Here is a 56,029-nt window from a genome sequence, read left to right on the forward strand (position 1 = left end):
GATCGCCGATCGCATTCGCCAGCGTGCGCCGCTGCCGCGTAGCACCGCCGACTACTACGTCGCCGGCGATGCGCCGGTGCGCAAGCAGTAACCGACACGCCCTCTCGCCGTTGAGGGGGAGGGCCGCCGTAGCAAGCAACCCCTCTCCATATGCTCTTCCCCAAGGCGAGGGGGCAACTCTCTTTTTATCCCTTATCCCATCATGCCGCCGGCAGCGAGATCGCCTGATCGAAACTGTTGGGCGTCGCCATGCGCCACATGCGGGCGTAGAACTCGCTTTTGATCTCCGGCTGCAGCAGCGCGCCCGGCTCCAGGTAGTAATAGATATCGGCATACACCTTGATCTCGGTCGGCGTGATGCGGCGCAGCATATGGTGCGAGGTCAGCTGCTCCGGGCGGCTGACGCCGGCCGCCGCCAGCATGTCCGCCAGCGCTTTCACCGTATTTTGATGGAAGTGATAGACGCGCTCCGCCTTGTTCGGCACGACCAACGCCTTCTGACGCAGCGGATCTTGCGTCGCGACGCCGGTCGGGCAGTGGTTGGTGTGGCAGCTTTGCGACTGGATGCAGCCGACGGCGAACATAAAGCCGCGCGCCGAGTTCACCCAGTCGGCGCCGAGCACCAGTACGCTGGCGATGTCAAAGGCGCTGATGATCTTGCCGCTGGCGCCAATCTTGATTTGGTCGCGCAGGCCGCAGCCCACCAGCGTGTTATGCACGAACAGCAGCCCTTCGCGCAGCGGCATACCCATATAGTTGGAGAGTTCGAGCGGCGCGGCGCCGGTGCCGCCTTCCTTGCCGTCCACCACGATAAAGTCCGGCAGAATGCGGGTGTGCAGCATCGCCTTGACGATGGCGACGAACTCCCACGGGTGGCCGATGCACAGCTTGAAACCGACCGGTTTGCCGCCTGACAGCTCGCGCAACTGCTGGATGAACTGCATCATTTCCAGCGGGGTGGTGAAGGCGCTGTGCGAAGCCGGCGAGATGCAATCGACGCCTTCCGGCACGCCGCGGGTGGCGGCGATTTCCGCATCCACCTTCTTCGCCGGCAGAATGCCGCCGTGGCCCGGTTTGGCGCCCTGGCTGAGCTTGATTTCAATCATTTTCACCTGCGGGCTTTGCGCCTGTTCGGCAAAGCGGCGCGGATCGAAATGGCCGTCGGCGGTGCGGCAGCCGAAATAGCCGCTGCCCAGCTCCCACACCAAATCGCCGTTGTTTTCGCGGTGATAGCGGCTGATGCTGCCCTCGCCGGTGTCGTGGTAGAAGTTGCCTTTGGCCGCGCCGAGGTTGAGCGCGCGGATGGCGTTGGCGGAGAGCGCGCCGAAGCTCATCGCCGAAATGTTGAAGATTGACGCGGAGTAGGGCTGGCGGCAGTCGGCGCCGCCGATGGTGACGCGAAAACTGGTCGGATCGGCGGCTTCCACCGGCCGCATGGAATGGCCGATGCACTCATAGCCGGTTTGGTACACATCCAGCAGGGTGCCGAACGGCTTGTCGCCCATCTCGTTTTTCGCTCGGCGATACACCAGCGTGCGCTGGGTGCGCGAAAACGGGATCTCTTCATTGTCCTGCTCGAGGAAATACTGGCGCAGTTCCGGGCGGATGAACTCGAAGAAGAAGCGCAAGCGGCCGATGATCGGGTAGTTGCGGCAAATGGCGTGGCGTTGCTGCGTGAGATCGTAGATACCCAGCACCATCAGGCAACCGCAGGCCAGGGCCGGCAGCCAGAACCACGGATGATTGTGCATCATGATCAAGAAAACCAGGGTGAGCAAGATGCTCAGCACAAAGCAGGTATAGCGGCTGAATAAGGACGACTTCATAACATCTCCTGATGTTTATTTTAATCCACACGACATGACTCACGGATAATCCGTGTGCAAATCGTAACCAACAGGAGGGGATGTTGTGTGTCTGTTGCTGCTTTGTCGCCAGTTGTTACATTAATTTAACGTGACGGAAGGGGGGCGGGTTGCCGCGCGGCGAACCGCGCAACAAGCCTGGGTATTTATTTGCCGGCGACGAAGATGGTGCTCATGCTGCGCAGCCGCAGTTTTTTCATCGCGCTGTATTTCTGCGAGAAGATGGTTTTCGGGTGCGTGCCGCGCTTTTCCGCAATGTGCAGCAGGCTGTCGCCACGCAGCAGGTTGAAGATCACGTCGCTTTCCGCCGGACTGAGCTCGCGGGTTTTCTGCACCCGGATACCGCCCGGTTCCTTGCTTTCCAGCAGCCGCTGGATTTTTTCCTGCAGCGAATAAAGCGGAATGCGGGTGGAGACCAACTCGACGGAAATCCCCAGGATCGACAACAGTTTCACTACCCGCTCGTCGTCATAAAACACCAGCAGGCGCGTCTTGCTGTTGTACTGCTGATGCAGGGACACCAGGCTTTCGATCACGTTGACGCTCTGTTCCAGGTTTTGCGAGGTGAAAATCAGCGCAATATCGTGCTTGGTGATCTTCTCTGCTTTGGCGCCGCCGTGCATGAAATCGGAAAACAGGCGGATATCGTACGCGCCGTAGTGTTTCTTTAGCAGCACCGACAGGCCAACATAGCTGTACTTACACTCACTAATCACAAGAACGTTGTTTTTAGACATAGGGCAAACACCAATACCGAGTTAAAAGTATTCAGCTGTAAGAAGCGAGTTCAAATCCTTGATGCTGGATTCCTTCCACAGCTTTCCCTGCAGTGCGTAATATGGCATTTCATCCAGCCATTTCTTGTGTTCGGGAGTTTCAACTCCTTCGATAATTACCTTGTAATGATTAAGGTAAAAAAAGCGCAGTAACGCGCGCATCAAGCCCTCGCCGCCGGACTTTTTCATGAAGTCCCAAAGCAGAAAACGGTCGAGCTTAACGAAGCGGAACTGGCTGTTGTACAACGCGGAAAAACCCGCATAGCCAGAACCAAAATCATCGAGCCAAAATGAATAACTATTCAATGACGGATCGCCGTGCACGCGATCTTTCACCAGCCGGGTTGAATTCTCGCTGATCTCAAAATGAATACAGCGCAGGGCATTAATTCTTTCGGCAAAGTGAGTATTCGCCAGCGATTGCAGGGAATAATCGTCAACATTCAAAGTGGCTATCACTTGGTTTTCATGAAACCAGTGTTTGTATTTATCGATCAGATTGATCTGATCCATCAAAATCTCAATCCGGGTTGCGCTGTCGGCGTGACGAAAGAACTGTTCAGGAGAAAAATGGGCGTATTCGCTATTAAACGTAAAGCGAGACAGACATTCAACGGCCAGCAATTGTCCCGATTTCGCGAACATTGGCTGAAAAACATAATTAATGCCGTTATTTTTCTCTCTGAAAGAACCGCTCATTTCCCAATCCTTGGATTGATATTTAACTTGTTGATTTTAAATGCTTAAAAAGAAAGTTACTCCAGGTTTATTGGTAAATTTCTTATTTAAAACGTCAGAATGGCCGAAGCGTGTCGACAGACCATTGAACGCGTAATTCGTGCCAAATTCCAAACGTCGCAATATGTTACTAAATGTAAATATTTGGGATAATATTCTGATTTTCAGGCCTTAATGCAAAATCTTGAACTCTGAAGCTTTCCCAAACACAGATTATTCCTATTCATATGAATCGTCAACATCGATCGATAGGTATCCTCCGATAGTTTATTCCTATCAAGAGGGGCCTTATGAATGTTTTAAACGATTTAACATTAAGAATATGCTTAGTCTATATTTCGTCCGGCAATGGATTCATCGGGCTTCATTCCTGACAAGGAGTAGCATCGCTGAATGTACTTTATAAGCGTATTAATTCATCGAGAGTCTAAATATGAAAATCTCTAAACTGTCTGCTGTATTGGCATTGGCTGTAAGCACTGCTGCTATTTCTTCTTTCTCTGCTCAAGCTGCTGACGGGACTATTACTTTCAACGGTAAAGTGACTGACCAAACTTGTACTATCAGCACCCCAGGCGGTAAAGATTTCACCGTAACTCTGCCAACTGTTTCTGCTTCTACTCTGGCAACTCAGAGCGCAACTGCTGGCCGTACTCCGTTCGCGATCAACCTGACCAAATGCTCTAAAGGCCAGGTAGCTACTTATTTCGAACCGGGCGCTACTGTTGATTTCAATACTGGCCGTCTGAACAACCAGGCGCAGACTGATGCTGCAACTAACGTGCAGATCCAGCTTCTGGGCAGCAACAACCAATTCCTGCCTATCCTGGCTGCTGGTGCTAATGGTGCGCAGAATAACTCCCAGTGGGTTACCGTTGCTAACGAAGGCGACTCTGCTGACCTGAACTACTACGCTGAATATTACGCTACCAACGCTGCCGGCGCTGGTGATGTGACTTCTAGCGTTCAGTACACCATCATTTACCAGTAAGTAATATTTCTTTAAGTAATATTCTTATTCGGGTGGGGGAGTTATGCCCCCACCGTTTTCCCTTACCGTAGCGATAAGATAATGAAGAACTCTTTTAAAAAATACAGCATATTGCTGAGCGCCATGCTTTTCAGTAGCAGCGTTTTTTCCAGTGTCATTATTAACGGTACTCGTATTATTTATCCGGGAAAGCAACGGGAAGTTACCGTCCAATTATCAAATAATGGTGCTTCACCGGCACTTATTCAGTCTTGGATTGATGAAGGCGACGCAAAAACCACACCAGAAAACAGCAAAGCGCCATTTATCGTTTCACCGCCAATCAGCCGTGTTGAACCGGCTACCGGCCAAGCGCTGCGCGTTTCATTGACTACGGCGAGTTTGCCGCAAGACAAAGAATCCTTGTTTTGGTTGAACGTACTGGAGATCCCGCCAGCACCAACCGGGGCAAACAATGGCGCACCTGAAAACTTTTTACAGGTGGCATTCCGTACCCGCGTAAAACTGCTGTATCGGCCGACCGGTCTGGCGGGAGAAGCGAATGATGCGCCGGAAAAACTGCAGTGGAGCTTCAGCGCTGGGGGCGTCAGCGTGAAAAACCCAACGCCGTACTATGTGTCATTTACCGAGATTAATGCTGTCGTGAACCAAAAACGTGTGCCGTTGGCCCCGCACGGCGACATGCTGGCACCCGGACAGGAAAAGACATTGTCGTTCTCCGGCGACAGCGCGCGCATTGCTGACATTGCCTACACCACTATTAATGATTTTGGCGGACGCGTGTCCCGTACTAAGAATAAGCAAAAGTAACTCTTGGAACAGAGCCTCAGGCCCAGAGCAATTTATTTCAGAGGGCGAGCTTAATTTGGTAAAGGAATGCTTTATATGAAAGAGTTACCTATCTCTGCAGCTGTTAAAATGGCGCTGTCCAATTATAAATCGATTCTGCTGTTAACCGGTAGCGCGCTCTGTCTGGCGGCCCCTGCGACGTCTTGGGCGGAGGGGGTTGCCGATAGCAAAAAGCCGGCAGCACCGGTTGAAGCGACTTTTAACAGCAGCTTCCTGATTGGGGAAGCGCAGGGCGTGGATCTTTCACGCTTCCGTGATGGTAACCCGATCTTGGCGGGAAAATATTCGCTCGACGTGTATGTGAACGGCGAGTGGAAAGGCAAAAAAAGTATCGACTTTAAAAACGTGCCGGGGAAAAACAGCGCCGATACCTGTTTTAGCTTACTGTCGTTGGATGAGTTCGGTGTGGATACCGCCACAATGAGCGGGGATCCTGCCGTTAATACCGAGACGTGCAAAACGCTGACTCAATGGGTACCGGAAGCCTATTACCGCTTGGACACCAGTACGCTGCGCATGGATATCAGCATCCCTCAGGCGGCGCTGCGCCGCAGCGCTCGCGGTTATGTCGATCCGCGCTTCTGGGATCGCGGTATTACCGCCGGCAGCCTGTCGTATAATTTCAATGCGTTCAATACCCACAGCTCTGCCAACGGCAGCAACTCCGATTCAACTAATGCATATTTAACGTTGAATGCCGGGTTAAACGTGGCGGGTTGGCAGCTGCGTCACGATTCCAACGTGAACTGGCGTTCTAACGACAGCACCCATTGGCAAAACACCGCGACTTACGCGCAGCGGGCAATGCCGTCTATCCGCGGCATGCTGACGTTGGGCGACAGTTACACCAGCGGTGATTTCTTCAACTCCATCGGTTTTCGCGGCGTGCAGATCGCCACGGACGATCGCATGCTGCCTGATTCATTGAACGGGTATGCGCCGGTTGTGCGTGGGGTCGCGCAAAGCAACGCCCTGGTGGAAGTACGTCAGAATAACCAGCTGATCTACCAAACTACCGTCGCTCCGGGCGAGTTCATCATCAACGATCTCTACCCTACGGGTTACGGCGGCGATCTGAATGTCACCATTAACGAGGCCGACGGCAGCAAACGCCAGTTCAGCGTTCCCTATGCTTCGGTAGCGCAGATGCTTCGTCCAGGTATTCAGCGTTATGCCATCACTGCGGGTCGAGTACGCGATGATAATTTAAGCAAGGAACCCGACATGTTCCAGGCGACTTATCAGCGCGGTTTTACCAACATTCTTACGGGATACACAGGCGGGATCGTCAGCGATGGCTATGGTGCAGTGCTGGTGGGCAGCGCGGTCGCGACACCGGTTGGCGCATTTGCGCTGGACGTCACGCAGTCCAATACCCGCTTGAAGCAGGGCGACCAATCAGGCCAGAGCTATAAGCTCAGCTATAGCAAGTTGATGACCGAAACCAACACCAACTTCACGATCGCTGCTTATCGCTATTCGACTTCCGGCTACCTCTCTTTGCAGGATGCCGTCTACTCCCGTGACAATGAGCGCAAGGGTTTAAGCGCAGATGCGGTTAACCGCCAGCGTAGCGAATACCAGCTGACGCTGAACCAAGGGCTGGGCGACAATTACGGTTCCTTGTACATCACCGGTTCGGTACGCGACTACTGGAACCGTGGCGGGAGCACCAAGCAGTACCAGGTGGGCTATAACAACTATTATGGTCGCGTGACCTATGGCCTTTCCGCCATGCGCACCTCGGATATGTATAACCGAGATGAGACTCGTTATTACCTGACACTGTCGATTCCATTCAGCGTCGGTTCGCAAACCCTGAGCCTGAACAGTTCACTGGGCTACACCGACAACGGTTACGACAGCAGCCGTGTGGGCATGAATGGTTCAACCGGCGAAGACAACAACATCAGCTATAGCGCTACGTTAGCCAACGATCGTTCAGGCGGCACCAACAGCAGCGTGAGCGGTGAATACCGTAGCCGTTTCGCCACGATGAACGGGTCCTACAGCTATGGTAAAGATTACCGTCAGTCGTCGATCGGTGCATCGGGCAGCGTGGTTGCCCATAGCGGCGGCGTCACGCTGACACCGCAACGCGGACAGACCATGGTGCTGGTGGAAGCGCCAGACGCCGCTGGCGCGATTGTGACCAACTCGCCAGGCGTTCGTATCGATGACAACGGTTATGCTGTGGTTCCTTATGTTGCACCATATCGCATGACGAGCGTAACGCTCGATCCGAGCGGCATGTCACGCGATGTTGAATTGGAAAGCAGCAGCCAACAGGTTGCGCCATATGCCGGCGCGGTTGCCCGGTTGGAATTCAAAACAACGAAAGGCCAGGCATTGATCATTCATGCGCTCGGCCCTGATGGCAACGCGCTGCCGTTTGGCGCTGAAGTGCTGGATACCCGTAATCAGGTGGTCGGCATTGTTGGGCAGGGCAGTCGCATCTACTTGCGTACCGAAGCTAAGAAAGGTTTGTTGCAGATTAAGTGGGGCACACAGCCAACGCAGCAGTGCTCTGTCAGCTATAGCGCCAAGGCGCAAAGCAATAATCCTGACTACGAAATTATTGAAGCGAGTTGCAAATGATAAAGTTTACGCGTGTTCCACCGCTGAATAAAGCGCCAGCGAAATGCCTGATGCTGCTCGGACTGCTGATGGCGGGCGGCCAGAGCGCTTACGCCGCCTGTTACGTTAATAATGGTTACAAGGCGCAGGTGATCAACATGAAGCTTGGGCGCGTGCTGGTTACGCCAAGCAGCCAGGTTGGAGACACCTTGGTCACCGGTCAGTTCGCGATTAACCCGGTCTCCGGTTATGGTCGTTGTTATAACGGCGGTAGCGCGATTGGGCAGATCCTCCAGGGCAGCCGGACGAGCTTCAGCAATGTATGGAGCACCAATATTCCAGGTATCGGGATTCGTTTATACCGTGAAGCGGGGACAATAAGTACTTATTATCCCCACACGTTGGCATTACGGGGTAATACAACCGTCAACCTGAATGGCGGTTACTTTAAGATCGACATTGTGAAAACCGCCGCGCAAACCGGCACCGGCCAACTGGTCCCAGGCAAGTACACGACTTACTATATGGATGGTTCCGGTCAGGGATTGCCGATGCTGGAATCGATCGTCGATGCCAACAGCCTGACGATCGTGACGTCGACTTGCAACGTGGACAGCGGTTCCAAGAACAAGGTGGTTAATCTGGATACTGTCACTGCAGCCTCGTTTGGCGGCGTAGGTTCAACGCAGGGTGAAAAAGCATTTGATATCAATATCAATTGCGTTGGCGGCGTTGGTGAGGATCTGTTGCCAGGCAGTGCGGGACAAGGGATCGTCAATGTGCGTTTTGACTATACGCAGGATGCTTCCAATGCACCTGGGGTGATCAAATCCGAGCCTGGCGCCAACACAGCATCCGGTGTTGCCGTCCAGCTGTTGACCGGCAATACGACCCAGCCGATCAAAAATGGCGATGCGGTCAATGCCGGACGTACCATTCCCAACCAGGCCAATACCTTAACGCTGCCGCTGAAGGCACGCTACTATCGCACCGGTTCGACGATTAAAGGCGGCAATATCAAGTCGACCGCCACCTTTACCATCGAGTACAACTAAGTCGCGTTCCGACGAAAAAGCCAATGGGTTTTATCCATTGGCTTTTTTGCGTTATCGATTAACGCAGCCCCATCCAGCTGGTGCAAACGCCTTCCGGCGGTTTGCCGGCGTACCAGCGTGGCAGCGTGGGGGCATCATGGTGCGATTCAGCCTGCGCCTCTATCGGCTGTGCCGGCCACTCCGCAACATCCCAGCGGGTGGTACGGCGATACACCGCCGGGGTTTTACCGAACTGTTTCTTGAAGGCGCGTGAGAACGAAGGCTGAGAATCGAAATGGTATTGCAGGGCGATATCCAGGATCGGACGCGGGGTGGAGCGCAGCGCCTGCGCCGCCTGCGACAGGCGCCGCTCGCGGATATAGCTGCCGAGTGCGTGGCCGGTGGTGCTGCGGAACATGCGCTGCAGGTGCCATTTGGAGTAGCCCGACTTGGCGGCGACGTTATCCAGCAGCAGCGGTTGGTCCAGATGAGTTTCAATCCAGTCTAGTAAATCGTGAATGATATTGACGCGATCCATGGTTTTAGTTCTCCCGCAAAAACGACATTCAGGTCACAGTGACTTAGCTTAATTATCCAAGAATATACTTTGATAATAGGCGTGAGTGCGCCGTTACGCAAGGGTAAACCGGGGGTAAAAAGGTGGCCAAAAATGCTCTTTGAACGGCAGGGGGATAAAAGAAAGGCCGCATAAAGCGGCCTTATCAGTAGGAAGCGATGGAAAATCAGTTAGTTTCCGGTTTCACTTCAATGTAGTTCAGACCCAGCACGCTGCTGGTGTAACCGCGGATCTTGTTGGTCATCTCGATATCGCCGTTCAGCTTGTGGCCGTAAGACGGAATGATCTCTTTCAGCTTGCTCTGCCATTCCGGCGTCGCCACTTTGTCTTTGAACACGGTTTCCATCAGATGTAGCATGATCGGCGCAGCGGTAGAAGCGCCCGGCGAAGCACCCAGCAGAGCGGCGATGCTGCCGTCTTCAGAGCTGACGACTTCGGTGCCGAACTGCAGCACGCCGCCTTTATCCGCGTCTTTCTTGATGATCTGTACGCGCTGGCCTGCGGTCCACAGCTTCCAGTCTGCCTGCTTGGCGTCCGGGAAGTACTCTTTCAACGCGGCGAAGCGATCGTCGTCGTTCATCATCAGCTGGCCGACCAGGTATTTCACCAGATCGAAGTTATCCAGACCGACGTGGGTCATCGGCATCAGGTTCGAGGTGCTCAGCGAGTGCATCAGATCGAACAGCGAACCGTTCTTCAGGAACTTGCTGGAGAAGGTGGCGAACGGCCCGAACAGCAGCACGCGCTTGCCGTCCAGCATGCGGGTATCCAGGTGCGGCACGGACATCGGCGGCGAACCTACGCTGGCCAGGCCATACACTTTGGCCAGGTGCTGGTTGGCGATCGCCGGGTTGGTAGTGACCAGGAACTGGCCGCCGACCGGGAAGCCGCCGTAGCCGTCGGCTTCTGGGATGCCGGATTTCTGCAGCAGGGTCAGGGACGCGCCGCCTGCGCCGATGAACACGAACTTGGCGTTAACGGTGGTTTCTTTACCGTCGCGGTTCAGATCGGCAACGGTCACGCTCCAGGTTTGGTCGGCGTTGCGCTTAATGTCGCGCACTTCGTGGCTCAGGTTCAGCTTAAACTTGTCGCTGGCGCTCAGCGCGTCAACCAACTGGTGGGTGATCACGCCGAAGTTGACGTCGGTACCCAGCGGCATGCGGGTCGCGGCGATTTTCTGCGCCGGATCGCGGCCGTTCATCACCAGCGGCGCCCACTGCTTGATTTGCGCAGGGTCTTCGGAATATTCCATGCCGCGGAACAGGGTGCTGTGCTGCAGCGCCGCGTAGCGTTTACGCAGGAAGTTGACGTTGTCGTCACCCCACACGAAGCTCATGTGCGGCACGCTGTTAATGAAGGATTTCGGATCTTTCAGGACAGCGTTTTTCACCTGATAAGACCAGAATTGGCGAGAGATTTCGAAAGACTCGTTGACCTTCACCGCCTTGCTGATGTCGATGGTGCCATCGGCTTTTTCCGGCGTGTAGTTCATTTCGCTAAAGGCGGAGTGGCCGGTACCGGCGTTGTTCCAGCCGTTGGAGCTCTCTTCCGCCACGCCGTTCATGCGCTCGTACATGTCGATGGTCCAGGTCGGCTCCAGCTCATGCAGATAGGTACCCAAAGTGGCGCTCATGATGCCGCCGCCGATCAACACCACGTCGACGGTTTTATTCTTCTCTTCAGCCGCCGCCTGCTGCGTAACGCTAAACAGGCTGAGACTGAAAATCAGGACGAGTAATTTTCTCATTGAATTAAATCTCTTGTGTGTAAATTCTACTCATTGCAGGTGAAAGAATTTAGCGGGAGTTACCCTGGAAAATAATGAAGCCGACCGCCCGGCGTGAGCCGATAGGCAGCGATAATGCCTTTTTGTTAATAGGGTATTTAACGAAAAGTGAACTATTGCAGGCCGTCCGGATGCAAATTGATCGGTTCACGTTACTGGCGGGGTATTATTGTTTGCGAGAATGTTAAAAACTACTTTTGTAACTAAAAAAAATGAATATAAGCAAAAATAGGGCGGTTGCTGTCGCAGGAATAAACAGAGAGGGAAGAAAGGCTGTATAACCGCGTTATTTTAAGGGGTTAATTGTCACGCAATTAAACGTTATTTCGTTATCACACAATAATTGCGGTTAAATTGCAAATACCTATCGGTAACCAATCATAAATGGCCGCCGTTGCGAGCGGCCATCGTTCAGCTGGCGGTTACTTGATGCCCATCGCATCGCGCATGGTGAAGAACAGATCGGTCTGATCGGTCAATCCCACCACGTTGGCGGCGTGCGGGCCGTAGGCCGCGACGCGCAACTGAGTGCCGGTATGCCCCTGCGACTCTTCTTCCGAGTTGCCGTAGCTGAGGGTCATCGGTGCGCCGTCTTTGGTGGTCAGTATCTGGGTCAGGCCCGGCGCTTTGGCGTTGGCGGCGACGATCTGGCTGGAGTGCGCGTGGTCGGCGGTGACGATCACCAGCGTGTTGCCGTCGGCGCGGGCGAAGGCCAGCGCTTTTTGCACCGCTTCGTCCAGATCGACGGTTTCACCAATCTGCCCGCACGGATTGGCGGCGTGATCCTGCTTATCGATCGACGCCCCCTCGACCTGCAGGAAGAAGCCGTTCGGGTTGTCTTTCAGCAGCGCGATCGCTTTGTCGGTCATCGCCGCCAGCGTTGGCGTGGCCGCGGTGCGCGCCGGGTTGTTTTCACAGGTTACCGCCGGCTTGTCGAGGTTGCCGTGATAGCTGGCTTTCGGCCCCAGCCAGCGCACCGGCATGTTGCCGTCGGCGAACAGGCCCAGCAGCGGTTTTTGCTGATTGGCCAGGGTCACGGCCTGCAGTTCATCTGCGTTGCTCACCCACTGATAACCCTGTGCCGCCGCCTGGTCCTTCAGCGATTTTCCTTGCCATTCGCCGCTTTTCGCCAGCTGGTTGAAGGACTTCGCACCGCCTCCCAGCGTGACGTCGGCACGGGTTTTCAGCAGTTGCTCGGTGATCGAGCCGCGGCCGCCGTTTTCCAGCGCGTTAGCGGCACATTTCTCGCTGGTTTCTTCCGGGCCGTAGCATTTGCGCGAGGTGACGTGCGACACCAGCGCCGCCGGCGTGGCGTCCTGCAGTTCGGCGGTGGAGACGTTGCCGGTGGCCTTGCCGGCCGCCTTGGCGATCTCCAGCAGCGTTGGCTGGTCTTTGCCGTTCACGTCCACGCCGAGCGCACCGTTATAGGTTTTCACCCCGGTGGCCCAGGCGGTGGCCGAGGCGGCGGAGTCGGTCACGTAATCCGGCTTGTGGGTTTTCTTGTCCAGCGAGTAGTGGGTGTATTGCCCGGTCAGCGGCAGGGCGTCGATGCCCTTGAAGTAACCGCCTGCGCCTTCAGCGTAGTTGCGCGCGGCGGTGATCTCGGAATCCCCCATGCCGTCGCCGATCAGCAGGATCACGTTTTTCACCGTTTTGTCCGACAGCGACGCCTTCAGCGCGGCGGTCTGATCGCCGGCCAGGCGACGGGCGCCGCCCGGCTCGGTGAGGGTGCCGCGCGCGGCGCGCTCGGTCAGGCCATCGGCATTGGCCGAGGTTTCCGCCGCGATGGCGGAGGAACAGAGCAGGGCGGACAGCACGGCGCCGGCGATCAGGGATACAGCAGGTTGCATGGGTAAGCTCCTTGTCGTAATACAACAATGTAAATAACATCAAATTGTTACGAAAGGAGAGTAGAGCAGAGGGATGACAATTTTATGACAATGAAAGACGGGACGGTCCGATGGCCATCCCGTGTGACGATCAGGCCGCGCGCGCCGGGATAGCGAGCCCACGCTGCACCGCCGGCCGCGCTAAACCGCGCTCCAGCCACTGCGCGACGCGCGGGAAGCTGTCGAACTCCACCAGGTCGCGGGCCTCATAGAAGCCGATCAGGTTGCGCACCCAGCCCAGCAGCGAGATATCGGCGATGGTGTAGTCTGCGCCCATGATCCAGTCACGGCCCTCCAGGCGCGTTTCCAACACACCAAGCAGGCGTTTCGATTCGTTTTTGTAACGCTCCAGCGGCCGCTTGTCTTCATATTCGCGCCCGGCGAATTTATGGAAGAAACCGAGCTGGCCGAACATCGGGCCGACGGCGGCCATCTGGAAGAACACCCACTGAATGGTTTCATAACGCTGGGCTGGATCCTGCGGCAGGAAGCGGCCGCTCTTTTCTGCCAGGTAGAGCAGAATGGCACCGGATTCGAACAGCGGCAGCGGCCGGCCGCCGGGGCCGTCGGGATCGATGATCGCCGGGATCTTGCCGTTCGGATTCAGCGCCAGGAATTCCGGCGTCCAGGTTTCGTTGTTGCCGATGTCGATTAGGTGCGCTTCATAAGGCAGGCCGATCTCTTCCAGTATGATGGAGACTTTGACGCCGTTCGGCGTCGGCAGAGAGTAGAGCTGCAGCCATTCCGGATGCTGAGCCGGCCAGCGTTTGACGATCGGGAATTGGGTGGAATCGAGCATGGAAACTCCTCGGGTTGGCGGGGTCGCTTAAGCGTACCCCTAGAGTATTGCAGTAAAACTACCCTGTCGCCGGGTTACACCGTGAGGTCAAAATGTGCGGCCAGCGCTTTTTTACCGGCGGGGGTCAGCTGCAGCTCGCGGCTGTCGAGCCGGCGAAGGATCCAGCCGCGTTGGATAAAGGCGGCCAACAGCGCGGCGCCCAGCGCGCCGCCGAGGTGAGATCGGCGCTCGCTCCAGTCCAGACAGCCGCAGGCGAAGCGGCGACGAGTGGGCGCGGGGGAGCAATCGACGCCCAGCCGCGTCAGCGCGGCCTGACCGGCGTCGCTTAATCGGTAGTCTTCTTCACCGGTCAGCCAGTTCAGCGCATGCAGCCGATCGTGCAGCTTCACCGCCACCTCGCCCGCCATATGGTCGTAGCAGGTGCGGGCATATTGCAGCGTGGTGGGCGTGCTGCTTTTCACCGACGGGCGCGGTACGCCCGCCAGCGCCATCAAGCCTTCCAGCGCTGCGGCCACCGGTTGCCCGGCCAGCCGGAAATAGCGGTAGCGCCCCTGTTTGACGCAGGCGATCAGCCGCTGCTCCAGCAGTTTCGCCAGATGCGCGCTGGCGGTGGACGGGGCGACCTCGACCGCCGCGCTGAGCTCGGTGGCGGTGTAGGCGCGCCCGTCCATCAACAGGCACAGCATGCGCGCCCGGGTGCGGTCGGCGATGGCGGCGCTCAGCGCCGCTAAACGATCTTCAATGTCGATGTTATGCATACTTCGAGGTTAGACGAAGTATGACTGCGCGTCCATCGCTAACCTGTGGTTATCGCACTCTGGTGCAGTGCGTCTGCGTTCGCTGGATATTGATGAGCGGGCGTTGGAATCGGTGCGGTGGCGCCATTCTTACCATGCGCGCGTACCGGAATTTTACCGTGAGAGGAGACGATAATGATCGCCGTGATTTTTGAACTGCAGGCCGCTGATGGGCAGCGTGATACCTATCTGGCGCTGGCGGCGGAGCTGAAGCCGCTGCTGGCGCAGATCGACGGATTCATTTCCATCGAGCGCTTTCAAAGCCTGGCCGATCCTGCGCGCCTGCTGTCGCTCTCCTTCTGGCGCGACGAGGCGGCGGTGCAGCAGTGGCGCAATCTCGAGCAGCATCGCGCGGCACAGGCGCGCGGCCGTGGCGAGGTGCTGGCGCAGTACCGGCTGCGGGTGGCGGAGGTGGTGCGGGATTACGGGCTGGAGAGACGCGACCAGGCGCCGCAGGATAGCCGTTGCTATCACCGCACCTGAAAAAAGCCCGCTGACGGCGGGCTTTCACCCGTTTATTTCGCTTCGCTGCCCACCTTCATCGCCCCGGCGTAGCGGGCGCCCATTCCCCAGGCGGCGCCGTGGTCGCGGGCGATCTGCAATACGCCCCCCGCCGTGGCCTTGCGGCTCCAGTCCTGCTGCCATTCCAGCATCAACGCCACCCAGTTGATAGGGGTGGCGCCTGCCTGTATCAGGCGCTGCATGGCGTTGTTTTGACTATCTGGCGTAATGTCGCCGGTGACGTCCGACAATATGTAGACCTCATACCCCTCGCCCAGAGCGGACAGCGCCGGCAGCATCACGCAGCTGGCGGTCCACAGCCCGCCGATGATGATTTTCTTGCGGCCGGATTGTTTGATCAGATCCACCACGCGCCGATCCTGCCAGACGTTGATGGCGGTGCGATCGTACACCTGCAGATCCGGGCGTGCCTGCGTCACCTGCTGGAATACCGGCCCGGCGAAGCTTTTGGCGTTGGCCGAGGCCAGAATGGTCGGCACGTTGAACACCTTGGCGGCCTTGGCGATGCCGGCGGCGTTATTCACCAGGTTGGTTTGATCGATAGAGGAAATGGTCATGCCGAACATGTCCTGCAGATCGACCAGCAGCAACAGGCTGTTGTCGGCGGTCAGCGGTTGCACATAACCCGCCTGGCGGCTATCGGCGGCGGGGGATTGCGCCAGCGCGGCGACGGGGGCGGTGGCGGCGCTCAGGCCGAGCATCAGGGCGATTAGGGTCTTTTTCATTATTAACTCCATGATTATCAGTAGATTAAATTCACGTCCCACTCAGGGAAGCGGTTGAATGAAGTCTACTGATATTTATTTGGTTAATAATCTATGGTTTATTGAATTAATAATTAACCTGAAGGACGTAATATGGACGTGCTACTGACGATGCGCGCCTTTCGCCGCGTGGTTGAGCGCAACAGTTTCTATAAGGCGGCGGAGGATCTGGCGATCACGCCGGCGGCATTGAGCAAGCAGATTAAGCAGTTGGAAAGTCGGTTGGGGACGCTGTTGCTGGTGCGCACCACCCGCAGCATGAGCCTGACCGAAGCCGGGCAGCTCTATTACCAGGAAGCCTGCCGGTTGCTTGGCGAGTTCGACGCGCTGGAGCAGACGGTTGCCGCCAGCGCGCAGCAGGTCTCCGGCACGCTGCGGGTCAATGCGCCGCTCTCGTTCGGCCTGACGGTGCTGTCGCCGCTGCTGCCGCCGTTTATGCAACGTTATCCGCAGCTGCAGGTGGAACTGACGCTGGACGACAGGGTATTGGACGTGGTGGCGGCCGGTTTCGATATTTCCTTGCGCATTCGCCGACGGCTGCCGGATTCTTCCCTCAGCGCCCGGGCACTGGGTGACGTGCACCAGCGAATTTGCGCCGCGCCCGGCTATTTGGCGCAGCACGGCGTGCCGCAAACGCCCAATGAATTGCCGCGGCACAGCTGTCTGGCCTATTCCCTGGCGGAAAAACCGGGGCAGTGGCAGTTCACCGCCGGCGAGGAGAGCCTGAGCGTGACGTTCACTCCCCGGCTGATCGCCAACAACAGCCTGATGCTGCGGGATATGCTGGTGGCGGGACTGGGCATCGGTTCGCTGCCGTCGTTTGTGGCGGATCCCGAGATTGCTGCCGGCAGACTGGTGCAGCTGTTCCCTGAACAGATTGCCGACGTGCATCAGGTCTTCGCGGTTTACCCGACGCGCCGGCATGTGCAGCAGAAAGTGAGTTTATTCACCGAGTTTGTGCGAGAACAGGGATTGATGACGGCGAATTGACAACGGTGCACGGTTGTCATATTCATTAGCTATGAAAAAATCCTACCGCCCATTCGCGCAAATTATTATCACCCTTCTCCAGAGGGTGGGATAGCGCGTGTGTCGCCAATAAAAACCCGCCGGCAGGCGGGTTTTTTTATCCCCTTCCGGCAACGACCGGAGAACGTCATGCAAACCTACCCTGCAGTTTTACACCTGATGTGCGGCAAGGCCGGCGCAGGCAAATCGACGCTGGCGCAGAGTTTGGCGCAGCAACCGCAAACGCTGTTGCTGAGCGAAGATGCGTGGCTGGCGACGCTGTATGAACAGGAGATGGCCAGTCTGCAAGACTACGCGCGCTGTTCCGACCGGTTGCGGCGGGCGCTGGGCGGGCACCTCGTTCAGCTGCTGCGCGGCGGTTGGTCCGTGGCGCTCGATTTTCCGATGAATACGCCGGACAGGCGGCGCTGGGCCAAAGCCTTGGCGGAGGAGGCCGGCGTCGCACACTGCCTGCACTTTCTCGATGTCAGCCATGCGCAGTGCCTGAGCCGGATAACGCTGAGAAATGCGCGCGGCGAGCACCCGTTTGCCCTGAGCGAAGCGGAGTTTGAGCGCCTGGCGCAGTACTTTGTTCCCCCGGCGGAAGAGGAAGGGATGACCGTCTTGCGTTATGGCGAACGGGACTGAAAACCGGCGCCATGACGGCGCCGGCAACAGGGTTAGGCTTCGGCGTTAAACGCGTTGTGGAAGGTGACCTCCGCGCACGGCAGCGCGCCCTGGAAGGCGATGGCGCGGAAGTAGTCTTGCGGCACGCCCGGCAGAGTCAGCGCGGTCTGTGCCTGGAAGCCGAAACGGCCGTAATAGTTCGGATCGCCCAGCACTACGCAGCCTGCGGCGCCGCGTTCCTGCAGCTCGGCCAGCAGCCGGCGGATCAGTCGGCTGCCGATCCCCTGGCCCTGACAGGCCGGCAGCACCGATACCGGCGCCAGCCCGTACCACCCGGCGGCGCCGTTGCTGAGTACGACCGGCGAGATGGACGCGTGCCCGATCGGTGTGCCATTTTGCTCGGCGACCAGCGACAGGGTGAGAGCGCCTGCCGCGCGCAGCGCGCTGACGATAAACTGCTCGGTGTGGCTGCTGTGCTCGGCATGCAGGAACGCGGCGGCGGTCAGGGTGGCGATGGCGCCGACGTCGGCCGGCGTTTCGTGGCGTAACGTGATGTTCATGGTTGTATCCTGATTAAATAAGGCTGTGCCGACCGGGCTGCCTGCCCGGCCGGCATCGATGATTAACGGTTATCCAGCTGCGCCCGCACGGCCTTGAGCCCGGCGAAGGTGACGCGATAAGGGCGCCCCTGGCGAGAGAGGATCAGGCGTTTGGTTTTGAGCTTGGTGAAGACGGCCAGCGAGCAGTCGGCCAGGCCGAGCCCTTCGCGGGTGTAGCATTCGACGTGGGTGACGCGACCGGCGTCGTTGCGGGTGAAGGCGATATAACCGCCTTTGGCCAACACGTGCAGCACGCGTTGTTCCGCTTTGGAAATGTTCATGTTGGGAGATCCTGTAATAACCCCAGATACGCGCATCCCCGCGCAAACGCGCGTCGGATACGTCAGAGTCCCTCGCCATACGGCAAGGAAGCGACTATCGGATGGTTACAATCTCCAACATACAGGCCTCGGGCAGTGAAAAACGCCAGGGCGGCGTTTAAGCGCAGTTAATGTAGCCAATGGCAGGTTGGCTGTCAATTTGCCGGCAGCGCGGGCCGCCGGCGAAAGGCCAATTAGAAAGGCTTGGTTGGCAGGTATTTGCCGTCCAGGGTGATCACCGCGCGTTCGCCGCCGTCCGGATCGGCGACCTTCTTGATATCCAGCTTGAAGTTGATGGCGCTGATGATGCCGTCGCCAAACTGCTCGTGCACCAGCGCTTTCAGCGTGGAACCGTAAACCTGCAGCATTTCATAGAAGCGATAAATGGTCGGATCGGTTGGCACGCCGCCGGGAATGCTGCCGCGCAGCGGGATGGTTTGCAGCAGCAGCACCGCTTCTTCGTCCAGCCCCAGCTTGGCCGCTACCGTGCGCGCCGCCGGTTCCGGCAGCGCATGCTGCCCCAGCAGGGCGGCGGTGACAAACGCCAGGCTGAGACCGGTGCCCTCGGCCAGCGCTTCGAACGTCAGATTATGGCGGATCTTGGCGGCCATGATGGTGTCGGTGAGCGCTTCGCGCGGGGCGGTGTTGTGCAGAGAGTGTGTCATGTTGACTCCTTTTGTGGGCTTAAAAACGGGCGATCGCCGGGGTGGCGGTCACCTCGGGATGGGTGGCGAGCGGCACGAAGCGGCGGGTTTCGCCGTCCAGCGCCTCGATAGCGCCGCTGGCGATGTCATAGACCCAGCCGTGCAGCGCCAGGCGGCCCTGATCCAGCGCCAGGGCGACGGAAGGGTGCGTTTTGATGTTGTTGAGCTGGGCGATGACGTTTTCGCGCACCATCGACGCGACCCGGGCTGCGTCGGAGGCGTGCGGATAAGCCTGGTTGACCGCCTTGGCGGAATCGGCGTAACGCAGCCAGCCGGCGACCGTCGGCAGGTGATCCAGACACTGGCAGGTGGCGATGGCGGTCATCGCGCCGCAGTCGGAATGGCCGCAGATCACGATGTCTTCCACGCCCAGCGCAGCGACGGCGTACTCGACCGAGGCGGTAACCCCGCCGGGTTCGGGGCCAAAAGAAGGCACGATGTTACCGGCGTTGCGGATCACGAACAGATCGCCCGGCTCGCGCTGGGTGACCAGCTCCGGCACCAGGCGGCTGTCGGAACATGAGATAAACAGGGTGCGCGGGTTTTGGCGGGTCGCCAACTGCTGAAACAGCGCCGTGCGTTCAACAAAGGCTTCGCGCTGGAACTTCAGGAAGCCTTCAATCACCTCTTTCATCCGTTTCTCCATTGGGTGTCGTTATGCGATGGCGGCATGATGAACGCTTCTGGCTATAGGGTCTAAGACCCATTTATAATGCTGTCTATAGGTTTTACTAATAACTGGGGCGCTATGCTGCTGCGACACATCCGTTATTTTCTGGCCGTTGCCGAACAGGGCAACTTCACCCGCGCCGCCGAAGCGCTGCACGTCTCGCAACCGACGTTGTCCCAGCAGATCAAGCAGTTGGAAGACGCACTGGGGGCGCCGTTGTTCGATCGCAGCGGCAGAGCCGTGCGCCTGACCGACGCCGGTGAGGCGTGGATGCGCTATGCGCGGTTGGCGCTGCAGGATTTGGACGCCGGCGCGCGGGCGATCCATGACGTGGCGACGCTGGCGCGCGGCCATTTGCGGCTGGCGATGACGCCAACCTTCACCGCCTATCTGGTGGGGCCGACGATCGATGCGTTCTACCGCCGCTACCCGGGGATTACCCTGAGCATTGAGGAGATGGCGCAAGAGCGAATTGAGGCGCTGCTGGCGCAGGATCGGCTGGACCTGGGGATCGCCTTCGAGATGGCGCAGTCGGCGGAGGTAGAAGCCACGCCGTTGTTCAGCGAGACGCTGGAGCTGATGGTCGGCGCCGATCATCCCCTGGCGGCGCATCGCCGGCCGCTGACGCTGGCGGAGTGGCAACATCTGCCGCTGGCTTTGCTGAGTGGCGACTTCGCCACGCGGCAGTTTATCGATCGCTACTGCACACAGTTGGGATTCCGGCCGCAGGTGGCGGTGGAGGCCAATGCGCTGGGCGCCATCGTCGAGATCGTGCGGCGCGGGCAGCTCGCCACGCTGCTGCCAGCCGCCATTGCGCGCGAGAACCGGCAGTTGAAAAAAGTGGCGTTGGCCAACGCCATGCCGGTGCGGCAGGCGGTATGGCTGCAGCGCAAAGGCGCTTACCGCAGCGCCGCCGCGCAGGCGTTTATCGCCGTTTTGCAGCAACAGGGCGTTACGCCAACGCACTCCAGCGCTGCGTCATCCCCAGCAGATGCACCAGCCCGAAGCCGAGGCAAATCAGCGAGCTGACGACGATGAAGCGTTGGCTGCGGCCAGTATCACGCAGGGCGAAAGGGCCGGCGACGCCGCGCAGCAGGTAGATAAAGGTGATGATAAACAGCGCGGGCCGCAGCAGCGGCAGCGGCGCGATCAGGCCCGCGCCGGACAGCGCGTACAGCGCCCAAATAAACAGAACCAGCGCGATACCGGCGGTGACGACGGCCGGGAACTTTTTACCCGCTTCCGCCGCCTTAATGAAGCGATCGCCGGCGCCGCACAGCCGATAGCCGCGCGGCCCGGCGGCGATCACCCAAATATGCAGCAGGGCGGCGATGGTGCTCAGCGCGGCGCCGATCAGCAGTGCGGTGTTATAGAGGTGTGGCATGGTAAGGCTTCCCTGTCAGAAACGTGATTGGCATGAAGCGTAGACCAGAAAAGACGAATTAACCGAACGCAACAGGGAAGAGGAGCAAGTGATGAGAGTGGCGACAGGCATGCTGAGCGTATTGGCGCTGTGGAGCGGGCTGGCGATGGCGCAATCTGCAGCGCTGACGCTGCCGCGGGAGGATGGTTCGAGTATTCATTACTATCTGGACGCTGCGGTGCCCGGGCAATCGTCGGCGGCGCTGTTGGTGATCCTGCAAGGTTCGGATTGCAACAGCGTGCGGCATATCCGCCTGGTCACGCCGATGCGGCAGGTGTTACCCGCCGCAGACCTGCTGACGGTGGAGAAATACGGCATCGACGACACCTTGCCGTACCGCGAAGAGGTGCCGCGGCAGGATTGCCCGGACGCTTTCGTGCAGCATGATACGCCGCAGCGGCGGGTGAGCGATGTCACCCAGGTGCTGCAGGCGGTGAGTGCGCGCAACGGCTATCAAAAGGTCGCGGTGCTGGGGGGCAGCGAAGGGGCGGTGATCGCCAATCTGGTGACGGCCTCCTCGGGCCTGGTTGACGCCACCCTGGCGTTCAGCGGCGGCGGACGCTGGTTTATTGACGATGTGCGCCACAGCGTGGCCGACGCGCCAAAAGAAGAGAAAGCCGGGCTGAACGCATTTTTACAGCAGGTGCTGACGGCGCCGCCGTTCCCCCTGAACGCCAGCGATCATGGCTATGCCTGGTGGCATGGCATGCTGAACATCGATCAGCTTGCCACCCTGCGCAGCATCAAGACGCCGGTGCTGATCGTGCAGGGTGACCAGGATCGCGCCGTTTCGCCGGGAGCGGTCGGGAAAATGATCGCCGAGCTGCGGGCCGACGGCAAAACGAATATCACTTACCTGAATTATCCGGCTTTAGACCATGTGATGCGGCGCGAAAATGGCGAGAGTGAAATGACGCGGGTGGTGGCGGATATGCGCGCGTGGCTGGAGAAGCAGCTGCGCTGAGCGTCGGTATTAGGACAAACTATGTAATAATTGACGCGAGTTTCTTTGGACTGAGTGATCTGCTGCTCAATTGAACACAATGTTATTTAATCAGGGCTTCCGTCGTGTATTTTTTTAACCGCAAACCTGAAAATGACATACCCTAAGAAAACTCCCGCTATTGATATCGCAACCCACAGATACTTCAAACTGTCGTCGGAATAAAACATGAACCAGGCAATGGCTAACAGCGAGAGGGCCACAACGCCGCACCCAATGCCCTGAATAATTCTGGATAAAGCCGCCAGCATAAAGTTCTTCATACGTTAACCTTTGCAAAAAAGTACTGACAAATTTGGCTTAATTTCTTTCGATCTCTTTCCCAAACCGAGACGGCATCCTCGAATGGTCGGACTTTGTTTTCTAACAGAAAGTACAGCAGATCGAGGTTTCCCAGGCGTCTGAGTTGATCTTACATCCGTGAGTTTCTTGCCCTCAAGTCGCGTGATGTATAGACAGAGCGCGATATGCTTGCTCCAGCGGTGAGAATTGAGCCAACGGCAACACCCGAGACAAGCCGTGGGATGATTTGTTTAGAGAATATATATCCCATGTTTGCGGTGGCTAACTGATTAAAGGCGAATTTACCGATGAGTTTGCCTAATTTTCTTATGGTCATGTCCTTAACATCTTCAAACTTGACCTTACTGGCGAAGTTTTCGATGAAGATATGAGCCACTTTCTCGATGCTCGCTTTATTGGCCAGGCCTGACTTGATGAGTCTGATAAATCGCTCTTTATCTTGCGAGTTTAGCCATCTGTTTTCAGTATCAATATAGTCGTAGCCCAGGTTGTAGAAATCGACCGGTACGCTGATAAAACCTTGTGCAAACCCGCGCACTAAATTGCTGTCAATGTTTACGGCATCCGCCATGTCGTTGGCTATCTGCTTTACGCTTTTCATAGAAATCCTTTTCAATATGAACCGCCGAATCTAGCAGACTTTTTGTACGCAAGCCAATGCCCACCGGCAAACGGCACCAGCCTGACGCTCAAAATGTCACCGAAACTTCCCGCGATCTCTGCACCCCGTTGTGGCATAATGCGCGCCAAATCACATTCCCTATGTATAAAGAGCGAGCGCTGTGTTAAGCACTAACAACATCACCATGCAGTTCGGCAGTAAGCCGTTGTTTGAAAACATCTCTGTTAAATTCGGCGGCGGCAACCGTTACGGCCTGATCGGCGCCAACGGCTGCGGCAAGTCCACCTTTATGAAAATCCTCGGCGGCGATCTGGTGCCGAGCGGCGGCAACGTGTTCCTCGATCCGAACGAGCGCCTGGGTAAACTGCGTCAGGATCAGTTCGCCTTCGAGCAGTACAGCGTGCTGGACACCGTGATCATGGGTCACACCGAACTGTGGGCGGTGAAGGAAGAGCGCGACCGCATCTACGCATTGGCGGAGATGAGCGAAGAAGACGGCTATAAAGTAGCCGACCTGGAAGTGGCCTACGGCGAAATGGACGGTTATACCGCCGAAGCGCGTGCCGGCGAACTGCTGCTTGGCGTGGGCATTCCGGTGGAACAGCACTATGGCCCGATGAGCGAAATCGCGCCGGGCTTCAAGCTGCGCGTGTTGCTGGCGCAGGCGCTGTTCTCCGATCCGGAAATCCTGTTGCTCGACGAACCAACCAACAACCTGGACATCGACACCATTCGTTGGCTGGAGCAGGTGCTGAACGAACGCAACAGCACCATGATCATCATCTCGCACGACCGTCACTTCCTGAACATGGTCTGCACCCACATGGCGGATCTGGACTACGGCGAGCTGCGCGTCTACCCGGGCAACTACGACGAATATATGACCGCCGCCACCCAGGCGCGTGAGCGTTTGATGGCGGACAACGCTAAGAAGAAAGCGCAGATCAGCGAGCTGCAATCGTTCGTCAGCCGCTTTAGCGCCAACGCCTCCAAATCCAAGCAGGCCACCTCGCGCGCCCGCCAGATCGACAAGATCCAGCTGGAAGAGGTGAAAGCCTCCAGCCGCCAGAACCCGTTCATCCGTTTCGAGCAGGACAAAAAGCTGTTCCGTAACGCATTGGAAGTGGAAGCGCTCACCAAGGGCTTCGACGAAGGCCCGCTGTTCAACAAGCTGAACCTGATGGTGGAAGTGGGCGAGAAGGTCGCGGTGCTGGGTGCCAACGGCATCGGTAAAACCACCCTGCTGAAAACGCTGGTGGGCGACGCGCAGCCGGACAGCGGCACCGTGAAGTGGTCGGAAAACGCCCGTATCGGTTATTACGCGCAGGATCACGAATACGAGTTCGACGACACCCTGACTGTGTTCGACTGGATGAGCCAGTGGAAGCAGGAAAAAGACGACGAGCAGGCGGTGCGCAGTGTGCTGGGCCGTTTGCTGTTCAGCCAGGACGACATCAAGAAGCGCGTGAAGGTGCTATCCGGTGGTGAGAAGGGCCGCATGCTGTTCGGCAAGCTGATGATGCAGCGCCCGAATATTCTGGTGATGGACGAACCGACCAACCACCTGGATATGGAATCCATCGAATCGCTGAACATGGCGCTGGAGATGTACGAAGGCACGCTGATCTTCGTCTCCCACGACCGTGAGTTCGTCAGCTCGCTGGCGACCCGGATTCTGGAAATCACCCCGAACAAGGTGATCGACTTTACCGGCAACTACGAAGACTATCTGCGCAGCCAGGGCATCGTGTAACCCTCGCGGTAACGCATCAGGGCGGGAATTATCCCGCCCTTTTTTTATCCGTCACGCCCCGCCGCACACTTCGCAGTGTGGATCCTTCGGCAGCTTCATCTCGCGGAACTGCATGCTCATCGCATCGAACATCAACAGCTTGCCGCGCAGCGGCTGACCATAGTCGGCCAGCAGCTTGATGGCTTCCATCGCCTGCAGGGTACCGATAGTACCGACCAGCGGGGCCATCACGCCCGCTTCGACGCAGGTGAGGGCGCTGTCGCCGAACAGCCGGCTCAGGCAGCGGTAGCAGGGCTCGCCCGGCTGATAGGTGAATACGCTGAGCTGGCCCTCCATGCGGATCGCCGCGCCGGAAACCAGCGGCTTGCGCTGTGCGTGGCACAGGCGATTCAGGGCGTCGCGCGCCGCCACGTTGTCGGTGCAGTCGAGCACCAGATCGCAGGCGGCGATCTCTGCCGCGATCGCGTCATCTTCCAGACGGCCGTCGATGGCGGCGATGCGAATATGCGGATTGATGGCGCTCAGTTCCTGCCTGGCGGAGGCGACTTTGCTCTGGCCGATGCGATCGTCGCGGTGCAGGATCTGGCGCTGCAGGTTGGAGAGCGAGACGGTGTCGAAATCCACCAGCACCAGATGGCCGACGCCGGCCGCCGCCAGATATGGCGCGGCGGCGCAGCCCAGCCCGCCCAGCCCGGCGATCAGCACGCGGGCGGCCTTCAGCTTCTCCTGGCCGTCGAAGTCAAAGCCGCGCAGCACGATCTGGCGGTTGTAGCGCAGCGCTTCGGCGTCGGTCAATTCCGGCAGCATGTTCAGCTCCTCAGCAGGGCGTTGAACGGCTCGATCTCCACCGTTTCGCCTACCGCCACCGAACCGCGTTCGCGTTCCAGCACGATGAAACAGTTGCCTTGGCTGTAGGAGCTGAAGACGTGCGAGCCCTGGTGGCCGGTAGTGCTGACCTCCAGTTCACCCGTGGCGTTGCTGCTGAACACCCCGCGCTGGAAATCGAGGCGGCCCGGCGATTTCTTCAGCGGGGTTAGCGCGCATGCGCGCAGGCGGGGCGGCAGGCGCCAATCGCTGTGGCCGGCCAGTTTCGCCAGCAGCGGTTGCACTAGTTGGTAGAAGGTCAGGGCGGCGGAAACCGGGTTGCCCGGCAGGCCGCAGAACCAGGCGTGGCCCAGTTTGCCGAAGGCGAACGGTTTGCCGGGTTTGATCGCCAGCTTCCAGAAGCTGACCTGGCCCAGTTCGTCGAGCATCTGTTTGGTGTAGTCGGCCTCGCCGACCGAGACGCCGCCGCTGCTGATCACTACGTCGGCCTGGCTGTCCGCCTGTGTGAAGGCGTCGCGCAGCGCATCGCGATCGTCGCGGATAATGCCGAGATCGAGCACTTCGCAGCCCATCTGCTCCAGCATCAGGCGCACCGCGAAGCGGTTGGTATCATAGATTTGGCCCGCCTGCAGCGGCTGGCCGACCGGCTGCAGCTCGTCGCCGGTGGAGAACACCGCCACCTTCAGCTTACGCATTACCTGCACTTCGGCGACCCCGAGCGAGGCCAGCAGCGGCAGCTGCGCGGCGCCCAGCTTCACGCCGGCCGGCAACACGCTGGCGCCTTGGCGAATGTCTTCACCCGCCAGACGGATATTCTGGCCGACTTCTGCCGGGGCGGTAAAACGCACGCCCTGCTCGCTCACTTCTGCCTGCTCCTGCATGATCACCGCGTCCGCCCCGGCCGGGATCGGCGCGCCGGTCATGATGCGCACGCAGCTGTTGGCCGGCCATTCACCGTCGAACGGCGCGCCGGCGAAGGCTTTCCCGGCGACCGGCAGCGGCGCATTGGCCGCCAGATCGGCGAGGCGCACCGCATAGCCGTCCATCGCCGAGTTGGCGAACGGCGGCACGTCGAGCGGCGAAACCACCGGGGCGGCGGTGATGCGGCCGGCGGCGGCGGTCAGGGCGACGGATTCGGTCTGCTGCAGCGGGGCGATCTGCCCGAGCATTTTTTCCAGCGCTTGCTCCAGGGAGATGAGATCGGAAGTATGGCAATGATCCATAAGGGGAACTCCGTAATCAGGGTGCGCATTGATAGCGACAAAGTGCGGGTATTATGGCAGAGAACGCCGGGGGGGAGAACGGGTTATGCCCGCCATCTTTCGCACTGCGCCGGAAGCGCGAACGGGTATAAACTGGGTAAAACAGAGGAGGATCATGATGCATAAACAGGTTATCGAGTTCTGGTTCGACGAGATCGAACCGGTGATGTGGTTCAAAAAGGACGACGATTTCGATCGTCTGCTGCACAGCCGTTTCGGCGAAATCTGGCGGGCGGCGGCGGCGGGGGAGCTGGCGCACTGGCGCGACACCATCGAAGGACGCCTGGCGGAGGTGATCGTGCTCGATCAGTTCAGCCGCAACCTGTTCCGCGGCACGCCGCAGTCGTTTGCCTGCGACGGCATGGCGCTGGTCCTGGCGCAGGAGGCGATCCGCAGCGGCGAGTGCGAACGGCTGAGCCGCGAGCAGCGAGGTTTTCTCTATCTACCGTTCATGCATTCGGAATCGCCGCTGATCCACCAGCAGGCGCTGGTGCTGTATACCGAGCTCAATAACGGTGACCAGTTGGAGTTCGAGCTGCGGCATAAGGCGATCATCGATCGTTTCGGCCGCTACCCGCATCGCAATGCGATATTGGGGCGCACCAGCACGCCGGAAGAAGAGGCCTTTTTACGGCAGCCCGGCTCGGGTTTTTAATCGTTGGATTATCTGCGCCCGGCCGGGTAAAAACAGCAGGCCGGGCGCCGCAATAAGCGTGACTCAGCGCGAACGTTTATTTCATTACGCTCTACCGCTATTTCCTCTCGCGAAATTACCAATAATCCCAGCCGCACCACCAGCGGTTTACTGCTTTTTATAACCTGCTGTTTTTATTCCAATAAGCTATTTCAAGGTGCGAAATGGTCTAAGCGCGCTACGCTAAAAGCGGGACGTGGACGTTATGCTGTACTTCCACTGTAGGACTAAATAGAGTCGAAAAGACTGAATAATAATGATACCGCGCTCAGCTTATTCGCTGCGCAACGGCGGGATTAACACAGGGTGTCAGGCAAATGAGCAAACCAGTGATTGCCATTCATGGCGGCGCGGGCGCAATTACCCGGGCGGCGCTGAGTGCGGAAAAAGAACGGCAGTATATCCAGGCGCTGTCCGAGATCGTGGCCGCCGGGCAGGCGGTATTGGCACAGGGCGGCAGCGCGCTGGATGCGGTGACCGAAGCGGTGCGGCTGCTCGAAGAGTGCCCGCTGTTCAACGCCGGCAAAGGCTCGGTGTTTACCCATCAGGGCACCCACGAACTGGATGCCTGCGTGATGGACGGCCGCACCTGCGACGCCGGCGCTGTCGCTGGCGTCAGCCATATCCGCAACCCGGTGCTGGCGGCGCGCGCGGTGCTGGAAAACAGCGAACACGTGCTGTTTGCCGCCGAAGGCGCCGAGAAGTTTGCCGCCGCCCACGGCCTGGAAATGGTTACTCCCGACTTCTTCTTTACCCAAGAACGCTTTGATCAGCTGCACCGCGCCCAGGCGGAGCAGGGCCGGGTATTGCTCGATCACGACGGCGCGGCACGGGCCGGCGATCCGCTCGATCCCGATCGCAAATTCGGCACCGTCGGCGCGGTGGCGCTGGATGCGCTGGGCAACCTTGCCGCCGCCACCTCCACCGGCGGCATGACCAACAAGCAGGCAGGGCGAGTGGGCGACACGCCGATTATCGGCGCCGGTTGCTATGCCAACAACGCCACCGTGGCGGTCTCCAGCACCGGCACCGGCGAGATCTTCATGCGCGGCGTGGCGGCCTATGACGTCTCCGCCCTGATCGAATACGGCGGCCTCAGCCTGCAGGCGGCCAGCGATCGGGTGGTGATGGAGAAGCTGCCTGCACTGGGTGGCAGCGGCGGCATGATCGCCGTCGATCGCCACGGCAATATCGCGCTGCCGTTTAACTGCGAGGGGATGTATCGCGGTTTTGGTTATGTCGGCGATGCGCCGTCCGTCGGGATTTATCGCTAAGCGTTCACCGGGAGGGTGTATGACCGACGTTTCATTCCGGCCCGCCGGCGACGGGTTGTCATTGCCGCCGCAGCGGGTGCTGACGGTGCGCGATTTGAGCATCCGTTTTCCTCAAGCGGACGGCGCCGTGGAAGCGGTGCGCAACCTGTCGTTCGATCTCGATCGCGGCGAGACGCTGGCAATCGTCGGTGAGTCCGGCTCTGGCAAATCGGTGACTTCACTGGGACTGATGCGGCTGGTGGAGCAGGGCGGTGGGCGCATCGTCAGCGGCGCCATGACGCTGCGCCGGCGCGACGGCGCGTTGCTCGAGCTGGCGCATGCCTCGCAGAGCACGCTGCGCACGGTGCGCGGCGCCGACATGGCGATGATCTTCCAGGAGCCGATGACCTCGCTCAACCCGGTATTTCCGGTCGGCGAGCAGATCGCCGAATCGCTGCGCCTGCATCAGGGCATGGACCACCGCAGCGCGCGTCAGGAGGCGCTGCGCATGCTCGATCTGGTGCGCATTCCTGAGGCCAAAGAGGTGCTGGGGCGCTACCCGCATCAGCTTTCCGGCGGCATGCGCCAGCGGGTGATGATCGCTATGGCGCTCTCTTGCAAGCCGGCGTTGCTGATTGCCGATGAACCCACTACCGCCCTCGACGTCACCATTCAGGCGCAGATCCTGCAGCTGATCCGCGTGCTGCAACAGGAGATGCAGATGGGGGTGATCTTCATCACTCACGACATGGGCGTGGTGGCAGAGATAGCCGACCGGGTGCTGGTGATGCGCCGCGGCGAGCAGGTGGAACAGAATCGAGTGCGTGAATTATTCGCCGCGCCGCAACAGGCCTATACCCGGGCGCTGCTGGCGGCGGTGCCGAAGCTGGGGGAGATGGCCGATCGGCCGCTGCCGGCGAAGTTTCCGCTGGCGGATGGCGAGGGGGATACGGCGCCGCAGGATACCGTGCCGCCAGACGCTGCGCCGATCCTGCGGGTGGAGCATCTGGTCACGCGTTTTGATCTGCGCGGCGGGTTGTTCAATCGGGTCACTCGCCGGGTGCACGCGGTAGAAAACGTCAGTTTCGATCTTTACCCTGGCGAGACGCTGGGGCTGGTGGGCGAGTCCGGCTGCGGTAAGTCCACCACCGGGCGCGCTTTGCTGAAGCTGGTGGACAGCCAGAGCGGCACCATCACCTTCGCCGGGCGGCGGATAGACCAATTGAAGGGGGCGGCGCTGCAGCATCTGCGGCGCGATATTCAGTTCATCTTTCAAGATCCTTACGCCTCGCTCGATCCGCGCCTGACGGTCGGTTTCTCCATCATGGAGCCGCTGTTGGTGCACAACGTGATGCGCGGCCGTGAGGCGGAACGGCGGGTGGCCTGGCTGCTGGAACGCGTCGGTCTGCAGCCGGAGCATGCGCGCCGCTATCCGCACGAATTTTCCGGCGGCCAGCGCCAACGCATCTGCATCGCGCGCGCGCTGGCGCTGAACCCGAAAGTGGTGATCGCCGATGAAGCGGTCTCGGCGCTGGACGTGTCGATTCAGGCGCAGATCGTCAATCTGCTGCTCGATCTGCAGCGTGAGTTCGGCATCGCTTTTCTGTTCATTTCACACGACATGGCGGTGGTGGAGCGTATCAGCCACCGGGTGGCGGTGATGTACCTCGGGCAAATTGTCGAGATCGGCCCGCGGCAGGCGGTATTCGACAATCCGCAGCACCCCTATACCCGCAAGTTGATGGCGGCGGTGCCGGTAGCCGATCCCGCTCATGCCCACAAACGGCAGCCGCTGCCGGCCGATGAGATCCCGAGCCCAGTGCGCGCACTGGGCGATGAACCCGTTACCGCACCGCTGGTGCAGGTTGGCGCCGGGCACTTTGTCGCCCGCCACCCGATCGCCGGTGCTTTTTAAAGACCTCAGGAGAGACAAGCGACATGAAGCACACATTCAAACGCAATGCGCTGTTGGCCGCCATACTGCTGGCGGCGGGAACCGGCCCGGTTTGGGCGGCGAAGGACGCGGTGATTGCCGTGGCGTCCAATTTCACCACTCTTGATCCTTACGACGCCAACGACACGCTGTCGCAGGCGGTGGCCAAGTCTTTCTATCAGGGGTTGTTCGGCTTCGACAAGGACATGAAGCTGGTGAACGTGCTGGCGGACAGCTATGAGGTCAGCAAAGACGGCCTGACCTATACCGTCAAACTGCGTCAGGGCATTAAATTCCACGACGGCACCGCGTTCAACGCCGAGGCGGTGAAGGCCAACCTCGATCGCGCCAGTAACCCGGACAGCCACCTCAAGCGCTACAACCTGTTCAAGATGATCGACAAAACCGAGGCGGTGGACGCCAATACGGTGAAGATCGTGCTGAAGGCGCCGTTCTCGGCGTTCGTCAACAATCTGGCGCACCCGGCGGCGGCGATCATCTCCCCGGCGGCGCTGAAGCAATACGGCAAAGAGATCGGTTTCCACCCGGTCGGCACCGGGCCGTATCAGTTCATGACCTGGAACCAGACCGATTTCGTCAAGGTGAAGAAGTTCGACGGCTACTGGCAGCCGGGGCTGCCGAAGCTCGACAGCATCACCTGGCGCCCGGTGGTGGATAACAACACCCGCGCGGCGATGCTGCAGACCGGCGAGGCGACCTTCGCCTTCCCGATCCCTTACGAGCAGGCCAAGGTGCTGGAGGGCAACGCCAAGCTGGACGTGGTGGCTGCGCCGTCGATCCTGCAGCGTTACATCAGCATGAACGTCACTCAAAAGCCGTTCGACAACCCGAAGGTGCGCCAGGCGCTCAACTACGCGATTAACAAGGACGCGCTGATCAAGGTGGCGTTCGCCGGTTATGCGGTGCCGGCGGAAGGGCCGGTGCCGCCGGCCATCGATTTCGCCGCCCGCTACAAGCCGTGGCCGTACGATCCGGCCAAGGCGCGCGAGCTGTTGAAAGAGGCCGGCTACCCGAACGGCTTCACCACCACGCTGTGGTCGTCCCACAACCACAGCACCGCCCAGAAAGTGCTGCAGTTCACCCAACAGCAGCTGGCGCAGGTGGGGGTGAAAGTGACGGTGACGGCGATGGATGCCGGGCAGCGCGCGGCGCAGGTGGAGAGCGTCGGGGTGAAAGACACCGGCGTGCGGCTGTTCTACACCGGCTGGTCGGCCTCGACCGGGGAAGCGGACTGGGCGCTGTCGCCGCTGTTCTCCACCCAGGCGGCGCCGCCGAAGCAGTTCAACACCGCGTTCTACAGCAACCCGCAGGTGGACAAGGATCTGACCGACGCGCTGGCGACCACCGATCGCGCCGAGAAGCAGAAACTGTATCAGGATGCACAGGATCGCATCTGGGCCGACGCGCCCTGGATCTTCCTGGCAACCGAACGTCTGTTGTCGGCCAACAGCAAACAGCTGAGCGGCTTCTACGTGATGCCGGATACCTCGTTCAACTTTGATAACGCCGATCTGAAATAAGGCGCCCATCCCCGCCTGCGGCCAGACGGCGGCAGGTGGGGGAAGGAATGAGATGCTCAATTATTTTCTGAAACGACTGCTGGGCCTGATCCCGACGCTGCTGATCGTGGCGGTGCTGGTGTTCCTGTTCGTCCACCTGCTGCCGGGTGATCCGGCGCGGCTGGCGGCGGGGCCGGAGGCCGACGAGGCGGTGGTGCAGCTGGTGCGCAAGGATCTGGGGTTGGATAAGCCGCTGCCGCAGCAGTTCGCGCACTTTTTCGTCAACGCGCTGCGGGGCGACTTCGGCATCTCGATGGTGTCCAAGCGCCCGGTGAGCGAAGAGATCGCCTCGCGCTTTATGCCGACCTTCTGGCTGACCGTCGCCAGCATGCTGTGGGCGGTAGCGTTCGGCCTGGCGATCGGCGTGGTGTCGGCGGTGTGGCGTAACCGTTGGCCGGATCGTCTCGGCATGACGCTGGCGGTATCGGGGATCTCGTTCCCGGCCTTTGCGCTCGGCATGCTGCTGATGCAGGTGTTCTCGGTCGAGCTGGGGTGGCTGCCGACGGTGGGCGCCGACAGCTGGCGGCACTACATTCTGCCTTCTATCACCTTGGGGGCGGCGGTGGCGGCGGTGATGGCGCGTTTTACCCGCGCTTCGTTCGTCGAGGTGTTGCAGGAGGACTACATGCGCACCGCGCGCGCCAAGGGCGTGCGGGAAAGCGTGGTGGTGATGAAACACGGCCTGCGCAACGCGATGATCCCGGTAGTGACCATGATGGGGCTGCAGTTCGGCTTCCTGCTCGGCGGTTCGATCGTGGTGGAGAAGGTGTTCAACTGGCCGGGGCTGGGGCGCTTGCTGGTGGACTCGGTGGAGATGCGCGATTACCCGGTGATCCAGGCCGAGGTGCTGCTGTTCTCGCTGGAGTTCATCCTGATCAACCTGCTGGTGGATATGTTGTACGCGGCGATCAACCCGGCGATTCGTTACCAATGAGGAGGCGGCATGATTAAGCATTGGCGGCGCAACGCCGCACTGAAGGCGATGCCGCTTATCGACCCCAACGCGGTACGCACGCCGTGGGGCGAGTTTTGGCGGCGTTTTCGCCGCCAGCGGGCGGCGCTGGTCGCCGGCCTGTTGGTGCTGCTGCTGATTGCGGCGGCGCTGCTGGCGCCTTATCTGGCACCGTTCGATGCGGAAAACTATTTCGATTACGACCGGCTGAACGAAGGGCCTTCGCTGATGCACTGGCTGGGGGTGGATTCCCTCGGACGCGATATTTTCAGCCGCATCCTGATGGGCGCGCGCATTTCGCTGGCGGCCGGGGTGTTCTCGGTGCTGGCGGGCGGGGCGATCGGCACCCTGCTGGGGCTGCTGGCCGGTTACTATGAAGGCTGGTGGGATCGCCTCACCATGCGCGTCTGCGACGTGCTGTTCGCGTTTCCCGGCATTTTGCTGGCGATCGGCGTGGTGGCGATCATGGGCAGCGGCATGGCCAACGTGATCGTCGCGGTGGCGATCTTTAGCATTCCGGCCTTCGCCCGCCTGGTGCGCGGCAATACGCTGGTGCTGAAGCACCTGACCTATATCGAGTCGGCGCGCAGCATCGGCGCCTCGGACTGGACCATCATCCTGCGGCACATCCTGCCAGGCACCCTGTCTTCGATCGTGGTCTATTTCACCCTGCGCATCGGCACCTCGATCATCACCGCCGCCAGCCTGTCGTTTTTGGGCCTGGGCGCCCAGCCGCCGACGCCGGAGTGGGGGGCGATGCTCAACGAAGCGCGCGCCGATATGGTGATCGCGCCGCACGTGGCGATCTTCCCCAGCCTGGCGATATTCATCACCGTGCTGGCGTTCAACCTGTTGGGTGACGGATTGCGCGACGCGCTCGATCCGAAATTGAAGGGGTGAGGGCATCGCTGAATTGGCATACCCCTGTTTTACGAGTATAATTGATGAAAATTTGACCCGTGTATATTACAGGGATGAGGTATGGATATGGCAAATAGCAATGTGACGAAAAAGACAGTCAACGTAACCATCGATCGCGATCTTTTCCAGCGCGCAAAATCCCTGGGCGTCAATGTGTCATCCGTATTGACGGACGCATTGAGCGTCCGCGTCAGGGATATTGAGATTCAACAGTGGCGCGAGCAAAATCGCGCGGCGTTAGAAGAACTTAATCGTATCACTGAAGAAAATGGTTTGTTGTCTGATGAATATCGGACATTTTAAATATGCAATTTACCGTATATGACAATACGTATCCGGCATCAGCCTATCCCTACTTACTGGACGTTCAAAGCGATCTTATTGATGTCCTCTCGACCCGGTTAATGATCCCCCTTTATGCTTTGGATAACGTCAGGGTTAAAATTTCTGCACGTTTATGCCCGGAGATTGAGGTCAACGGCGAAAAGTTTCTTGTTATGACGCATGAGATGGCTGCCATACGTATTTCGCAGATTGGGAAGGCCGTTGGTAATGTCAATGAGCACAGGAATCAAATTAAAGCCGCTATCGATTTTCTGATTGATGGCTTTTGAATAAATCCGGACGGGTTAATAACCGCCCGGATTTTTTTATTAGCGGAACAGGTGCTCGGCGTGGAAGCGCAGGTGATCTTCCACGAAGGTGGCGATGGTGAAGTAGCTGTGATCGTACCCCGGCTGAATGCGCAGCGTCAGCGGCCAGTCGCGCTGGCGCGCCAGCTCGGCCAGCCGCGCCGGCTGCAGCTGATCGGCCAGGAACTGGTCGTCATCGCCCTGGTCGATCAGGACCGGCATTTTTTCCGCGCCGCTGGCCAGCAGATGGCAGCTGTCGTACTGCAGCCACTGGCTCTCGTCGCTGCCCAGATAGGCGGTGAACGCCTTGCGGCCCCACGGCACCTGGCACGGGTTGACGATCGGCGCGAACGCCGATACCGAGCGGAAGCGCTGCGGATTGCGAAATGCCATCATCAGCGCGCCGTGGCCGCCCATCGAGTGGCCGAAGATCGACTGACGATCGCTGACGCTGAAGTGCTGTTCGATCAGCGCCGGCAGTTCGGCGCTGATGTAGTCGTACATGCGGAAGTGGCGATCCCACGGCGCCTGGGTGGCGTTCAGGTAGAACCCGGCGCCCTGGCCCAGATCGTAACCTTCGTCGTTCGGCACCTCGTCACCGCGCGGGCTGGTGTCCGGCATCACCAGCACCAGGCCCAGCTCGGCGGCGATGCGCTGCGCGCCGGCTTTCAACGTGAAGTTCTCGTCGTTGCAGGTCAGCCCCGACAGCCAGTACAGCACCGGCGGCGGGTTGTCATCGCGCGGCGGCGGCAGGTAGATGCTGAATGTCATGTTGCAATTCAGGCTCTGCGCCGCGTGGCGATAACGCTGTTGCCAGCCGCCGAACATGCGGTGCTCTTCGAGAAGTTCCAATGACAGCGTCATCTCTGCCTCCTGGCTTATTTGTCGAAGTGGATGACGGAACGGATCGATTTGCCTTCGTGCATCAAATCGAACGCTTCGTTGATCTGCTCCAGCCCCATGGTGTGGGTGATAAAGTCGTTCAGCGCGAATTCGCCGTCCAGATAGCGCTCGACGATGCCCGGCAGCTGCGAACGGCCCTTGACGCCGCCGAATGCCGAGCCGCGCCAGACGCGGCCGGTGACCAGCTGGAACGGCCGGGTCGAGATTTCTTCGCCGGCGCCCGCGACGCCGATGATCACCGATTCACCCCAGCCCTTGTGGCAGCACTCCAACGCGGAACGCATCACGTTGACGTTGCCGATGCACTCGAAGGAGAAGTCGACGCCGCCGTCGGTCAGCTCGACGATCACGTCCTGAATCGGTTTGTCATAGTCTTTCGGGTTGATCAGATCGGTAGCGCCCAGCTTGCGCGCCAGATCGAACTTGCTGGTGTTGATGTCGATGCCGATGATGCGGCCCGCGCCGGCCATCTGCGCGCCGATGATCGCCGACAGGCCGATGCCGCCCAGGCCGAAGATCGCCACGGTGTCGCCCGGCTGCACTTTGGCGGTGTTCATCACCGCGCCCATGCCGGTGGTGACGCCACAGCCCAGCAGGCACACTTCTTCCAGCGGCGCTTCCTTGTTGATTTTCGCCAGTGAAATCTCCGGCACCACGGTGTATTCGGAGAAGGTGGAAGTGCCCATGTAGTGGAAGATCGGCTTGCCGTCCTTGAAGAAGCGGGTGGTGCCGTCCGGCATCAGGCCTTTACCCTGGGTGGCGCGGATCGCCTGGCACAGGTTGGTCTTGCCGGATTTACAGAATTTGCACTCGCCGCACTCCGGGGTGTAGAGCGGGATCACGTGATCGCCGACCGCCACGCTGGTGACGCCTTCACCGACCGCTTCCACCACGCCGCCGCCCTCGTGGCCGAGGATTGCCGGGAACACGCCTTCCGGATCTTTGCCGGACAGGGTGTAGGCGTCGGTGTGACAAACGCCGGTGGCGACGATCCGCACCAGCACTTCGCCTTTTTGTGGTGGCATCAGCTCGACTTCTTCGATCTTCAGCGGCTGGTTCGGGCCCCAGGCAACGGCGGCGCGGGTTTTGATCATCTCCATCATAGTCTCCTCAGTGGTTTTCTTTTTAAATCAGGCGATATCGACAACGTCTGATAAATCGTTGGGGGTGCTTTCATCAACAGCGGCGGTCTCCGTCTGTTCAATAATCAATTCTTTCAACGCGCGCACGTTCGGCCCGAACGCGTCGCGGCGCCACAGCAGCCAGGTGGCGGTGTCGGCCACGTCCGGCGGCAGAGTGTGAACCCGGACCCGCTCATGGCCCGGCAGCAGGCTGAGCACCGAATGCGGGATCATCGCCAGCCCGGCGCCGCTGGCGACGCAGGCCAGCATGGCGTGATAGGACTGGATCTCCATAATTTGCCCTGGCCGCGCGCCTTCGCGCTTGAACCAGGCCTCCAGCCGCAGGCGGTAGGAGCAGCTGGCGCGAAAGGCGAACAGCGTTTCGCCGTTGACGTCTTTGGCGCTGTGGATCGGCGCGTGATCGAGACAGGAGATCACTACCATATGTTCAGGATAGGCGATGCAGCCGTTCAGCTCGTCATAGGGCACTGGGCCGTCGACCAGCGCCGCCGCCAGCGTGCCGGCGCGCACCCGATCGGCGATTTCGCCGGAGGTGCCGGTGGTCAGCGACAGCGAAACCTGCGAGAAACGCTGGTGGTAAGCCGCCAGCAGCGAGGGCAGGCGGGTGGCGGCGGTGCTCTCCATCGAGCCGAGGGCGAAGTTGCCCGCCGGTTCGCCGGCGTGGGTGATGCTCATCGCCTCGTCGCTGAGCGCCAGGATGCGGTTGGCGTAGCACAGAAAGTTATGGCCCATCGGCGACAGGCGCAGGCGCTGTTTTTCGCGGATAAACAGATCGGCGCCCAGCTCCTGCTCAAGCTGGCGCAGCCGGGTGGTCAGGTTCGACGGCACGCGGTGCAGCTGCTCGGCGGCGCGGGCGACCGAGCCGGTTTCCGCTACGCAGCAGAACATGCGAAGCTGGGTCAGATCCATAATATTCTCGTTTCGTGATGAACTTGATTAGTATTATTCAGTTTTTGTGAGTTTAATACTGCGGCATGATACTGGCAACTTTCTTTTAACCTTTTGGATACCGGTATGGCTTTACGTATTGCCTTGAGCGGTTTTGCCGCGCTGATCGTCGCAATGGGCATTGGCCGCTTCGCTTTCACCCCGCAGGTGCCGCTGATGATCGCGGAACATCAGTTCAGCCTCACCGGCGCCGGGCTGGTGGCGGCGATCAACTATTTGGGCTACCTGTGCGGCGCCTACGACGCGATGCGCGCCACGCGCCACGTCGAGCGGCGCCTGTGGCTGGGCGTATGGGGCGCGATGGCGCTGACGCTGCTGTCGGCGCTGGCGCAGGATGCATGGACGCACGGCGCGCTGCGCTTCGTCATCGGCTGGGCCAGCGGCTGGGCGATGGTGCTGGTGGCGGCCTGGACCAACGAGCGGTTGGCGCACTACGGCCGGCCGGCGCTGAGCGCGGCGGTATTCGCCGGGCCGGGCGCCGGCATCTTCCTTAGCGGCATGCTGGCGGTGGGCATCAACGCGCTGGGGCTAACGGCGGCGCAGGCCTGGCTGGTGTATGGCGGGCTGGCGCTGGTGCTGGTCGGGGGGATTAGCGCCTTTCTGCCGCGCAGCGGCGAGCTGCATCGCCCGGACGTGGCCCCGGAGCCGCTGCTGCTGACGCCGGCGCTCAAACGCCTGGTGTGGAGCTATAGCCTGGCCGGCTTCGGCTACATCCTGCCGGCGACCTTTTTGTCGCAGATGGCGGCGGCGCGCTTTCCCGCCAGCCTGTTCGCGCAGTTTGTCTGGCCGGTGTTCGGCGGTGCGGCGGTGCTGGGGATTGTCATCGGCATTCTGACCCGCCATCGGCTAACTACCCAGACCCGGTTGGCGATCACGCTGTGGATACAGGCGTTGGGCGTGCTGAGCGCCGAAGCGGTGCCGGGCGTGGCCGGCCTGGCGCTCGGGGCGGTGCTGACCGGCGGCGGCTTCCTCTGCGTGGTGCAGCTCGCCCTTCAGCACGGCCGTGAACTGGCGCCGCGCCATGCGCGCTACATGGCTGGATTGCTGACCACCGGTTATGCGATCGGCCAACTGGTCGGGCCGATGCTGTCGGCGCTGTCGACCGCCATGACTCATCGGCTGGAGCCGGCGCTGTACGTGGCGGTGGCGGCGCTGTTGGTGGCCGGTGCGCTGGTAGTGAATACCCCGGCGCGGCGGTTGGCGCAAAAAACGGCGATGCGCTGATTAAAATCCATACAAAAAAAGCGGGATCCCGCAGCCGGCCTGATTGTGCTAAATGCGAATATTTCACCTGCGGATGAAGCACAATCACTGGATAATCGCCGCGCTCTCATCTACAGTGGGGCAAAATCTTGACCGGGTTCACGTTATCCATCACGAAAACTCTGCCGTCACGAGAGCAAGCAATTCGCCGGCCGCACGCCCTACCAGGCCGCCGGCGGGTTCCGTCCGCAGGAGAACAAATACATGACATCATTAAGTAAAGAAGCCGCGCTGGTGCATGCGGCACTGGAAGAGCGTGGTCTGGAGACACCGCTGCGCGGGGAAGTGCTGGATCGCGAAACGCGCAAGCGTCGCATCAAAGAGCACATGACTGAAATCATGCAGCTGCTGAATCTCGATCTGTCTGACGACAGCCTGGCGGAAACGCCGCATCGCATCGCCAAAATGTATGTCGACGAGATCTTCTCCGGGCTGGACTACGCCAACTTCCCGAAAATCACCGTCATCGAGAACAAGATGAAAGTGGATGAGATGGTGACGGTGCGCGATATCACGCTGACCAGCACCTGCGAGCACCACTTCGTCACCATCGACGGCAAGGCTACCGTGGCCTATATCCCGAAAGACTCGGTGATCGGTCTGTCGAAGATCAACCGCATCGTGCAGTTCTTCTCCCAGCGTCCGCAGGTGCAAGAGCGTCTGACCCAGCAGATCCTGGTCGCGCTGCAGACCCTGCTCGGTACCAATAACGTGGCGGTATCGATCGACGCGGTCCATTATTGTGTCAAGGCGCGCGGCATTCGCGACGCGACCAGCGCCACCACCACCACCTCGTTGGGGGGGCTGTTCAAGTCCAGCCAGAATACCCGCCAGGAGTTCCTGCGCGCGGTGCGTCATCACCAGGGGTGATGGCGTTGCGGGGCGACTCGCAATAGCATAACAGGCGCCTGCGGGCGCCTTTTTCATGAGCGGAAGACAGCGATAAAAAATGAACAGTCATCCTCTGCCGCGCATCGCTACGCTGGACTGCGTGCGCGGCATCGCCATCCTCGGCATCTTATTGCTGAACATCAGCGCCTTCGGCTTGCCGAAGGCCGCCTATCTCAACCCGGCCTATTTGGGGATGCCGTCGTCGCGCGATGCCTGGACCTGGGCGCTGCTGGATCTCTTCGCCCAGGCCAAGTTCCTGGCGATGTTCGCGCTGTTGTTCGGCGCCGGGTTGCAAATGCTGCTGCGGCGCGGCAAAAGCTGGATCCGCGCGCGGCTGTCGTGGTTGGTGCTGTTCGGCCTCGCGCACGCCATCTTCCTGTGGGACGGCGATATTCTGCTGGCCTACGGGCTGATCGGCCTGGTGTGCTGGCGCATGATCCGCGAGGCCAAAGAAACTTTCCAGCTGCTGAAAACCGGCGTGGTGCTCTACCTGATCGGCGTGGCGGTGCTGCTGCTGCTCGGTTTTATCTCGCACGGTGAACCGGGCAGCTTCTGGCAGCCGGGCGTGGCGGAGTTGCAGTACGAGAAGTTCTGGAAGCTGCAGGGCGGTTTCGAAGCCTGGCGCAGCCGCGCTGATCTGCTCTCGTCCAGCCTGCTGGCCATCGGCGCGCAGTATGGCTGGGAGCTGGCGGGGCTGATGCTATTCGGCGCCGGGCTGATGCGCAGCGGCTGGCTGCGCGGCAGCTACTCATCCGGCTATTACCTGAGGCAGGCGGCGTGGCTGCTGCCGCTTTCGGTGCTGATCCAGCTGCCGGCGGTGGCGCTGCAATGGCAGGTGCAGTGGGACTATCGCTGGAGCGGTTTCCTGCTGCAGGTGCCGCGTGAGCTGGGCGCCCCGCTGCAGGCGATGGGCTATCTGGCGCTGTGTTACGGTTTCTGGCCCGCACTGTCGCGCCTGCGCATCGCCCACTGGCTGAGCCAGGTGGGGCGCATGGCGCTGAGCAACTACCTGCTGCAAACGCTGATCTGTACCACGTTGTTTTATCGCTTCGGTCTCTATGAGCAGTTCGAGCGGCTGCAGCTGTTGGCGTTCGTGCCGCTGGTCTGGCTGGCCAACCTGGCGTTTTCCGTACTGTGGCTGCGTTACTTCGAGCAAGGGCCGATGGAGTGGCTGTGGCGCAAGCTGACGCAGCTGGCCGCCGGCGAAGCGGAGCCCAAAACGCTGAAGTGAGTGCCCATCGGCAGGTTAAAAAAATGTATGTAAACGTTTTCTTTCCTGTGACGTAATTCACGCGAGCAGCGGGCCAATCGGGGTAGGATAGCGCCACCGGCCACTACCCCGATTTCAGGATCCCGCATGCTTCCAGTTCATCCGATCACCATTCGCGACGTGGCGAAACGCGCCGGGGTCTCCGTGGCGACCGTCTCCCGCGTGTTGAACCACAGCGCGCTGACCAGCAAGGAGACGCGCGAGCAGGTGCTGCAGGCGGTGGCGGATCTGGGCTATCGCCCCAACGCCAATGCGCAGGCGCTGGCGACCCAAAGCAGCGATACCCTGGGCGTGGTGGTGATGGACGTCTCCGATCCGTTCTTCGGCGCGCTGGTGAAAGCGGTTGACACGGTGGCGCAGAAACACCACAAATACCTGCTGATCGGCAACAGCTATCATCAGGCGGACAAAGAGCGCCATGCGATCGAAGTGCTGATCCGTCAGCGCTGTAATGCCCTGATTGTTCACGCCAAAGCCCTGAGCGACGCCGAGCTGATCGGCTTTCTGGAGCAGGTGCCGGGCATGGTGCTGATCAATCGGATTATCCCCGGCTATGAGCCACGCTGCGTCGGGCTGGATAACGTCTGCGGCGCGGAAATGGCAATGCGTCTTTTGCTGTCGCAGGGCCATCGGCGCATCGGCTACCTGGGCTCCAATCACCCGATAGAAGACGGGCCGCTGCGCCAGCGGGGCTATGCGCAGGCGATGGCCGCCGCCGGGCTGGCCACGCCGGACAACTGGCGCGCGTACGGTTCGCCGGATCTGCAGGGCGGCGAGGCGGCGATGGTGGAACTGCTGGGGCGTAATCTACAGCTGAGCGCGGTGTTCGCTTACAACGACGCCATGGCCGCCGGCGCCATGGCGGTGCTGAAAGAAAACGGTATCACGGTACCGCAGCATTTCTCGCTGATCGGCTTCGACGACATTCCCATCGCGCGTTACACCAGCCCCAAACTCACCACGGTGCGTTACCCGATCGTTTCGATGGCCACGCTGGCCACCGAGCTAGCATTGCAGGGCGCAGCAGGCCTGGCGGAGCCGCAGGCCGCTCATCTGTTCATGCCGACGCTGGTGCGGCGCCATTCTGTCGCCCCCTGGCAAAGTGAGGCGACGGTCACTCTCTGACGATTTAATCCTGTGTAACCGTTTTCAATCTGTGAGAAAATTCACAGAATATTAACATCACGCCGTCTATGCTCTAGGCGTTTTCCGGCGCAAAGGCCCTTGCCGCTGCAACCTTTATCTCGCGCTGACACAGCATTTCTCGGAAATAACAAGATCCACGGACGACAGGTGTTGAGTGGAAATCGCCTGGCCTGGGGTGTGCGCACTGCCGGTGACCATTGGCTCAAAGACGAGTAATACCCTACACAGAACCGGAGACTGACAATGAATAAGAAGGTTTTCACCCTGGCCGCCATGGCCGCAGCCATGATGTTTGGCGCCGCAGCCCATGCTGATACCCGTATTGGCGTCACGATTTACAAATACGACGACAACTTCATGTCGGTGGTGCGCAAGGCGATCGAGAAAGATGCCAAGGCTTCGCCGGACGTCACTCTGCTGATGAATGACTCGCAGAACGACCAGTCCAAACAGAACGATCAGATCGACGTGCTGCTGGCCAAGGGCGTGAAAGCGCTGGCGATCAACCTGGTCGACCCGGCCGCGGCACCGGTGGTTATCGATAAGGCGCGCGCAAACGATATCCCGGTGGTGTTCTACAACAAAGAACCTTCCCGCAAGGCGTTGGACAGCTATGACAAGGCATATTACGTCGGCACCGACTCCAAAGAGTCCGGCGTGATCCAGGGCGAGCTGATCGCCAAACACTGGCAAGCCAACCCGGCCTGGGATCTGAACAAAGACGGCCAGATCCAGTTCGTGCTGCTGAAGGGTGAACCGGGCCACCCGGATGCCGAAGCGCGCACTACCTACGTGGTGAAGACGCTGAACGAAAAAGGCATCAAGACCCAGCAGCTGCAGATGGATACCGCGATGTGGGATACCGCGCAGGCGAAAGACAAGATGGACGCCTGGCTCTCCGGCCCGAATGCCAACAAGATTGAAGTGGTGATCGCCAACAACGACGCCATGGCGATGGGCGCGGTGGAAGCGCTTAAAGCGCACAACAAGACCAGTATCCCGGTGTTCGGCGTCGATGCGCTGCCTGAAGCGCTGGCGCTGGTGAAATCCGGCGCGATGGCGGGCACGGTGCTGAACGACGCCGACAACCAGGCGAAAGCCACCTTCGAGCTCGCGAAAAACCTGGCGGCAGGCAAACCGGCCACCGAAGGCACCCAATATAAAGTCGAAAATAAAGTCGTGCGTATCCCTTACGTCGGCGTAGATAAAGACAACCTGTCTCAGTTCGTTAAATAAGAATTGAGATCCCGCTAAGACCCCGCCTGCGGCGCCAACACCAGGGATACCGCCGGCGGGGATGTTTACGACTGCAAGATCGTTAAGCCAGGTGTATTTATGGCCGATAGCTCACGCGAATTTTTGCTGGAAATGACGGATATCTGTAAGTCATTTCCCGGCGTCAAAGCTTTGGACAATGTCAATTTACGCGTCCGTCCGCACTCGATTCACGCCCTGATGGGGGAGAACGGGGCGGGGAAATCGACGTTGCTGAAATGCCTGTTCGGCATTTATAAAAAAGACAGCGGCAGCATTGTGTTTCAGGGCAGGGAAATCGATTTCAAGAGCTCGAAGGAAGCGTTGGAACACGGCGTTTCGATGGTACATCAGGAGCTGAACCTGGTGCTGCAACGCACCGTGATGGACAACATGTGGCTGGGGCGCTATCCGACCAAAGGCCTGTTCGTCGATCAGGACAAGATGTTCAAAGACACCCAGGCGATCTTTGACGAGCTGGATATCGACATCAACCCGCGCGAAAAGGTGGGCAACCTGTCGGTGTCGCAGATGCAGATGATCGAGATCGCCAAGGCGTTTTCCTACGACGCCAAGATCGTCATCATGGATGAACCGACCTCTTCGCTGACGGAGAAAGAGGTCAATCATCTGTTCACCATCATCCGCAAGCTGAAAGAACGCGGCTGCGGCATCGTCTATATCTCGCACAAGATGGAAGAGATCTTCCAGCTGTGCGACGAGATAACGGTGCTGCGCGACGGCCAGTGGATCGCCACCCAGCCGCTGGAAGGGCTGGATATGGACAAGATCATCGCCATGATGGTCGGCCGCTCGCTGAGCCAGCGCTTCCCGGACAGGCAGAACACGCCGGGTGAGGTGATTCTTGAGGTGAAGAACCTGACATCGCTGCGCCAGCCTTCGATCCGCGATGTTTCCTTCGATCTGCACCAGGGCGAGATCCTCGGCATCGCCGGGCTGGTGGGCGCCAAGCGCACCGACATCGTCGAGACGCTGTTCGGCATTCGTGAAAAGGTGGCGGGCACTATAAAGCTGCACGGCAAGGCGATCGACAACCACAGTGCCAACGAAGCGATCAACCACGGGTTTGCGTTGGTGACCGAAGAGCGCCGATCCACCGGGATTTACGCTTACCTCGATGTGGGTTTCAACTCGTTGATCTCCAATATCCGCAATTATAAAAACAAGCTCGGCCTGCTGGATAACGCGCGGATGAAGAGCGACACCCAGTGGGTGATCGACGCCATGCGGGTGAAAACGCCGGGGCATCACACCCATATCGGCTCGCTGTCCGGCGGCAACCAGCAGAAGGTGATCATCGGCCGCTGGCTGCTGACGCAGCCGGAGATCCTGATGCTGGATGAACCGACGCGCGGCATCGACGTGGGCGCCAAGTTCGAGATTTATCAGCTGATGACCGAACTGGCGAAGAAGGGCAAGGGGATCATTATCGTCTCGTCCGAAATGCCGGAGCTTTTGGGGATCACCGACCGTATTTTGGTGATGAGCAATGGTCAGGTTGCGGGCATCGTTAACACCAAACAGACCTCGCAAAATGAAATCTTACGTCTCGCCTCCCTGCACCTTTAAGGATCGGAATTATGAACGCGCTAAATAAAAAAACCTTATTTACCTATTTCAAGGAAGGCGGCATTTACGTGGTGTTGCTGGTGCTGTTGGCCATCATCATCATTCAGGATCCTACCTTCCTTAGCCTGATGAACCTGAGCAACATCCTGACGCAGTCTTCGGTGCGCATCATCATCGCGCTGGGCGTGGCGGGATTGATCGTGACTCAGGGCACCGACCTGTCCGCCGGGCGGCAGGTGGGGCTGGCGGCGGTGGTGGCGGCCACGCTGCTGCAGTCGATGGATAACGTCAACAAGGTATTCCCGCACATGGAAACCTGGTCGATTCCCCTGGTCATCTTGCTGGTGTGTGCGGTCGGCGCGGTGATCGGCCTGGTTAACGGCCTGATTATCGCCTATCTCAACGTGACGCCGTTCATCACCACCTTGGGCACCATGATCATCGTCTACGGCATCAACTCGCTGTATTACGATTCGGTCGGCGCGTCGCCGGTCGCGGGTTTCGATCCGAAGTTTTCCACCTTTGCCCAGGGCTTCTTGCGCTTCGGCGACTTTAAGCTGTCGTACATTACTTTTTACGCGCTGATCGCCATCATATTCGTCTGGATCCTGTGGACCAAGACCCGCTTCGGCAAGAACATCTTCGCCATCGGCGGCAACCCGGAAGCGGCTAAGGTGTCCGGCGTCAACGTGCCGTTGAACCTGATCATGATCTATGCGCTGTCCGGCGTGTTCTACGCCTTCGGCGGCTTGCTGGAAGCGGGGCGCATCGGCAGCGCCACCAATAACCTCGGCTTTATGTATGAGCTGGATGCCATCGCCGCCTGCGTGGTGGGGGGCGTCTCATTTGCCGGCGGGGTGGGTACGGTGTGGGGCGTGGTGACCGGGGTGATCATCTTTACCGTCATCAACTACGGCCTGACCTATATCGGCATCAACCCGTACTGGCAGTACATCATCAAGGGCAGCATCATCATCTTCGCCGTGGCGTTGGACTCGTTGAAATACGCCAAGAAGAAGTAGAGCTACCGCAGCACAGACAACAAGGCCGGCCTATTGCCGGCCTTGTTGCATTCTAGGAGGCAGGGCGCAGCAAAACAGTAAGGCATTATTTGGCAATGGCTGGCTGGGTTGTTTCGGGTAAGGGAATTGCCCGATCTTGAGGTTGGGTTGGTTACAGCGTGACACAGTTTTCGGGCTACCCACATGACATGAAGCCAGTAAACTGCTTTTATCTACCGTTCTCAGGGAGCAAACTATGCCTGTATTTACCATTACGCTGAAAAGTCGTAATACGCTTGATAAGAAAAGAATTTCATCAGCTATTCACGCGGCGGTAGTAAAAACCGGCTATCCTGCGAACGATCAATTCCAGCGCTTTATCCGTCTTGGGGAAGACGATTTATATGTGGACCCCACTTATCCCGATCTGGAATCCCCCCGCAGCGCTAACTTCGTGTTGATTGAAGCCATGCTTTCCTCTGGTTCCCCTGATGCCCGCAAACAATTGCTCTTGCAATCACTGGTACAGGAACTCGCCCTGATTGGACTGGACAGCAATGATCTGATGGTCCTTTTCATTGAACTGGATCGTTTGAATAGTTCATTCGGCGGCGGCAGAAGGGCATCGCCGCTTTCTATGTCGCAATAAGCTGTCAACGTACGTAGAGAGTGCTTTACGCAAATCATCCGGTATTCGTTAACACTGCGTATTTCTCGGATAATACGCCCTTTTAGCGTATTGCTGGGGACGCGTGTAAAACCCTCTGCCGGATGATTAAGGCTGTTTGGCTTTTTGCTTCTCTTCTTTCAGCTTGTGCTCCAGTTCCACCAACTGTTCCGGTGACACGGCGGGATAACCCTGGGCGTCTTCCGGCACGGTGTGCATGGCGGAGATCGGGATCAGCGGGCCGAGGAAGCGCGGCTCGCGCTTGAGGATGTACAGATCGGTCAGCGCGCCCAGGCGAGCGAAGATCTCGCGGGCGCGCACCGTCATCATGTCCTTCGGCGACGGCACCGCGTAGCACTGCGCCTGAATGCCCATGTGCAAGGCGATGAACAGCGCGCGCTCGCAGTGGAAGCGCTGGGTGATGATGATGAAATCGTTGGTGTCGAACACTTTGCGGGTGCGCACGATGGAGTCTAGAGTGCGGAAGCCGGCGTAGTCCAGCACGATATCGCTCGGCGCCACGCCGGCGGCGATCAGATCGCGACGCATGGTCATTGGTTCGTTGTAGCTTTGCTGGGCATTGTCGCCGCTCAGCAGCAGGTATTTCACCTTGCCGCTGTTATAGGCGTTGATCGCCCCTTGAATGCGGTAACGGTAGTACTGGTTGATCACCCCAGTGCGGTAATACTTGGCCGTGCCGAGCACCACGCCAACCTGGCGGTGCGGTAGCTCCTGCAGTTCGTCGTAGACGTAAGGCGCGGTTTTCCAGCTGATCCAGCGATCGAGCGCAATAGCCGAACCCATCAACACCGCAATGATGATGAACAGGCTGATGATCAGGCGTTTCCACATGTTGTTGCCTTACGCGCGCCGGGCTGAAAAAGATGGATCAAGGCTACTTTACCTGACCGATCGACGCAAGACGAGAACCGCCTGAAGCACGCGCAACGCCGCATTTTTCGGCGGTTTTGCCGCACAAAAAAGCCCGGCGGAGCCGGGCTGGGTCATTTCAGCGCGTCAATCAGAACGAAGTGCGCTTGTAGCTGCGGTACTGCGGCCGCCAGAAGTTGTGCTCGATGGCTTTCGACAGCGCGTCTTCGGAGGTAACGATCGCCACACCCTGCAGCTGCGCCGCTTTACCCACTTCCATGGCGATGCACTTCGACACGCCCTGAATATCGTCGATATTCGGCAGCAGTGCGCCGTGGCCGTCGGTGGCCAGCGGCGAACAGTCCGCCAGCGCACGGCTGGCGGCCATCAGCATAGCGTCGGTGACGCGGGTGGCGCCGGAGGCCAGCACGCCGAGGCCAATCCCCGGGAAGATGTAGGAGTTGTTGCACTGGGCGATCGGGTACAGCTGCTCTTTATAGCTCACCGGTGCGAACGGGCTGCCGGTCGCGACCAGGGCGGCGCCGTCGGTCCAATTGATGATGTCTTCTGGGCGGGCTTCCACGCGCGAGGTCGGGTTGGACAGCGGCATCACGATAGGGCGTTCGCAGTGTTTGTGCATTTCGCGGATCAGCTCTTCGGTAAACAGCCCCGGCTGGCCGGAAACGCCGATCAGAATGGTCGGCTTGGCGTTGCGCACCACGTCCAGCAGCGAGATGGCGTCGCTGGCGGTTTCCCAACCGGTCAGGTTGTCGCTCTTCTGTACCAGCTTGCTCTGGAAATCGAGCAGGTTCGGCAGTTTGTCGGTCAGCAGGCCGAAGCGGTCGACCATGAATACGCGGGCGCGCGCTTCGTCTTCGCTCAACCCTTCGGACTTCATCTGCGCGATGATCTGCTCGGCGATGCCACAGCCGGCGGAACCGGCACCGAGGAAGGTGACGGTCTGATCGCGCAGCTGGCTGCCGGCGGCGCGGCTGGCGGCGATCAGGCTGCCGAGGGTCACCGCGGCAGTGCCCTGAATGTCATCGTTGAAGCAGCAGATCTCGTCGCGATAGCGGTTCAACAACGGGGTGGCGTTGTTCTGTGCGAAGTCTTCGAACTGCAGCAGCACGTTCGGCCAGCGGCGTTTGACCGCCTGAATAAACTCTTCGACGAAGGCGTGGTACTCCTCGCCGGAGATGCGCGGATGGCGCCAGCCCATGTACAGCGGATCGTTGAGGCGCTGCGGGTTGTTGGTGCCGACGTCCAGCACCACCGGCAGGGTATAGGCCGGGCTGATGCCGCCGCAGGCGGTATACAGCGACAGCTTGCCGATGGGAATGCCCATGCCGCCGATGCCCTGGTCGCCCAGGCCGAGGATACGCTCGCCGTCGGTGACCACGATCACCTTGACGTTCTGCTTGGTGGCGTTTTGCAGCATGTCATCGATGCGATCGCGGTTCGGGTAGGAGATGAACAGCCCGCGCGCGCGGCGATAGATATCGGAGAAGTGTTCGCAGGCCTCGCCGACGGTCGGGGTGTAAATGATCGGCATCATCTCGCTCAGGTGCGAGTCCAGCAGGCGGTAGAACAGGGTTTCGTTGGTGTCCTGGATGTTGCGCAGGTAGATGTGCTTGTCGTTATCGTTCTTGAAATCCTGATACTGACGGTAGGCGCGTTCCACCTGTTCTTCGATGGTTTCCACCGCCTCCGGCAGCAGGCCGTGCAGGTTGAAGTGGCTACGTTCTTCCTCGGTGAAAGCGCTGCCTTTGTTCAGCAGCGGAAATTCCAGCAGAATCGGGCCGGCGTAAGGGATATAGAGCGGGCGTTTGCTTTCGTATTCTAGTTCCATCAGTTTTACTCTTCACGTATCAGATAACTTTATTGCCGACGATCCTAAGAGATAAAGAGAAGATGTACAGCATTTGTTGCCAGATGATGAACCAGGTTGGCGTAATTATCGACAATCAAATGATTTTTTAACTAAAGAAAGTGTTTCTTGCGGCGTCGGGGCATTGTATTTGGCGGGCGGGGCTGTTAACGGCGGAACCGGATGGCCCCGCCGCGGTGCGCTTAGAAAGTGGCGCGGCTGACGTTCTGGCAGCCCAGCGCCGCCAGGGTGGCGCGGGTGGCGTCCCACTGGCTGAGGATCGCCTCCTGCGGCTCGACCAGTACGGCGCGGCGAATGTTCAGGCAATCGCCGCCGGAGAGGTTCAGCAGGATCAGCGCGGCCTGCAGCGGCGGCAGACTTGGGTTGAAGGCGGCGTTTTCCGCATAACGGCCGGCATAGATAATGCCGTCTGTCGTTTCCAGCGCCACGCCGCTGTGGGCGTTGCTGTACGGTGCGTGACTCTGATTGGCCGCCGCCAGTGCCGCCTGTGTCAGTGCGTCGTCCAGCGCCAGCTGGTGACCGTGATCGACCTTGTCCATCAGCAGCGAAGCGATATCCAGATCTTTCGGGCCGAAGGCGTCCGGCAGATAGTCCGCCAGCGTAGCCGGCGCGCGGCCCGGCAGACGGATCTGCAGTTCGCCGCCGCTGTTCAGCTCATTCATAAACTGGCGGCAATGACCGCACGGCGTGTAATTGACGGTGACCGAGGCCAGCGCCGATTCACCGCGCAGCCAGGCATGGGTAACCGCGCACTGTTCCGCATGCACGGTTTGCTGCAGCGGTGCGCCGCTGAATTCCATATTGGCGCCGAAATAGAGGTTGCCACTTTGCCCGCGCGCGATGGCGCCGACGTGGAAATGCGATATCGGGGTTAACGAGCAGGCAGCCGCCAGCGGCAGCAGCGCGAATGCCAGCGTATCATCGTCCAGCCCGCAACCTGTGCGGATCGCCGCCGCTTGCTCGGCCGTGAACATCGCCGGAAAGTCAGGCGCGTCCAGATAGGGCCGCAGGGCGGATTGCAGTGTCGCGGGCAGTGCGCTGAAAGCGGTGTGAAAACGCGGATGCATAGAAGGTCTCTCTACGAGTTAACGGGGTAACATTCTAGGCAGGCCAGAGACATTAAAGTGTGATTAATGTCTCTTAATTGGTGAAATTAATGCAATGAAATAAATAAATGCGAGATGTATCGCAAGTTTCGTCGTATTCAGCCGAACAGATGCAGCAGCACCGGGAACAGGAACGGCGCCAGCAGTGAGGTGATGATGCCGCAGATCACCAGCGCCAGCGAGCCGAATGCGCCTTCCTGGTAGTCCATCTCCGCGCAGCGTGCGGTGCCCAGCGCGTGGGATGCGGTGCCCATCGCCAGGCCGCGCGCAGAGTGGGTGGTGATTTTCAACAGGTTGAACAGCGTATGGCCGAACACGGCGCCGAGGATACCGACGAAAATGACGCAGACTGCGCTGATCGCCGGAATACCGCCGAGCGAGTCCGCGACGGCCATGGCGATTGGCGTAGTGACCGATTTCGGCAGGATAGAGGCGGCGATTTCCGGCGTGGCGCCCAGCCACAGGGCGATGGCGCCGCCGCTGATCATGGCGGTCAGGCTGCCGATGAAGCACACCGCGATAATCGACTTCCAGCGCGCGCGGATCTGGTGCAGCTGTTCATACAGCGGGAAGGCCAGCGCGACAACCGCCGGCTGCAGCAGATCGTTGAGGATTTTGCTGCCCTGAAAGTAGCGCTCATAGGGGATGCCGGTGAGCAGCAGCAGCGGGATGATCACCGCCATGGACACCAGCAGCGGATTGAGCAGCGGCATGTTCAGTTTGCGCGCCAGCCAGCGCGCGGCGAAATAGACCGCCAGCGTCAGCGGCAGCGACCACCAGATTTCATGGATCATGAGTTGCCCTCCGTATCGTCGGGCTTACCGGCGATGCGGCGCTCGCGGTGAAAATAGTGTGAGGTATAGCCGACCACCACCAGCACCATCAGCGTGCTGATGAGGCAAGAGATGACCAGCGGGCCCAGATGCGCGACGATCTGGTCATAGTATTTCATCACCCCGACGCCGATCGGCACGAACAGCAGCACCATGTAGCGGATCAGCAAATGGCAGCCGGGTTTAACCCATTTGGCCGGCAGGATCTGGGTAGAGAGCAGGGCGAACAGCAGCAGCATGCCGAGGATGCTGCCGGGAATGGCGAACGGCAGCAGCGCCGCCACTGCGTTGCCGACGAACAGACACAGGTAGATGAGGAGCAGGGCTCTCAGGTATTTCCAGCACAGTGTGAGCACGTTGGCCATTGTCTTTCCCCGTTTAATCGCTGCATTCATCATACAATTAAACTGTGAGCCATGCCACAGATCGCACCATGAATTATCGCTATGGGTGCCATACCCGATCGGCGGGTTGACAGCCCGCAATGGCTGCCACGCGCGGGTTCAGCGCGTGTCTTCGGCCGCTGCCGCCGCGTGTTCTGCCAGCCGGTGGCCGAGGAAGAAAAACAGCAGGCTGAGCAGCGCGGCGCCGACCAGCATCACGAACATTAACGGCGGCGCGGCATAGCTGAGCAGCACTCCGCACAGTACCGGGTTGATGGCACCGCCCAGCGCGCTGAGATTCTGTACTCCATAGTAGCTGCCTTTCAGGTGCGGGGGCGCGATAAAGTCGATGAACATGTATTCCACCGGGATCACGATGATTTCGCCGAGGGTAAACACCGCCATCGCCGCCAGCCACAGCCAGACCGCCTGGCCGGCCGCCATGAAACCGAGCAGCCCGACGATGAAAAACAGCGTGCCCAGCACCAGCCAGCGCAGCATGTTTTCCTGGCGCATACTGCGGCTGAGCAGGTATTGCAGGGCGATAACGATGCTGGCGTTGACGATCATCACCAGCCCGATGATTTTGTAGGCGAACTCGGCGCTGGAGACGGTGGTCAGATACTGCGACAGATAGCCGGTGAACTGACCGAACACCACGGCGCCCAGGGTGCTGCCGAGGGTGAAGTAGATCAGCCGCCGATCGCTGCGCAGGATAGTCACCGTCTGGCGGAAGTTGGGGAGCGCTGCGGGGGCGGCGGCTGGCGTTGCGCGCTGTTCCCGACCGCGCAAGCGCAGGCTTAGCGTCGCCACCGTCGCCAGCGCCAACCCGCCCGACAGGTAAAACGGCAGCAGCGGGCTAAGCCCGGCCACCAGAACGCCGAGTGCAGAACCGATCGCCCAGCCGACGTTGACCAGCGTGTAGTTGATTGAAAAAGCCTTGATGCGCTGCTCAACCGGCAACCCGTCGGCGAAGCAGGCTTTAATGGTGATGCTCAGCACCGAATAACAGGTATGCAGGATCGCCAGCACCACGATCACGCCGCCGGGGCGCGGGATCCAGGGAAGGGCGAAGAAGCTCAGCGCAAACAATAAAATCGACAGCAGGATCAGGCGGTTCTTGCTGAATTTGTCCACCAGATAGCCGCCGTACAGGCTGGCAAGGATGCCGAGGGTCAGGCTGACGCCCAGGATCACGCCCACGCTCTTCGGCAGCAGATGGAAATGCTCGGTGAGATAGATGGTAATGAACGGCAGCGTCACGCCGCGGCCGATGGTCAACACCAGCGAACTGGCCAGCAGCGTGTTAATCAGCGAGGGGAATCCCTTCATTCGAAGCCTGTTTATGCATACAGTTATTGGGCAATGCAGATAACATAGCGTATTTTGGCGAGGACGGAAGGGGGAAGCCGAAAATTAGTTTAAAAACAGAGGCTGCGTCGGCAGCCTCGTCAAAAACAGCATTATTTACCGTGTTCGGCCTGCAGCGTGGCGAACCACGGCTGCACGAAGTCGCTGCTGCTGCCCCAGCCGGGGATGATCTTCGCCAGCCCGGCGACGTTGACCGGCCCCGGCTGCGCCAGCAACAGCGCCTGCGGAATGACCGTCGCTTTGAACTGATAGCTGTCCGGCGTGCTTTCCCCGGCGATCTTGTTGGCCACCAGGCGCAGGTTGACTGCGCCGATAAGCTTCGGATCCACCGCCACGCTGACCTGCCACGGGCTGCCGGCTTCGCGCATCAGCTGCAAGTCCTGGTTGGAGATATCGATGCTGTACAGTTTGATTTCGGTGCGGCCGTTCTCTTTCAACGCTTTGTAAGCGCCTTGGGTGAAGGCGTCCCAGGTGCCCCAGATGGCGTCTATCTTGCCTTTCGGGTATTTAGCCAGCACCGCGCCCACCTTGTTGGCGGTATCGCCCTGTACGTCGGATGAGACCGCGCCGATCGATTCCAGCTCATGAATGCCCGGATGCTGTTTCAGCAGCTGCTGATAGGCGGCCTGGCGGCGTTCCATCGGTGGGAAGCCGGCTACCCAGAGTTTGATGATGTTGGCCTGGCCGTTGAAATCCTTCACTAACTGGCCGAAGGAGGCGTTGGCCAGCGAAGCGTCGTCCTGCTGCGAGACGGTGACGCCGGGAACGCTGCCGCTGACGTCGGTATCGAACGCCGCGACGGCGATGCCGGCTGCCGCGATGCGTTTGACCAGCTCGGTGGAATAGGGGGCTCGCCCCTGTGAGAGAATGATGCCGTCATATTTCTGGCTGATAGCCTGGTTGACGAAGTCCTGGAAGCGCGCGTCGTCGCCGTTGCTGAGGAAGGTGTCCACCTTGAAGCCCAGCTTGCGTCCTTCCTGGATGGCACCCGCCAAAAATTGCGTGGTGTTGTCGTCGGAACCGAGGTTGCGGATCACCGCGATGCGCACCGGCCCCTGATGCTGAGCGATGGCAGCTGGCACGGCGGCGTTTTCCGCTGCCTGCAACGGCAGGGCAGCCAGCAGGCTGAGGGCGAGCAGCGAAGTCTTGACGTTTTTCATTATTATAGGCTCCAAAAAGCAGGGAAACGATCCCGGTGAAGGTCTGTTATAGCAGTCTTTCTGTCTGGACGTCTATTTGTTGTTGCGGAGCATCATAGCGAGATGCGGCAGGCGAGGGAATCAGAGCGGTTATGACTTTTTCTTACTGCTTATAACGTCGGGTTTGAGACATTAAAAAAGGGCCGAGCAAGCTCGACCCTCGATGTTACGCACCGGTGCGGTTATTTGACCTGCATACCAGGCTGCGCGCCGCTGTCCGGGCTCAGCAGGAAGATCTCTTTCCCGCCAGGGCCCGCCGCCATCACCATGCCTTCCGAAACGCCGAAACGCATTTTGCGCGGCGCCAGGTTGGCGACCATGATGGTCAGACGGCCTTCCAGCGCTTTCGGATCCGGGTAAGCGGAGCGAATGCCGGAGAAGATCTGGCGCAGTTCGCCGCCCAGATCCAGCTGTAGTTTCAGCAGCTTGTCGGAGCCTTCGACAAAGTCGGCGCTCTTGATCAGAGCGATGCGCATGTCTACCTTGGCGAAGTCGTCGAAGGTGATGGTTTCCTGAATAGGATCATCGGCCAATGGACCGGTCACCGGTTTGGCGGCGGCCATGTCTTCCTTCGAGGCGTTGACCATCTCGCTGACCTTATCCAGATCGATACGGTTGAACAGCGCTTTGAATGCGTTCACCTGGTGGCCCAGCAGCGGTTGCGGGATTGCGTCCCAGCTCAGCTCGGCGTTGAGGAACGCTTCGGCGCGTTCGGTCAGTGAAGGCAGCACCGGCTTCAGGTAAGTCATCAGCACGCGGAACAGGTTGATGCCCATCGAGCAGATGGCCTGCAGATTGGCGTCGCGGCCTTCTTCCTTCGCCACCACCCAAGGTGCCTGCTCATCCACGTAACGGTTGGCCAGATCGGCCAGCGCCATGATTTCGCGGATTGCACGGCTGAACTCGCGGCTGGCATAAGCTTCGGCGATGCTCTGCGCCGCGTCGACGAAGGTCTGGTACAACGCCGGATCGGCCAGGCTGTCGGCCAGCTTGCCGCCGAAGCGCTTGTTGATAAAGCCGGCGTTGCGCGAAGCGAGGTTCACCACCTTGTTGACAATGTCGGCGTTCACGCGCTGCACGAAGTCTTCCAGATTGAGATCGATGTCATCAATGCGTGAAGAGAGCTTGGCGGCGTAGTAATAGCGCAGGCAGTCGGCGTCGAGGTGCTGCAGGTAGGTGCCGGCCTTGATGAAGGTGCCGCGCGACTTGGACATCTTGGCGCCGTTCACCGTCACGTAACCGTGCACGAACAGGTT

The 56,029-nt window shown here is 59.5% G+C and carries 56 protein-coding genes (2 of these 56 only partly in view); 27 read left to right on the top strand and 29 right to left on the bottom strand.

Translation table 11 applies throughout. From position 1 onward, the window contains the following. Positions 1-91, top strand: partial view of a choline dehydrogenase gene (betA, locus tag ACJ8J4_RS12435; protein ID WP_049295261.1) — the end only. The gene continues 1,577 nt to the left of window position 1, outside the view; only the last 91 of its 1,668 coding nucleotides appear in the window; its start codon lies beyond the left edge, outside the window; its stop codon occupies positions 89-91. Between the two features lie 109 nt (positions 92-200). On the opposite strand, the gene ACJ8J4_RS12440 is transcribed toward betA, so the two are convergent. From ACJ8J4_RS12440 to ACJ8J4_RS12450, 3 genes are all read right to left on the bottom strand, one after another. Next, positions 201-1,826, bottom strand: a complete 1,626-nt coding sequence (locus tag ACJ8J4_RS12440; RefSeq protein ID WP_025302112.1) for an FMN-binding glutamate synthase family protein — start codon at positions 1,824-1,826, stop codon at positions 201-203. Between the two features lie 185 nt (positions 1,827-2,011). After that, complete coding sequence (locus tag ACJ8J4_RS12445) at positions 2,012-2,602, bottom strand: LuxR family transcriptional regulator (RefSeq protein ID WP_004939094.1); 591 nt, start codon at positions 2,600-2,602, stop codon at positions 2,012-2,014. Between the two features lie 21 nt (positions 2,603-2,623). Beyond that, on the bottom strand, positions 2,624-3,340 hold the full coding sequence (locus tag ACJ8J4_RS12450; protein ID WP_016928483.1) for an EAL domain-containing protein: 717 nt from the start codon (positions 3,338-3,340) through the stop codon (positions 2,624-2,626). Between the two features lie 472 nt (positions 3,341-3,812). Between ACJ8J4_RS12450 and ACJ8J4_RS12455 the strand changes: the two genes are divergently transcribed. The 4 genes from ACJ8J4_RS12455 to ACJ8J4_RS12470 all read left to right on the top strand — a co-directional run bounded on the left by ACJ8J4_RS12455 (position 3,813) and on the right by ACJ8J4_RS12470 (position 8,851). Beyond that, positions 3,813-4,370, top strand: a complete 558-nt coding sequence (locus ACJ8J4_RS12455) for a fimbrial protein (protein WP_041034152.1) — start codon at positions 3,813-3,815, stop codon at positions 4,368-4,370. Between the two features lie 81 nt (positions 4,371-4,451). Continuing rightward, positions 4,452-5,180, top strand: coding sequence for a fimbrial biogenesis chaperone (locus ACJ8J4_RS12460; RefSeq protein WP_025302114.1), 729 nt, complete (start codon positions 4,452-4,454; stop codon positions 5,178-5,180). A 75-nt stretch (positions 5,181-5,255) separates the two neighbouring features. Beyond that, complete coding sequence (locus ACJ8J4_RS12465; protein ID WP_025302115.1) at positions 5,256-7,817, top strand: fimbria/pilus outer membrane usher protein; 2,562 nt, start codon at positions 5,256-5,258, stop codon at positions 7,815-7,817. Further along, entirely contained in the window at positions 7,814-8,851 is a 1,038-nt protein-coding gene (locus tag ACJ8J4_RS12470) for a fimbrial protein (protein ID WP_025302116.1), read from the top strand. The genes ACJ8J4_RS12465 and ACJ8J4_RS12470 overlap by 4 nt, the downstream gene beginning before the upstream one ends. 58 nt (positions 8,852-8,909) lie before the next feature. On the opposite strand, the gene ACJ8J4_RS12475 is transcribed toward ACJ8J4_RS12470, so the two are convergent. From ACJ8J4_RS12475 to ACJ8J4_RS12495, 5 genes are all read right to left on the bottom strand, one after another. Beyond that, positions 8,910-9,368 (bottom strand): helix-turn-helix domain-containing protein, encoded by a 459-nt coding sequence (locus ACJ8J4_RS12475; protein WP_025302117.1) that lies wholly within the window; start codon positions 9,366-9,368, stop codon positions 8,910-8,912. 205 nt (positions 9,369-9,573) lie between these two features. After that, the gene (mqo, locus tag ACJ8J4_RS12480) at positions 9,574-11,154 is read right to left on the bottom strand and encodes a malate dehydrogenase (quinone) (RefSeq protein ID WP_025302118.1); all 1,581 of its coding nucleotides are present in this window, start codon (positions 11,152-11,154) and stop codon (positions 9,574-9,576) included. Between the two features lie 461 nt (positions 11,155-11,615). Continuing rightward, entirely contained in the window at positions 11,616-13,043 is a 1,428-nt protein-coding gene (phoA, locus tag ACJ8J4_RS12485) for an alkaline phosphatase (RefSeq protein WP_060432724.1), read from the bottom strand. A 130-nt stretch (positions 13,044-13,173) separates the two neighbouring features. Next, positions 13,174-13,881: a glutathione S-transferase N-terminal domain-containing protein gene (locus ACJ8J4_RS12490; protein WP_060447550.1), complete on the bottom strand. Its 708-nt coding sequence runs from the start codon at positions 13,879-13,881 to the stop codon at positions 13,174-13,176. Positions 13,882-13,955: 74 nt separating this feature from the next. Then, entirely contained in the window at positions 13,956-14,639 is a 684-nt protein-coding gene (locus ACJ8J4_RS12495; protein WP_060447549.1) for an ArsR/SmtB family transcription factor, read from the bottom strand. Between the two features lie 174 nt (positions 14,640-14,813). Between ACJ8J4_RS12495 and ACJ8J4_RS12500 the strand changes: the two genes are divergently transcribed. After that, the gene (locus ACJ8J4_RS12500) at positions 14,814-15,161 is read left to right on the top strand and encodes an antibiotic biosynthesis monooxygenase family protein (RefSeq protein WP_025302122.1); all 348 of its coding nucleotides are present in this window, start codon (positions 14,814-14,816) and stop codon (positions 15,159-15,161) included. A 32-nt stretch (positions 15,162-15,193) separates the two neighbouring features. Here the strand turns inward: ACJ8J4_RS12500 and ACJ8J4_RS12505 are convergent, their stop codons facing one another. After that, positions 15,194-15,925, bottom strand: a complete 732-nt coding sequence (locus tag ACJ8J4_RS12505) for an isochorismatase family protein (protein WP_060447548.1) — start codon at positions 15,923-15,925, stop codon at positions 15,194-15,196. Between the two features lie 132 nt (positions 15,926-16,057). Between ACJ8J4_RS12505 and ACJ8J4_RS12510 the strand changes: the two genes are divergently transcribed. Next, positions 16,058-16,954, top strand: coding sequence for a LysR family transcriptional regulator (locus ACJ8J4_RS12510; protein ID WP_025302124.1), 897 nt, complete (start codon positions 16,058-16,060; stop codon positions 16,952-16,954). 168 nt (positions 16,955-17,122) lie between these two features. Further along, the gene (locus ACJ8J4_RS12515; RefSeq protein WP_049295266.1) at positions 17,123-17,620 is read left to right on the top strand and encodes an AAA family ATPase; all 498 of its coding nucleotides are present in this window, start codon (positions 17,123-17,125) and stop codon (positions 17,618-17,620) included. Positions 17,621-17,652: 32 nt separating this feature from the next. Here the strand turns inward: ACJ8J4_RS12515 and ACJ8J4_RS12520 are convergent, their stop codons facing one another. From ACJ8J4_RS12520 to ACJ8J4_RS12535, 4 genes are all read right to left on the bottom strand, one after another. After that, positions 17,653-18,159 carry a GNAT family N-acetyltransferase gene (locus ACJ8J4_RS12520; RefSeq protein ID WP_060447547.1) on the bottom strand — a complete coding sequence of 169 codons (507 nt, stop codon included), beginning with the start codon at positions 18,157-18,159 and terminating at the stop codon, positions 17,653-17,655. 62 nt (positions 18,160-18,221) lie between these two features. Continuing rightward, positions 18,222-18,479 carry a YjhX family toxin gene (locus ACJ8J4_RS12525; protein WP_004939031.1) on the bottom strand — a complete coding sequence of 86 codons (258 nt, stop codon included), beginning with the start codon at positions 18,477-18,479 and terminating at the stop codon, positions 18,222-18,224. A 233-nt stretch (positions 18,480-18,712) separates the two neighbouring features. Continuing rightward, the gene (cynS, locus tag ACJ8J4_RS12530) at positions 18,713-19,183 is read right to left on the bottom strand and encodes a cyanase (protein ID WP_049208879.1); all 471 of its coding nucleotides are present in this window, start codon (positions 19,181-19,183) and stop codon (positions 18,713-18,715) included. A 19-nt stretch (positions 19,184-19,202) separates the two neighbouring features. Then, positions 19,203-19,856, bottom strand: coding sequence for a carbonic anhydrase (locus ACJ8J4_RS12535; protein WP_049203432.1), 654 nt, complete (start codon positions 19,854-19,856; stop codon positions 19,203-19,205). A 114-nt stretch (positions 19,857-19,970) separates the two neighbouring features. Between ACJ8J4_RS12535 and cynR the strand changes: the two genes are divergently transcribed. Continuing rightward, the gene (gene cynR, locus ACJ8J4_RS12540; RefSeq protein ID WP_060447546.1) at positions 19,971-20,921 is read left to right on the top strand and encodes a transcriptional regulator CynR; all 951 of its coding nucleotides are present in this window, start codon (positions 19,971-19,973) and stop codon (positions 20,919-20,921) included. On the opposite strand, the gene ACJ8J4_RS12545 is transcribed toward cynR, so the two are convergent. Continuing rightward, the gene (locus tag ACJ8J4_RS12545; protein WP_043143410.1) at positions 20,845-21,276 is read right to left on the bottom strand and encodes a hypothetical protein; all 432 of its coding nucleotides are present in this window, start codon (positions 21,274-21,276) and stop codon (positions 20,845-20,847) included. The two genes, cynR and ACJ8J4_RS12545, sit on opposite strands and share 77 nt — an antisense overlap. A gap of 91 nt (positions 21,277-21,367) precedes the next feature. On the opposite strand from ACJ8J4_RS12545, the gene ACJ8J4_RS12550 reads away from it, so the two are divergent. Continuing rightward, positions 21,368-22,279 (top strand): alpha/beta hydrolase family protein, encoded by a 912-nt coding sequence (locus tag ACJ8J4_RS12550; RefSeq protein WP_072269809.1) that lies wholly within the window; start codon positions 21,368-21,370, stop codon positions 22,277-22,279. Positions 22,280-22,365: 86 nt separating this feature from the next. On the opposite strand, the gene ACJ8J4_RS12555 is transcribed toward ACJ8J4_RS12550, so the two are convergent. Further along, on the bottom strand, positions 22,366-22,581 hold the full coding sequence (locus ACJ8J4_RS12555; protein ID WP_060444247.1) for a hypothetical protein: 216 nt from the start codon (positions 22,579-22,581) through the stop codon (positions 22,366-22,368). A gap of 149 nt (positions 22,582-22,730) precedes the next feature. Continuing rightward, positions 22,731-23,222 carry a hypothetical protein gene (locus ACJ8J4_RS12560; RefSeq protein ID WP_264383883.1) on the bottom strand — a complete coding sequence of 164 codons (492 nt, stop codon included), beginning with the start codon at positions 23,220-23,222 and terminating at the stop codon, positions 22,731-22,733. A gap of 181 nt (positions 23,223-23,403) precedes the next feature. Here ACJ8J4_RS12560 and ACJ8J4_RS12565 point away from each other — a divergent pair, with 181 nt between their 5' ends. Next, positions 23,404-24,996 (top strand): ABC-F family ATPase, encoded by a 1,593-nt coding sequence (locus tag ACJ8J4_RS12565; RefSeq protein ID WP_025302134.1) that lies wholly within the window; start codon positions 23,404-23,406, stop codon positions 24,994-24,996. A gap of 51 nt (positions 24,997-25,047) precedes the next feature. Here the strand turns inward: ACJ8J4_RS12565 and moeB are convergent, their stop codons facing one another. Further along, complete coding sequence (moeB, locus tag ACJ8J4_RS12570) at positions 25,048-25,803, bottom strand: molybdopterin-synthase adenylyltransferase MoeB (RefSeq protein WP_197835303.1); 756 nt, start codon at positions 25,801-25,803, stop codon at positions 25,048-25,050. A gap of 2 nt (positions 25,804-25,805) precedes the next feature. Further along, positions 25,806-27,044, bottom strand: coding sequence for a molybdopterin molybdotransferase MoeA (gene moeA / locus ACJ8J4_RS12575; protein WP_197835306.1), 1,239 nt, complete (start codon positions 27,042-27,044; stop codon positions 25,806-25,808). Positions 27,045-27,201: 157 nt separating this feature from the next. On the opposite strand from moeA, the gene ACJ8J4_RS12580 reads away from it, so the two are divergent. From ACJ8J4_RS12580 to ACJ8J4_RS12615, 8 genes are all read left to right on the top strand, one after another. Continuing rightward, positions 27,202-27,738, top strand: a complete 537-nt coding sequence (locus ACJ8J4_RS12580) for a DUF924 family protein (protein WP_049295271.1) — start codon at positions 27,202-27,204, stop codon at positions 27,736-27,738. Between the two features lie 356 nt (positions 27,739-28,094). Then, entirely contained in the window at positions 28,095-29,051 is a 957-nt protein-coding gene (locus tag ACJ8J4_RS12585; RefSeq protein ID WP_089180700.1) for an isoaspartyl peptidase/L-asparaginase family protein, read from the top strand. A 19-nt stretch (positions 29,052-29,070) separates the two neighbouring features. Next, the gene (locus tag ACJ8J4_RS12590; protein ID WP_197835308.1) at positions 29,071-30,945 is read left to right on the top strand and encodes a dipeptide ABC transporter ATP-binding protein; all 1,875 of its coding nucleotides are present in this window, start codon (positions 29,071-29,073) and stop codon (positions 30,943-30,945) included. A 23-nt stretch (positions 30,946-30,968) separates the two neighbouring features. Then, positions 30,969-32,504 carry a glutathione ABC transporter substrate-binding protein GsiB gene (gene gsiB, locus ACJ8J4_RS12595; RefSeq protein ID WP_089180702.1) on the top strand — a complete coding sequence of 512 codons (1,536 nt, stop codon included), beginning with the start codon at positions 30,969-30,971 and terminating at the stop codon, positions 32,502-32,504. 52 nt (positions 32,505-32,556) lie between these two features. After that, positions 32,557-33,477 (top strand): glutathione ABC transporter permease GsiC, encoded by a 921-nt coding sequence (gene gsiC / locus ACJ8J4_RS12600; RefSeq protein WP_025302141.1) that lies wholly within the window; start codon positions 32,557-32,559, stop codon positions 33,475-33,477. A 9-nt stretch (positions 33,478-33,486) separates the two neighbouring features. Next, positions 33,487-34,395, top strand: coding sequence for a glutathione ABC transporter permease GsiD (gene gsiD / locus ACJ8J4_RS12605; RefSeq protein WP_169540348.1), 909 nt, complete (start codon positions 33,487-33,489; stop codon positions 34,393-34,395). Between the two features lie 81 nt (positions 34,396-34,476). Then, positions 34,477-34,719 (top strand): type II toxin-antitoxin system CcdA family antitoxin, encoded by a 243-nt coding sequence (locus ACJ8J4_RS12610; protein ID WP_079449478.1) that lies wholly within the window; start codon positions 34,477-34,479, stop codon positions 34,717-34,719. A gap of 2 nt (positions 34,720-34,721) precedes the next feature. After that, positions 34,722-35,030, top strand: a complete 309-nt coding sequence (locus tag ACJ8J4_RS12615) for a CcdB family protein (RefSeq protein ID WP_049208872.1) — start codon at positions 34,722-34,724, stop codon at positions 35,028-35,030. A gap of 39 nt (positions 35,031-35,069) precedes the next feature. On the opposite strand, the gene fghA is transcribed toward ACJ8J4_RS12615, so the two are convergent. From fghA to ptrR, 3 genes are read right to left on the bottom strand one after another with little or no spacing between them, the layout of a single operon-like run. Continuing rightward, positions 35,070-35,912, bottom strand: a complete 843-nt coding sequence (fghA, locus tag ACJ8J4_RS12620; RefSeq protein WP_015377214.1) for an S-formylglutathione hydrolase — start codon at positions 35,910-35,912, stop codon at positions 35,070-35,072. A gap of 14 nt (positions 35,913-35,926) precedes the next feature. Next, positions 35,927-37,051, bottom strand: coding sequence for an S-(hydroxymethyl)glutathione dehydrogenase/class III alcohol dehydrogenase (locus ACJ8J4_RS12625; RefSeq protein ID WP_043142415.1), 1,125 nt, complete (start codon positions 37,049-37,051; stop codon positions 35,927-35,929). A 30-nt stretch (positions 37,052-37,081) separates the two neighbouring features. Then, on the bottom strand, positions 37,082-38,002 hold the full coding sequence (ptrR, locus tag ACJ8J4_RS12630) for a putrescine utilization regulator PtrR (protein WP_043142419.1): 921 nt from the start codon (positions 38,000-38,002) through the stop codon (positions 37,082-37,084). Positions 38,003-38,107: 105 nt separating this feature from the next. Between ptrR and ACJ8J4_RS12635 the strand changes: the two genes are divergently transcribed. The 8 genes from ACJ8J4_RS12635 (at position 38,108) to ACJ8J4_RS12670 (ending at position 47,105) form a co-directional block, all read left to right on the top strand. Then, positions 38,108-39,265, top strand: a complete 1,158-nt coding sequence (locus ACJ8J4_RS12635) for a YbfB/YjiJ family MFS transporter (protein WP_043142422.1) — start codon at positions 38,108-38,110, stop codon at positions 39,263-39,265. Between the two features lie 243 nt (positions 39,266-39,508). Next, the gene (folE, locus tag ACJ8J4_RS12640) at positions 39,509-40,174 is read left to right on the top strand and encodes a GTP cyclohydrolase I FolE (RefSeq protein ID WP_004938969.1); all 666 of its coding nucleotides are present in this window, start codon (positions 39,509-39,511) and stop codon (positions 40,172-40,174) included. A 79-nt stretch (positions 40,175-40,253) separates the two neighbouring features. Further along, positions 40,254-41,426, top strand: coding sequence for a DUF418 domain-containing protein YeiB (gene yeiB, locus ACJ8J4_RS12645; protein WP_049205812.1), 1,173 nt, complete (start codon positions 40,254-40,256; stop codon positions 41,424-41,426). A 126-nt stretch (positions 41,427-41,552) separates the two neighbouring features. Next, positions 41,553-42,590, top strand: coding sequence for an HTH-type transcriptional regulator GalS (gene galS, locus ACJ8J4_RS12650; protein WP_049205814.1), 1,038 nt, complete (start codon positions 41,553-41,555; stop codon positions 42,588-42,590). Between the two features lie 264 nt (positions 42,591-42,854). Further along, the gene (gene mglB / locus ACJ8J4_RS12655) at positions 42,855-43,847 is read left to right on the top strand and encodes a galactose/glucose ABC transporter substrate-binding protein MglB (protein ID WP_025302149.1); all 993 of its coding nucleotides are present in this window, start codon (positions 42,855-42,857) and stop codon (positions 43,845-43,847) included. Positions 43,848-43,946: 99 nt separating this feature from the next. Next, the gene (gene mglA, locus ACJ8J4_RS12660) at positions 43,947-45,455 is read left to right on the top strand and encodes a galactose/methyl galactoside ABC transporter ATP-binding protein MglA (RefSeq protein WP_004938959.1); all 1,509 of its coding nucleotides are present in this window, start codon (positions 43,947-43,949) and stop codon (positions 45,453-45,455) included. 11 nt (positions 45,456-45,466) lie between these two features. Continuing rightward, on the top strand, positions 45,467-46,477 hold the full coding sequence (gene mglC / locus ACJ8J4_RS12665; RefSeq protein ID WP_004938953.1) for a galactose/methyl galactoside ABC transporter permease MglC: 1,011 nt from the start codon (positions 45,467-45,469) through the stop codon (positions 46,475-46,477). Between the two features lie 235 nt (positions 46,478-46,712). After that, positions 46,713-47,105, top strand: coding sequence for a tautomerase family protein (locus ACJ8J4_RS12670; RefSeq protein ID WP_043142430.1), 393 nt, complete (start codon positions 46,713-46,715; stop codon positions 47,103-47,105). A gap of 126 nt (positions 47,106-47,231) precedes the next feature. On the opposite strand, the gene sanA is transcribed toward ACJ8J4_RS12670, so the two are convergent. From sanA to metG, 8 genes are all read right to left on the bottom strand, one after another. Beyond that, a complete protein-coding gene (gene sanA / locus ACJ8J4_RS12675) occupies positions 47,232-47,975 on the bottom strand; it encodes an outer membrane permeability protein SanA (protein ID WP_004938948.1) in 744 nt (247 codons plus the stop codon). 169 nt (positions 47,976-48,144) lie between these two features. Then, positions 48,145-49,842, bottom strand: coding sequence for an NAD-dependent malic enzyme (locus tag ACJ8J4_RS12680; protein ID WP_025302151.1), 1,698 nt, complete (start codon positions 49,840-49,842; stop codon positions 48,145-48,147). 221 nt (positions 49,843-50,063) lie between these two features. Continuing rightward, on the bottom strand, positions 50,064-50,948 hold the full coding sequence (cdd, locus tag ACJ8J4_RS12685) for a cytidine deaminase (protein WP_197835310.1): 885 nt from the start codon (positions 50,946-50,948) through the stop codon (positions 50,064-50,066). Positions 50,949-51,085: 137 nt separating this feature from the next. After that, positions 51,086-51,781: a CidB/LrgB family autolysis modulator gene (locus ACJ8J4_RS12690; protein WP_019454415.1), complete on the bottom strand. Its 696-nt coding sequence runs from the start codon at positions 51,779-51,781 to the stop codon at positions 51,086-51,088. Beyond that, positions 51,778-52,185 carry a CidA/LrgA family protein gene (locus ACJ8J4_RS12695; RefSeq protein WP_049208868.1) on the bottom strand — a complete coding sequence of 136 codons (408 nt, stop codon included), beginning with the start codon at positions 52,183-52,185 and terminating at the stop codon, positions 51,778-51,780. The genes ACJ8J4_RS12690 and ACJ8J4_RS12695 overlap by 4 nt, the downstream gene beginning before the upstream one ends. A 138-nt stretch (positions 52,186-52,323) precedes the next feature. Next, the gene (locus ACJ8J4_RS12700; RefSeq protein WP_264383884.1) at positions 52,324-53,535 is read right to left on the bottom strand and encodes an MFS transporter; all 1,212 of its coding nucleotides are present in this window, start codon (positions 53,533-53,535) and stop codon (positions 52,324-52,326) included. Positions 53,536-53,666: 131 nt separating this feature from the next. After that, on the bottom strand, positions 53,667-54,734 hold the full coding sequence (locus ACJ8J4_RS12705; protein ID WP_197835314.1) for a sugar ABC transporter substrate-binding protein: 1,068 nt from the start codon (positions 54,732-54,734) through the stop codon (positions 53,667-53,669). Between the two features lie 221 nt (positions 54,735-54,955). Next, positions 54,956-56,029, bottom strand: partial view of a methionine--tRNA ligase gene (metG, locus tag ACJ8J4_RS12710; RefSeq protein WP_197835316.1) — the 3' portion only. It continues 954 nt past the right edge of the window; 1,074 of the gene's 2,028 nt are visible here — the last part of the coding sequence; its start codon lies off the right edge, out of view — the gene reads right to left on this strand; its stop codon occupies positions 54,956-54,958.

Source organism: Serratia sp. CY47280, assembly GCF_052168655.1.
GTDB classification, from domain to species: domain Bacteria; phylum Pseudomonadota; class Gammaproteobacteria; order Enterobacterales; family Enterobacteriaceae; genus Serratia; species Serratia bockelmannii.

Coding starts and splice junctions, on each gene's coding strand:
- ACJ8J4_RS12440 (WP_025302112.1), bottom strand. CDS start 1,826: ATGAAGTCGTCCTTATTCAGCCGCTATACCTGCTTTGTGCTGAGCATC.
- ACJ8J4_RS12445 (WP_004939094.1), bottom strand. CDS start 2,602: ATGTCTAAAAACAACGTTCTTGTGATTAGTGAGTGTAAGTACAGCTAT.
- ACJ8J4_RS12450 (WP_016928483.1), bottom strand. CDS start 3,340: ATGAGCGGTTCTTTCAGAGAGAAAAATAACGGCATTAATTATGTTTTT.
- ACJ8J4_RS12455 (WP_041034152.1), top strand. CDS start 3,813: ATGAAAATCTCTAAACTGTCTGCTGTATTGGCATTGGCTGTAAGCACT.
- ACJ8J4_RS12460 (WP_025302114.1), top strand. CDS start 4,452: ATGAAGAACTCTTTTAAAAAATACAGCATATTGCTGAGCGCCATGCTT.
- ACJ8J4_RS12465 (WP_025302115.1), top strand. CDS start 5,256: ATGAAAGAGTTACCTATCTCTGCAGCTGTTAAAATGGCGCTGTCCAAT.
- ACJ8J4_RS12470 (WP_025302116.1), top strand. CDS start 7,814: ATGATAAAGTTTACGCGTGTTCCACCGCTGAATAAAGCGCCAGCGAAA.
- ACJ8J4_RS12475 (WP_025302117.1), bottom strand. CDS start 9,368: ATGGATCGCGTCAATATCATTCACGATTTACTAGACTGGATTGAAACT.
- mqo (WP_025302118.1), bottom strand. CDS start 11,154: ATGAGAAAATTACTCGTCCTGATTTTCAGTCTCAGCCTGTTTAGCGTT.
- phoA (WP_060432724.1), bottom strand. CDS start 13,043: ATGCAACCTGCTGTATCCCTGATCGCCGGCGCCGTGCTGTCCGCCCTG.
- ACJ8J4_RS12490 (WP_060447550.1), bottom strand. CDS start 13,881: ATGCTCGATTCCACCCAATTCCCGATCGTCAAACGCTGGCCGGCTCAG.
- ACJ8J4_RS12495 (WP_060447549.1), bottom strand. CDS start 14,639: ATGCATAACATCGACATTGAAGATCGTTTAGCGGCGCTGAGCGCCGCC.
- ACJ8J4_RS12500 (WP_025302122.1), top strand. CDS start 14,814: ATGATCGCCGTGATTTTTGAACTGCAGGCCGCTGATGGGCAGCGTGAT.
- ACJ8J4_RS12505 (WP_060447548.1), bottom strand. CDS start 15,925: ATGAAAAAGACCCTAATCGCCCTGATGCTCGGCCTGAGCGCCGCCACC.
- ACJ8J4_RS12510 (WP_025302124.1), top strand. CDS start 16,058: ATGGACGTGCTACTGACGATGCGCGCCTTTCGCCGCGTGGTTGAGCGC.
- ACJ8J4_RS12515 (WP_049295266.1), top strand. CDS start 17,123: ATGCAAACCTACCCTGCAGTTTTACACCTGATGTGCGGCAAGGCCGGC.
- ACJ8J4_RS12520 (WP_060447547.1), bottom strand. CDS start 18,159: ATGAACATCACGTTACGCCACGAAACGCCGGCCGACGTCGGCGCCATC.
- ACJ8J4_RS12525 (WP_004939031.1), bottom strand. CDS start 18,479: ATGAACATTTCCAAAGCGGAACAACGCGTGCTGCACGTGTTGGCCAAA.
- cynS (WP_049208879.1), bottom strand. CDS start 19,183: ATGACACACTCTCTGCACAACACCGCCCCGCGCGAAGCGCTCACCGAC.
- ACJ8J4_RS12535 (WP_049203432.1), bottom strand. CDS start 19,856: ATGAAAGAGGTGATTGAAGGCTTCCTGAAGTTCCAGCGCGAAGCCTTT.
- cynR (WP_060447546.1), top strand. CDS start 19,971: ATGCTGCTGCGACACATCCGTTATTTTCTGGCCGTTGCCGAACAGGGC.
- ACJ8J4_RS12545 (WP_043143410.1), bottom strand. CDS start 21,276: ATGCCACACCTCTATAACACCGCACTGCTGATCGGCGCCGCGCTGAGC.
- ACJ8J4_RS12550 (WP_072269809.1), top strand. CDS start 21,368: ATGAGAGTGGCGACAGGCATGCTGAGCGTATTGGCGCTGTGGAGCGGG.
- ACJ8J4_RS12555 (WP_060444247.1), bottom strand. CDS start 22,581: ATGAAGAACTTTATGCTGGCGGCTTTATCCAGAATTATTCAGGGCATT.
- ACJ8J4_RS12560 (WP_264383883.1), bottom strand. CDS start 23,222: ATGAAAAGCGTAAAGCAGATAGCCAACGACATGGCGGATGCCGTAAAC.
- moeB (WP_197835303.1), bottom strand. CDS start 25,803: ATGCTGCCGGAATTGACCGACGCCGAAGCGCTGCGCTACAACCGCCAG.
- moeA (WP_197835306.1), bottom strand. CDS start 27,044: ATGGATCATTGCCATACTTCCGATCTCATCTCCCTGGAGCAAGCGCTG.
- ACJ8J4_RS12580 (WP_049295271.1), top strand. CDS start 27,202: ATGCATAAACAGGTTATCGAGTTCTGGTTCGACGAGATCGAACCGGTG.
- ACJ8J4_RS12585 (WP_089180700.1), top strand. CDS start 28,095: ATGAGCAAACCAGTGATTGCCATTCATGGCGGCGCGGGCGCAATTACC.
- ACJ8J4_RS12590 (WP_197835308.1), top strand. CDS start 29,071: ATGACCGACGTTTCATTCCGGCCCGCCGGCGACGGGTTGTCATTGCCG.
- gsiB (WP_089180702.1), top strand. CDS start 30,969: ATGAAGCACACATTCAAACGCAATGCGCTGTTGGCCGCCATACTGCTG.
- gsiC (WP_025302141.1), top strand. CDS start 32,557: ATGCTCAATTATTTTCTGAAACGACTGCTGGGCCTGATCCCGACGCTG.
- gsiD (WP_169540348.1), top strand. CDS start 33,487: ATGATTAAGCATTGGCGGCGCAACGCCGCACTGAAGGCGATGCCGCTT.
- ACJ8J4_RS12610 (WP_079449478.1), top strand. CDS start 34,477: ATGGATATGGCAAATAGCAATGTGACGAAAAAGACAGTCAACGTAACC.
- ACJ8J4_RS12615 (WP_049208872.1), top strand. CDS start 34,722: ATGCAATTTACCGTATATGACAATACGTATCCGGCATCAGCCTATCCC.
- fghA (WP_015377214.1), bottom strand. CDS start 35,912: ATGACGCTGTCATTGGAACTTCTCGAAGAGCACCGCATGTTCGGCGGC.
- ACJ8J4_RS12625 (WP_043142415.1), bottom strand. CDS start 37,051: ATGGAGATGATCAAAACCCGCGCCGCCGTTGCCTGGGGCCCGAACCAG.
- ptrR (WP_043142419.1), bottom strand. CDS start 38,002: ATGGATCTGACCCAGCTTCGCATGTTCTGCTGCGTAGCGGAAACCGGC.
- ACJ8J4_RS12635 (WP_043142422.1), top strand. CDS start 38,108: ATGGCTTTACGTATTGCCTTGAGCGGTTTTGCCGCGCTGATCGTCGCA.
- folE (WP_004938969.1), top strand. CDS start 39,509: ATGACATCATTAAGTAAAGAAGCCGCGCTGGTGCATGCGGCACTGGAA.
- yeiB (WP_049205812.1), top strand. CDS start 40,254: ATGAACAGTCATCCTCTGCCGCGCATCGCTACGCTGGACTGCGTGCGC.
- galS (WP_049205814.1), top strand. CDS start 41,553: ATGCTTCCAGTTCATCCGATCACCATTCGCGACGTGGCGAAACGCGCC.
- mglB (WP_025302149.1), top strand. CDS start 42,855: ATGAATAAGAAGGTTTTCACCCTGGCCGCCATGGCCGCAGCCATGATG.
- mglA (WP_004938959.1), top strand. CDS start 43,947: ATGGCCGATAGCTCACGCGAATTTTTGCTGGAAATGACGGATATCTGT.
- mglC (WP_004938953.1), top strand. CDS start 45,467: ATGAACGCGCTAAATAAAAAAACCTTATTTACCTATTTCAAGGAAGGC.
- ACJ8J4_RS12670 (WP_043142430.1), top strand. CDS start 46,713: ATGCCTGTATTTACCATTACGCTGAAAAGTCGTAATACGCTTGATAAG.
- sanA (WP_004938948.1), bottom strand. CDS start 47,975: ATGTGGAAACGCCTGATCATCAGCCTGTTCATCATCATTGCGGTGTTG.
- ACJ8J4_RS12680 (WP_025302151.1), bottom strand. CDS start 49,842: ATGGAACTAGAATACGAAAGCAAACGCCCGCTCTATATCCCTTACGCC.
- cdd (WP_197835310.1), bottom strand. CDS start 50,948: ATGCATCCGCGTTTTCACACCGCTTTCAGCGCACTGCCCGCGACACTG.
- ACJ8J4_RS12690 (WP_019454415.1), bottom strand. CDS start 51,781: ATGATCCATGAAATCTGGTGGTCGCTGCCGCTGACGCTGGCGGTCTAT.
- ACJ8J4_RS12695 (WP_049208868.1), bottom strand. CDS start 52,185: ATGGCCAACGTGCTCACACTGTGCTGGAAATACCTGAGAGCCCTGCTC.
- ACJ8J4_RS12700 (WP_264383884.1), bottom strand. CDS start 53,535: ATGAAGGGATTCCCCTCGCTGATTAACACGCTGCTGGCCAGTTCGCTG.
- ACJ8J4_RS12705 (WP_197835314.1), bottom strand. CDS start 54,734: ATGAAAAACGTCAAGACTTCGCTGCTCGCCCTCAGCCTGCTGGCTGCC.